The sequence below is a fragment of the Caulobacter sp. FG7 genome (assembly GCF_057808875.1).
In genome coordinates this window covers 1-54,880 of record NZ_JBMDIW010000013.1, presented here as the reverse complement: position 1 = coordinate 54,880, position 54,880 = coordinate 1, and the positions used below count along the sequence as shown (strand labels likewise).

53 protein-coding genes (1 of these 53 cut by a window edge) are annotated in these 54,880 nt (G+C 68.4%); 23 read left to right on the top strand and 30 right to left on the bottom strand.

Features of this window, described 5'->3' with window-relative positions; translation table 11 throughout:
- Positions 1 to 727 carry the 3' portion of a Gfo/Idh/MocA family protein gene (locus ACODR1_RS12450; RefSeq protein ID WP_488880731.1) on the top strand. It extends 161 nt beyond the left edge of the window, so 727 of the gene's 888 nt are visible here — the last part of the coding sequence; its start codon lies off the left edge, out of view; its stop codon occupies positions 725 to 727.
- On the opposite strand, the gene ACODR1_RS12445 is transcribed toward ACODR1_RS12450, so the two are convergent.
- The 12 genes from ACODR1_RS12445 to flbT all read right to left on the bottom strand — a co-directional run bounded on the left by ACODR1_RS12445 (position 724) and on the right by flbT (position 13,347).
- On the bottom strand, positions 724 to 3,042 hold the full coding sequence (locus ACODR1_RS12445) for a TonB-dependent receptor family protein (protein WP_488880805.1): 2,319 nt from the start codon (positions 3,040 to 3,042) through the stop codon (positions 724 to 726). The two genes, ACODR1_RS12450 and ACODR1_RS12445, sit on opposite strands and share 4 nt — an antisense overlap.
- 420 nt (positions 3,043 to 3,462) lie before the next feature.
- Positions 3,463 to 3,996, bottom strand: a complete 534-nt coding sequence (gene ssb, locus ACODR1_RS12440) for a single-stranded DNA-binding protein (RefSeq protein WP_058350301.1) — start codon at positions 3,994 to 3,996, stop codon at positions 3,463 to 3,465.
- Positions 3,997 to 4,151: 155 nt separating this feature from the next.
- Positions 4,152 to 4,541 carry a hypothetical protein gene (locus ACODR1_RS12435; RefSeq protein WP_488880730.1) on the bottom strand — a complete coding sequence of 130 codons (390 nt, stop codon included), beginning with the start codon at positions 4,539 to 4,541 and terminating at the stop codon, positions 4,152 to 4,154.
- Between the two features lie 17 nt (positions 4,542 to 4,558).
- Positions 4,559 to 5,239 (bottom strand): hypothetical protein, encoded by a 681-nt coding sequence (locus ACODR1_RS12430; protein ID WP_488880729.1) that lies wholly within the window; start codon positions 5,237 to 5,239, stop codon positions 4,559 to 4,561.
- A gap of 66 nt (positions 5,240 to 5,305) precedes the next feature.
- Entirely contained in the window at positions 5,306 to 8,143 is a 2,838-nt protein-coding gene (locus ACODR1_RS12425; protein ID WP_488880728.1) for a hypothetical protein, read from the bottom strand.
- A 90-nt stretch (positions 8,144 to 8,233) separates the two neighbouring features.
- On the bottom strand, positions 8,234 to 8,788 hold the full coding sequence (gene pseH / locus ACODR1_RS12420) for a UDP-4-amino-4,6-dideoxy-N-acetyl-beta-L-altrosamine N-acetyltransferase (RefSeq protein WP_488880727.1): 555 nt from the start codon (positions 8,786 to 8,788) through the stop codon (positions 8,234 to 8,236).
- A 109-nt stretch (positions 8,789 to 8,897) separates the two neighbouring features.
- Positions 8,898 to 9,734, bottom strand: a complete 837-nt coding sequence (locus tag ACODR1_RS12415; protein ID WP_058350297.1) for a flagellin — start codon at positions 9,732 to 9,734, stop codon at positions 8,898 to 8,900.
- Between the two features lie 182 nt (positions 9,735 to 9,916).
- Complete coding sequence (locus ACODR1_RS12410; protein WP_488880726.1) at positions 9,917 to 10,195, bottom strand: hypothetical protein; 279 nt, start codon at positions 10,193 to 10,195, stop codon at positions 9,917 to 9,919.
- 174 nt (positions 10,196 to 10,369) lie between these two features.
- Positions 10,370 to 11,191: a flagellin gene (locus ACODR1_RS12405; protein WP_488880725.1), complete on the bottom strand. Its 822-nt coding sequence runs from the start codon at positions 11,189 to 11,191 to the stop codon at positions 10,370 to 10,372.
- 351 nt (positions 11,192 to 11,542) lie between these two features.
- Positions 11,543 to 12,367, bottom strand: a complete 825-nt coding sequence (locus ACODR1_RS12400) for a flagellin (RefSeq protein WP_488880724.1) — start codon at positions 12,365 to 12,367, stop codon at positions 11,543 to 11,545.
- Between the two features lie 232 nt (positions 12,368 to 12,599).
- On the bottom strand, positions 12,600 to 12,962 hold the full coding sequence (flaF, locus tag ACODR1_RS12395) for a flagellar biosynthesis regulator FlaF (protein ID WP_488880723.1): 363 nt from the start codon (positions 12,960 to 12,962) through the stop codon (positions 12,600 to 12,602).
- Positions 12,922 to 13,347 (bottom strand): flagellar biosynthesis repressor FlbT, encoded by a 426-nt coding sequence (gene flbT, locus ACODR1_RS12390; protein WP_058350349.1) that lies wholly within the window; start codon positions 13,345 to 13,347, stop codon positions 12,922 to 12,924. The genes flaF and flbT overlap by 41 nt, the downstream gene beginning before the upstream one ends.
- 191 nt (positions 13,348 to 13,538) lie before the next feature.
- Here flbT and ACODR1_RS12385 point away from each other — a divergent pair, with 191 nt between their 5' ends.
- From ACODR1_RS12385 to ACODR1_RS12365, 5 genes are all read left to right on the top strand, one after another.
- Positions 13,539 to 15,332 (top strand): flagellar protein FlbA, encoded by a 1,794-nt coding sequence (locus ACODR1_RS12385; protein ID WP_488880722.1) that lies wholly within the window; start codon positions 13,539 to 13,541, stop codon positions 15,330 to 15,332.
- Between the two features lie 80 nt (positions 15,333 to 15,412).
- Complete coding sequence (locus ACODR1_RS12380) at positions 15,413 to 15,790, top strand: primosomal protein (RefSeq protein WP_488880721.1); 378 nt, start codon at positions 15,413 to 15,415, stop codon at positions 15,788 to 15,790.
- 116 nt (positions 15,791 to 15,906) lie between these two features.
- On the top strand, positions 15,907 to 16,065 hold the full coding sequence (locus ACODR1_RS12375) for a hypothetical protein (RefSeq protein ID WP_488880720.1): 159 nt from the start codon (positions 15,907 to 15,909) through the stop codon (positions 16,063 to 16,065).
- Positions 16,066 to 16,155: 90 nt separating this feature from the next.
- Positions 16,156 to 17,022: an AAA family ATPase gene (locus ACODR1_RS12370; RefSeq protein ID WP_101718931.1), complete on the top strand. Its 867-nt coding sequence runs from the start codon at positions 16,156 to 16,158 to the stop codon at positions 17,020 to 17,022.
- A gap of 76 nt (positions 17,023 to 17,098) precedes the next feature.
- The gene (locus ACODR1_RS12365) at positions 17,099 to 17,932 is read left to right on the top strand and encodes a hypothetical protein (protein ID WP_488880719.1); all 834 of its coding nucleotides are present in this window, start codon (positions 17,099 to 17,101) and stop codon (positions 17,930 to 17,932) included.
- A 158-nt stretch (positions 17,933 to 18,090) separates the two neighbouring features.
- Here ACODR1_RS12365 and ACODR1_RS12360 read toward each other — a convergent pair whose 3' ends face one another.
- Both ACODR1_RS12360 and ACODR1_RS12355 read right to left on the bottom strand, forming a co-directional pair.
- Positions 18,091 to 18,462 carry a hypothetical protein gene (locus ACODR1_RS12360; RefSeq protein ID WP_488880718.1) on the bottom strand — a complete coding sequence of 124 codons (372 nt, stop codon included), beginning with the start codon at positions 18,460 to 18,462 and terminating at the stop codon, positions 18,091 to 18,093.
- Positions 18,463 to 18,510: 48 nt separating this feature from the next.
- Entirely contained in the window at positions 18,511 to 19,323 is an 813-nt protein-coding gene (locus ACODR1_RS12355; RefSeq protein WP_488880717.1) for a universal stress protein, read from the bottom strand.
- A 195-nt stretch (positions 19,324 to 19,518) separates the two neighbouring features.
- Here ACODR1_RS12355 and ACODR1_RS12350 point away from each other — a divergent pair, with 195 nt between their 5' ends.
- The 3 genes from ACODR1_RS12350 to ACODR1_RS12340 all read left to right on the top strand — a co-directional run bounded on the left by ACODR1_RS12350 (position 19,519) and on the right by ACODR1_RS12340 (position 21,689).
- Entirely contained in the window at positions 19,519 to 20,160 is a 642-nt protein-coding gene (locus tag ACODR1_RS12350; protein ID WP_488880716.1) for a YfbR-like 5'-deoxynucleotidase, read from the top strand.
- On the top strand, positions 20,157 to 21,155 hold the full coding sequence (locus ACODR1_RS12345; RefSeq protein WP_488880715.1) for an NUDIX hydrolase: 999 nt from the start codon (positions 20,157 to 20,159) through the stop codon (positions 21,153 to 21,155). Before ACODR1_RS12350 ends, ACODR1_RS12345 begins: the two co-directional genes overlap by 4 nt.
- Before the next feature lie 153 nt (positions 21,156 to 21,308).
- The gene (locus ACODR1_RS12340) at positions 21,309 to 21,689 is read left to right on the top strand and encodes a hypothetical protein (RefSeq protein ID WP_488880714.1); all 381 of its coding nucleotides are present in this window, start codon (positions 21,309 to 21,311) and stop codon (positions 21,687 to 21,689) included.
- A gap of 202 nt (positions 21,690 to 21,891) precedes the next feature.
- On the opposite strand, the gene glyS is transcribed toward ACODR1_RS12340, so the two are convergent.
- The 4 genes from glyS to ACODR1_RS12320 form a co-directional block, all read right to left on the bottom strand.
- On the bottom strand, positions 21,892 to 23,886 hold the full coding sequence (glyS, locus tag ACODR1_RS12335) for a glycine--tRNA ligase subunit beta (RefSeq protein ID WP_488880713.1): 1,995 nt from the start codon (positions 23,884 to 23,886) through the stop codon (positions 21,892 to 21,894).
- 5 nt (positions 23,887 to 23,891) lie between these two features.
- Positions 23,892 to 24,788, bottom strand: a complete 897-nt coding sequence (locus ACODR1_RS12330; protein ID WP_165256038.1) for a glycine--tRNA ligase subunit alpha — start codon at positions 24,786 to 24,788, stop codon at positions 23,892 to 23,894.
- 98 nt (positions 24,789 to 24,886) lie between these two features.
- Positions 24,887 to 25,912: a fasciclin domain-containing protein gene (locus ACODR1_RS12325; protein WP_488880712.1), complete on the bottom strand. Its 1,026-nt coding sequence runs from the start codon at positions 25,910 to 25,912 to the stop codon at positions 24,887 to 24,889.
- Positions 25,913 to 26,007: 95 nt separating this feature from the next.
- Complete coding sequence (locus tag ACODR1_RS12320) at positions 26,008 to 26,358, bottom strand: DMT family protein (protein WP_488880711.1); 351 nt, start codon at positions 26,356 to 26,358, stop codon at positions 26,008 to 26,010.
- Positions 26,359 to 26,675: 317 nt separating this feature from the next.
- Between ACODR1_RS12320 and ACODR1_RS12315 the strand changes: the two genes are divergently transcribed.
- Together ACODR1_RS12315 and ACODR1_RS12310 are read left to right on the top strand one after the other, a co-directional pair.
- Positions 26,676 to 27,014 (top strand): P-II family nitrogen regulator, encoded by a 339-nt coding sequence (locus ACODR1_RS12315; protein WP_035046383.1) that lies wholly within the window; start codon positions 26,676 to 26,678, stop codon positions 27,012 to 27,014.
- 28 nt (positions 27,015 to 27,042) lie between these two features.
- Positions 27,043 to 28,572 (top strand): ammonium transporter, encoded by a 1,530-nt coding sequence (locus ACODR1_RS12310; RefSeq protein ID WP_488880710.1) that lies wholly within the window; start codon positions 27,043 to 27,045, stop codon positions 28,570 to 28,572.
- A gap of 199 nt (positions 28,573 to 28,771) precedes the next feature.
- On the opposite strand, the gene ACODR1_RS12305 is transcribed toward ACODR1_RS12310, so the two are convergent.
- From ACODR1_RS12305 to ACODR1_RS12290, 4 genes are all read right to left on the bottom strand, one after another.
- Positions 28,772 to 29,416: a peptidylprolyl isomerase gene (locus ACODR1_RS12305; RefSeq protein ID WP_488880709.1), complete on the bottom strand. Its 645-nt coding sequence runs from the start codon at positions 29,414 to 29,416 to the stop codon at positions 28,772 to 28,774.
- Positions 29,417 to 29,549: 133 nt separating this feature from the next.
- Complete coding sequence (locus tag ACODR1_RS12300; protein ID WP_488880708.1) at positions 29,550 to 30,431, bottom strand: 4-(cytidine 5'-diphospho)-2-C-methyl-D-erythritol kinase; 882 nt, start codon at positions 30,429 to 30,431, stop codon at positions 29,550 to 29,552.
- 34 nt (positions 30,432 to 30,465) lie between these two features.
- Entirely contained in the window at positions 30,466 to 32,205 is a 1,740-nt protein-coding gene (locus tag ACODR1_RS12295; RefSeq protein ID WP_488880707.1) for a tetratricopeptide repeat protein, read from the bottom strand.
- A 184-nt stretch (positions 32,206 to 32,389) separates the two neighbouring features.
- Complete coding sequence (locus tag ACODR1_RS12290; RefSeq protein WP_488880706.1) at positions 32,390 to 34,063, bottom strand: electron transfer flavoprotein-ubiquinone oxidoreductase; 1,674 nt, start codon at positions 34,061 to 34,063, stop codon at positions 32,390 to 32,392.
- A 166-nt stretch (positions 34,064 to 34,229) separates the two neighbouring features.
- Between ACODR1_RS12290 and ACODR1_RS12285 the strand changes: the two genes are divergently transcribed.
- Positions 34,230 to 35,051 (top strand): uracil-DNA glycosylase, encoded by an 822-nt coding sequence (locus tag ACODR1_RS12285; protein WP_488880705.1) that lies wholly within the window; start codon positions 34,230 to 34,232, stop codon positions 35,049 to 35,051.
- Positions 35,052 to 35,227: 176 nt separating this feature from the next.
- Positions 35,228 to 36,682, top strand: a complete 1,455-nt coding sequence (locus ACODR1_RS12280) for a lytic transglycosylase domain-containing protein (RefSeq protein WP_488880704.1) — start codon at positions 35,228 to 35,230, stop codon at positions 36,680 to 36,682.
- A gap of 147 nt (positions 36,683 to 36,829) precedes the next feature.
- Here the strand turns inward: ACODR1_RS12280 and ACODR1_RS12275 are convergent, their stop codons facing one another.
- Together ACODR1_RS12275 and ACODR1_RS12270 are read right to left on the bottom strand one after the other, a co-directional pair.
- Complete coding sequence (locus ACODR1_RS12275; RefSeq protein WP_488880703.1) at positions 36,830 to 38,596, bottom strand: chloride channel protein; 1,767 nt, start codon at positions 38,594 to 38,596, stop codon at positions 36,830 to 36,832.
- Between the two features lie 195 nt (positions 38,597 to 38,791).
- Positions 38,792 to 39,271: a cell wall biosynthesis glycosyltransferase gene (locus tag ACODR1_RS12270; RefSeq protein ID WP_488880702.1), complete on the bottom strand. Its 480-nt coding sequence runs from the start codon at positions 39,269 to 39,271 to the stop codon at positions 38,792 to 38,794.
- An 80-nt stretch (positions 39,272 to 39,351) separates the two neighbouring features.
- Here ACODR1_RS12270 and ACODR1_RS12265 point away from each other — a divergent pair, with 80 nt between their 5' ends.
- From ACODR1_RS12265 to ACODR1_RS12255, 3 genes are all read left to right on the top strand, one after another.
- Positions 39,352 to 40,458, top strand: coding sequence for a PA0069 family radical SAM protein (locus ACODR1_RS12265; protein WP_488880701.1), 1,107 nt, complete (start codon positions 39,352 to 39,354; stop codon positions 40,456 to 40,458).
- Positions 40,459 to 40,697: 239 nt separating this feature from the next.
- Entirely contained in the window at positions 40,698 to 41,114 is a 417-nt protein-coding gene (locus ACODR1_RS12260) for a GFA family protein (RefSeq protein WP_488880700.1), read from the top strand.
- A 94-nt stretch (positions 41,115 to 41,208) separates the two neighbouring features.
- The gene (locus tag ACODR1_RS12255) at positions 41,209 to 41,991 is read left to right on the top strand and encodes a VOC family protein (protein WP_488880699.1); all 783 of its coding nucleotides are present in this window, start codon (positions 41,209 to 41,211) and stop codon (positions 41,989 to 41,991) included.
- Positions 41,992 to 42,121: 130 nt separating this feature from the next.
- Here the strand turns inward: ACODR1_RS12255 and ACODR1_RS12250 are convergent, their stop codons facing one another.
- Complete coding sequence (locus ACODR1_RS12250; RefSeq protein ID WP_488880698.1) at positions 42,122 to 43,198, bottom strand: class I SAM-dependent methyltransferase; 1,077 nt, start codon at positions 43,196 to 43,198, stop codon at positions 42,122 to 42,124.
- A 7-nt stretch (positions 43,199 to 43,205) separates the two neighbouring features.
- The gene (locus tag ACODR1_RS12245) at positions 43,206 to 44,435 is read right to left on the bottom strand and encodes a class I SAM-dependent RNA methyltransferase (protein ID WP_488880697.1); all 1,230 of its coding nucleotides are present in this window, start codon (positions 44,433 to 44,435) and stop codon (positions 43,206 to 43,208) included.
- Positions 44,436 to 44,708: 273 nt separating this feature from the next.
- Here ACODR1_RS12245 and ACODR1_RS12240 point away from each other — a divergent pair, with 273 nt between their 5' ends.
- Positions 44,709 to 45,314: a YMGG-like glycine zipper-containing protein gene (locus ACODR1_RS12240; RefSeq protein ID WP_488880696.1), complete on the top strand. Its 606-nt coding sequence runs from the start codon at positions 44,709 to 44,711 to the stop codon at positions 45,312 to 45,314.
- A 167-nt stretch (positions 45,315 to 45,481) separates the two neighbouring features.
- Here the strand turns inward: ACODR1_RS12240 and ACODR1_RS12235 are convergent, their stop codons facing one another.
- Complete coding sequence (locus tag ACODR1_RS12235) at positions 45,482 to 46,528, bottom strand: sensor histidine kinase (RefSeq protein ID WP_488880695.1); 1,047 nt, start codon at positions 46,526 to 46,528, stop codon at positions 45,482 to 45,484.
- Positions 46,529 to 46,776: 248 nt separating this feature from the next.
- On the opposite strand from ACODR1_RS12235, the gene ACODR1_RS12230 reads away from it, so the two are divergent.
- Complete coding sequence (locus ACODR1_RS12230) at positions 46,777 to 47,073, top strand: hypothetical protein (protein WP_488880694.1); 297 nt, start codon at positions 46,777 to 46,779, stop codon at positions 47,071 to 47,073.
- Positions 47,074 to 47,094: 21 nt separating this feature from the next.
- On the opposite strand, the gene ACODR1_RS12225 is transcribed toward ACODR1_RS12230, so the two are convergent.
- Both ACODR1_RS12225 and ACODR1_RS12220 read right to left on the bottom strand, forming a co-directional pair.
- The gene (locus tag ACODR1_RS12225) at positions 47,095 to 47,781 is read right to left on the bottom strand and encodes an isochorismatase family protein (protein WP_488880693.1); all 687 of its coding nucleotides are present in this window, start codon (positions 47,779 to 47,781) and stop codon (positions 47,095 to 47,097) included.
- 11 nt (positions 47,782 to 47,792) lie between these two features.
- Positions 47,793 to 48,449, bottom strand: a complete 657-nt coding sequence (locus tag ACODR1_RS12220; protein ID WP_488880692.1) for a hypothetical protein — start codon at positions 48,447 to 48,449, stop codon at positions 47,793 to 47,795.
- Between the two features lie 182 nt (positions 48,450 to 48,631).
- Between ACODR1_RS12220 and ACODR1_RS12215 the strand changes: the two genes are divergently transcribed.
- On the top strand, positions 48,632 to 49,225 hold the full coding sequence (locus ACODR1_RS12215) for a CAP domain-containing protein (RefSeq protein WP_488880691.1): 594 nt from the start codon (positions 48,632 to 48,634) through the stop codon (positions 49,223 to 49,225).
- 178 nt (positions 49,226 to 49,403) lie between these two features.
- Here ACODR1_RS12215 and ACODR1_RS12210 read toward each other — a convergent pair whose 3' ends face one another.
- Complete coding sequence (locus ACODR1_RS12210) at positions 49,404 to 50,642, bottom strand: CaiB/BaiF CoA transferase family protein (protein WP_488880690.1); 1,239 nt, start codon at positions 50,640 to 50,642, stop codon at positions 49,404 to 49,406.
- Positions 50,643 to 50,732: 90 nt separating this feature from the next.
- Here ACODR1_RS12210 and ACODR1_RS12205 point away from each other — a divergent pair, with 90 nt between their 5' ends.
- The 4 genes from ACODR1_RS12205 (at position 50,733) to ACODR1_RS12190 (ending at position 54,614) form a co-directional block, all read left to right on the top strand.
- Complete coding sequence (locus ACODR1_RS12205; RefSeq protein ID WP_488880689.1) at positions 50,733 to 52,034, top strand: MFS transporter; 1,302 nt, start codon at positions 50,733 to 50,735, stop codon at positions 52,032 to 52,034.
- Positions 52,035 to 52,131: 97 nt separating this feature from the next.
- Positions 52,132 to 53,358, top strand: coding sequence for a class I SAM-dependent methyltransferase (locus ACODR1_RS12200; protein ID WP_488880688.1), 1,227 nt, complete (start codon positions 52,132 to 52,134; stop codon positions 53,356 to 53,358).
- On the top strand, positions 53,355 to 53,711 hold the full coding sequence (locus ACODR1_RS12195) for a hypothetical protein (protein WP_488880687.1): 357 nt from the start codon (positions 53,355 to 53,357) through the stop codon (positions 53,709 to 53,711). Before ACODR1_RS12200 ends, ACODR1_RS12195 begins: the two co-directional genes overlap by 4 nt.
- Before the next feature lie 27 nt (positions 53,712 to 53,738).
- On the top strand, positions 53,739 to 54,614 hold the full coding sequence (locus tag ACODR1_RS12190) for a VOC family protein (RefSeq protein WP_488880686.1): 876 nt from the start codon (positions 53,739 to 53,741) through the stop codon (positions 54,612 to 54,614).
- The last annotated feature ends 266 nt before the right edge of the window (positions 54,615 to 54,880 follow it).

Here is a 54,880-nt window from a genome sequence, read left to right as displayed (position 1 = left end):
GGACGCGGCCTTGGACCAGGGGCTCGACGCCGCCTTCGTTCACGCCGCCACCGAGGTCCATCCGGTCATCGTCCGCCGCCTGATCGAGGCCGGCGTGCCCACCCTGGTCGACAAGCCGATCGCTGACACGCTTGAGGCCAGCGAGCCGCTGGTCGACCTGGCGGAAACGCGCGGGATTTCATTGATGGTCGGCTTCAATCGCCGTCACGCCCCCGCCCAGGCCGAGGCGGCGGCGCTGAACGCCCCGTTTGTGCTGATGCAGAAGAACCGCACGGGCCATGCCGACGGCGTGCGGCGCACCGTCTTCGACGACTTCATCCACGTGGTCGATTCCTTGCGCTTCCTGGCGCCGGGCGCGACGCAGGCCCGGATCAGCGGCCGCCTCGACGGCGACCTGCTGGAGCACGTGATGCTGCACCTGACCGGCGCCGGCCGCGACGCCGTCGGGATCATGAACCGCGTCAGCGGCGCCAACGAAGAGGTGTTGGAGGTGATGGGCGGCGGGATAAAGCGCCGGATCGTCAACCTCGCCGATGTCACCGACTTCGCCGGCGGCGAGCGCCTGATCCGCCGCGGCGACTGGACGAGCGTCGGCCGACAGCGCGGCTTTGCGGCGATGATCGAGACCTTCCTCTGCGCCGTGCGCGAGGACCGACGGCTGTCGGCCCTCGACGCCCTGGAAACCCACCGCCTGTGCGAACAGGTCGTGGCCGAGCTTTCGACCTAGAAGTCGGCCGAAAGCGTCACCTGGAAGGTACGGTGCGAGCCCGGCCGGAAGGTGGCCAGAGTGTCCACGGTGGTGCTGATCGTGCCGAGATAGTCCTCGTCGAAGAGGTTATCGACGTTGATCCGCGCCTTGACCTGCTTCAGCGGCCCCACGCCGAAGCCGTCGCCCAGATCGACATAGGCGTTCCACACCGTGTAGCCGTCCGTCTTCTCGGTGTTGCGCATGTTGGTGTAGCGGTCGCTGAGGTGGCGCGCCGAGACATTGACCAGCGCCCAGTCGGTCGGCTCCCAGGTTACGCCGCCCTGGAACAGCCAGGTCGGAAAGTCCGGCAAGGTGTTGCCCGCGATCGGCTGGACACCGAAGTTGTTCTCGAACTCGGCGCGGTTGTACGACAGGTTGGCGTTGAAATAGACCTTGCCGCCCAGAAGCTGCGGCTTCCACTGGCCGCTGAACTCGGCGCCGTGGGCCTCCACCCCGCCGACGTTCTGGAAGAAGGTCTCGGTCGTTGTGCTGCCCGGCACCACCGAGGCGTAGGACTGCAAGCGGTTCTCGAAGGCGGTGTAGTAGGCCACGACCGAGGCGTTGAAGGTCGGTCGGTTGGCGCGATAGCCGATCTCGAGGTTCTGCGAGGTCTCGGCGTCGGGTCCGGGGGCCGCGGGGCTGGCGGCCGAGAAGATGTCGTCGGCGCCGCGCGGCAGGGCCAGGTTCTCGGAGTACGAGGCGAACACCTGGTCGCGGCTGTTGATCGAATAGACCAGGCCCACCTGCGGCAGGAAGCTGTCCTTCCAGTTGTCGGTGATCCTGGGCCGGCGCTGGGCGATGTAATCGGCCGGATTGCGATAGCCGGCGATCTCGTAGTCGATGTCGGTGGCCTTGAAGCCCAGCTCGACCTTCAACCTGTCGTCCAGCAGCCGCACCGTGTCCTTCAGGAAGAACTGGGTGGTCTCGCGGGTGGAGACGTAGTTGCGCTGCAGGTGCACGGGCTCGTTCAGCAGCGCCGCGCCGTCGGGGTGGCCGCCCGCGGTATTATAGCGGGCCTGGGTGCGGTGGTAGTCGTCCTTCTCCAGCCAGACGCCGGCCTGGACGGTATGGCGTCCCGCCCGCCAGGTTCCGCCGACGGTGATCCCCTTGCGCTTGCCGTCGACGCCCGAGAGACCGTACTGCACGCCCTTGGGCGCTGTCAGGCTGGCCACGATCAGGCGCTCGGCGTTGTAGCTGGCCAGTGAGGTCGAATAGGCCTCGGGCGAGACGCCGTAGCCGCCCTTGTCCTCGTAATAGGCCGTCGAACGGATCTCGAACGCCTCGCCGATCGGCTTGTTCAGCGACAAGCCATAGAGGTGGTCCCGCCGGGCGTTGACCGCGAACTTGTAGTATTGGTTGTAGGCGGTGTTGGAGTACGGCACGCCCGCCGCCGTCACCGGCAGGCTGGGCACGTAGCCGAGATAGGCGAAATCCCTGCCCTTGCGGCCAAAGAGGTCGCCCGCCGTCCCGTCGTACTGGGCCTTGGTGATCGACGGGGAGTCGTAGTCGTAATAGTCGTTGTGCACGGTCTGGAACGTCAGGTTCCCGCCGCTCTCGAAGGCGTAGTCGAGCTTGCCCTCGTAGTGTTCGCGCTTGATGAAGCCCGGGCCGCGCCACAGGTCGCCCTTGATCCATGATCCGGCCACGTAGCCCGACAGCCGACCGACCTTGCCGCTCTCCAGGCGCAGGAAGCTACGGCGCAGGTTGTCCTCGCCCAGGGTCTGGCTGATCGAACCGCCGGCCTCCACGTCCGGGGCCTTGGTGAAGTAGTCGACGATCGGCCCAAGCGAGGCGTAGCTGGGCAGCGAGACGTCGCCGGCCCCGGCCGAGGCCTGCACCCGCGCCAGGTTCTCGTTGTCGACATAGCGATAGATCGGGCTGCCGCCGAACTGGTCGCTGCGGCCCATCGGGATCCCGTCGAGCAGGAAGCCGATCTGCTGGAAGTTGAAGGCCCGCACCGAGACCGAATTGCCGAACTCGTACATGCCCAGGGCGTCGTTGGCCTGGACGTTGAAGCCCGGCAGGCTCTCCAGCATCTTCAGGCCGGTCACGCCGGCCGGGGCCGACAGCAGCGCCTCACGGGTGATCGAGACTGTAGCCGTGGCCTGGTCGGTGCCGATGGCGACGCTGGCCTCCGACACCCGCTTGCCGGTGACCACCACGGCGTCGACCGTGTCGGCGGACGCCTTGGGGTCTTCATCGGCCAGGGCCGGCGCCCCCGCCCCCATGACGCTGGCCGCCAGCAAGGCGGCCTTCAGACGACGAAACGCATGCTTGCTCGACTGGACTTGGATCACGGCTATCCCCTGCTTTTTGATCCCCCGACGAGACTGGCTCCCGACCGCAGGTCAAAAAACAGAAATCGCCGTTACAGGAGCCCACTTTTCTTCGTGGTCCCGCCAGCGACAAACGAGATCATTTAATATGCACCAGCACCGTTACTCGACAGGACACGAAAGACACGCCCTCGCCCGTCCCGCATACTGATGGCGAGACGGCTTATAATCGATCTGGCCTTGGCGCCCAGCGATCACCACCAGACGCCTTTCACGGCGACACTGCACGCCGTCCCGCCCCGCGCGTCAAATACCGCGAGGCTCATAGGCCCACTGCCGGGCTTCGGCGCCGCGCGCTCCGGCGCCGAACGCGCAAAGAAAAGGCGGCCGCCCCTTTCGGAACGGCCGCCTCTTCGAATTTCATCCGACGACGGACGCCTAGAACGGGATTTCGTCGTCCAGGTCGGCCGAGAAGCTCTCGCGCGGGCCGCTGGGCTGGCTGCGCGGAGCGCCGCCGCCGAAGTTGCCGCCGCCTTGGCCGCCGCCGTAGCCGCCACCGCCGCCGCCCTGGCCGTAGCCGTCGTCATAGCCGCCGCCCGACGAAGCGCCGGCGCCGTCGCCGCGGCCGCCCAGCATCGTCAGTTCGCCGCGGAACTTCTGCAGCACGATTTCGGTCGAATACTTTTCCTGGCCCTGCTGGTCGGTCCACTTGCGGGTCTGGATGGCGCCCTCGATGTAGACGGTCGAGCCCTTGCGCAGGTAGCTCTCGGCCACCTTCACCAGGTTGTCGTTGAAGATCACGACCCGGTGCCACTCGGTCTTTTCCTTGCGCTCGCCGCTGGAGCGGTCGCGCCAGGTCTCGGACGTGGCGATGCGCAGGTTGGCGACGCGGTCGCCCGAGTTGAGGGTGCGGATTTCGGGGTCGGCCCCGAGGTTGCCGACGAGGATGACCTTGTTGACGCTGCCAGCCATTGGCGATGCCCTGCTCTCGCCCGGCGACCCAACGCGCCGGAATCTCGAAGCCAGGACGTTAACGACTCAGCAAGATCAAAATCAAGCTTTGTTCCCCGAACGTTCCTGTGAACGGAGGGCGGTTATCCACCGCCCTCTCCTGCTCAATTCCAGCGTCAGCGCGCCGGCAGCGCGCCCGGAACGGCCAGGCGGCCATCGCCCGTGCGGACCAGCGACATGAACCGGGCGCCTTCATAGCTGTCGCCCAGATAGATGCCTTCCTTCTCCACGAAGATGAACTTGCCCTGGTAGGAGCCGGTCAGCTGCTCCCGGCGCAGGCCCATCCGCATGAACCGGATCCGCATGCCTTCCAGCGTGGCCGCGCAGGTCTCCATGTTCGGCACGTTGCGCTCGACCGGGTTGAACTGCAGCGTGCCGTCCTTCTTCTCGATGACATGGTGGCAGACGCCCTGGTCGAAGGGCGCCTTGGTCTGCTTGACGCAGCCCGACAGGCCGATGGCGGCGACGCCGAGGGCCAGGACGGCGGCGATGGAGGAAACGCGCATAAGGTGACTCCTTGCCCTCAGCCGACGCTGGGAATGGCGCAGTTGGCGGCCTGCTCGACCACCAGGTGGAACGAGCGGTTGTCGGACGAGGCTTCGACACGTCCCGGCAGCAGGCGCAGCGTCTCGTCGCCCCAGCGGCCGTAGGTGGCGCCGCCCGGGCGCTCGCACTTGCCGGCGAACAGCTGCTGGATGCATGCGTTCTGGGTGATCTCGCCCGGCAGCTTGTTCCACTGGCCGCCCGAATAGCGCTGGCAGACGCCCAGCGGCGCGCTGCTGGCTACGGCGGGTCCGGTCGGCGCGGGCGTCGGAGCGGTGGCGACCGGCGCGTTGACGGTCGGCGGCGGCAGCGGCGTCAGCACCGTGCCGGCCTGGTCGGCCGCGGCCAGGGCCCCGGTCTCGTCGACGCCGACGTCGAGGGCGCCGGTGGCCACGCCGTTCTTCTTGGCGCATTCGGCCAGGGTAGTCTCGCCCACGAACTGGCCCCCGACGAAGCAGCGCAGCGGGCGGGCAGGATCATTGAGCTTGGTGTCGTCGGACCGCCCCGTCTCGACGATCAGGCCGGCGCGCGAGGCCGGCGGTTCCTCGGCCGGCTTGCGGTCCTTGCCGCCCATCAGCGCGAAGGCCACGCCCAGGCCGGCAATCACAGCCAGGGCCGCTCCGCCGCCCAGCAGCACGCGTCGGTCTTTGAGAAGTTCCATGCCCCCTGGCTACGACGCGTTGGTGACGGTTTCAAGCGTCGCCGCGCCGTAGGGCGCTTACAATTGTCAACCGCCGGTCAGGCGGTCGAGCGCAGCCTGGTAGTTGGCGATCTGGTTGGTCAGGTAGGCGGGCGTCGTGCCGGTGGTGTTGCTCTTGGTCGAGGACGTGTCGACCTTCACCCCGTTGGCGATGTCGGCCATCTCGCGATAGGCGTTGCGGATCGCCGCCGTGGCCGACTTCAGGAGGTCGGCGGTCGTGGCCCGCGACTCGGCGTCGGCCAGGCTCATGTCGAGATTGAGCTTGAGGCCGTAGACCGGCCCCTTGCCGTCGGCCGAGACGGTGCGGCCGCTCTCGGTCTTGGTGTTGCGCACCACGCCCGCGGCAAGGCCCAGCGCATCCAGGACGTCGCTGTCGCCCTTGCCCGGCAGGATCTCGACGGTCGAGGTCTTGAAGGCCGGCGTGATGGACAGCTTGCGCATGTTGCCGTCGCTGCTGATCGACACCTTGGCCGCGCTGCCGGAGGCGCGGCGGATCTTGTCGGCCAGGGTTTCGAGCGTGTCGTTGGCGCTGATGGTGATGGTCGTCAGCGGACCGCGCTCGCGCGTACGGATCTGGAAGGTGTCGCCAGGGCGGGCCGAGGTCGCCGAGACGATCTTGTCCGACTGGGTGAAGTTCATCGCCCCGCGCGGCAGGCCAAAGACATCGAGCGCGCTGGAGCCGGAGGCGTCGACCGCGATCGAGGTCGGGGTGGCGTAGCCGTCCTTGCCGGTCAGCCGCTGCTCCCAGGTCGCTGCGCCGGTATCCATGTCGATCTGCGCGACATAGCCGTCCTTGGTGCCGACGGTGGGCAGGCCCGCCAGGTCCTTGCCGGCCGCGCCGACCAGCCAGACCTGGCCGTTCGAGACGGCCATGCCCGTGACCGTGTCGTCGCCGGTCCCGCCGTAGTAGGCCATGGTGTCGTCGGCGGTGTCGGTCAGGTCGAGCGAGATCCGGGCCACGAAGCCGTCCGAACCGCCCGAAGCGGCCGAGGTGACGTTGCCCACCGACAACTCGCCGTTGGTGGTGTAGCCGCCGATATAGAGCTGGCCGTTGTCGATGCTGATGCCGGCGATGTCGCCGCCCTTCAGCGTGCCCAGGTCACGCACCGCACCGACGTTCATGGTGGCGGCCTTGGTGTAGGTGACCGCCTTGGTCTCGTAGATGCCGGCCGAGTTCAGCGAGGTGCGGTTCTCGGTGACCACGGTGGTGGCGACGTCGAAGCTGCGCAGCTTGGCCTGGCTGCCTTCCTTGCTGGCGACGATCACCTTGCCGCCATCGACGACGATGCCCGACACCGTGTCGTTCTCGGCGCTGCCGAAATGGGTGGTGAACAGCGCCTTGGGCGTGCCGGCGATATCGGTGGCGAAGCCGGTCAGATAGTTGTCGTAGCCGCCCTGCGAGGCCGAGCCCGTGGCGCCGGGCAGGTCGGACTTGGTGCGGCCGGCCACGTAGACCACGCCGTCCTCGCCGAAGGCCACGGCCGTGGCCTCGTCCTCCAGCAAGCCGCCGCGGCGGACCGTCCAGGCCTCGTCGCCGTTGGCGTCGTACAGCGAAACGAAGCTGTCGGTGACCGTGCCGTTGCTGTCGGAATTGATCGGGCCGGTGGTCACGCCGTTCAGCGTGCCGGCCACCGAGCCGGCAATGGCCACCTTGCCGTCGTCGGAGACAGCGATCGAATAGCCGGTGGCGGTGTCGGCCGCGCCGAGACTGCGGGCGTAGAGCAGCTTGCCGGCGGAATCGTATTTCAGCAGAGCGACGTCCTGGTCGCCCTTGATCGTCTGGCTTTCGACGCTCTTTTCGACATCGGCCAGCACATAGATCGAGCCGTCGGGGCCGGTGACGGTCTTGTGGACCTTGGCGACCGTGCCTTCCAGCGTGTCGGAGAACACCTTGGCGCCGGCCGTGCCAGCGCTGGAGCCTGTGCCGTACTTGGTCAGGGTGTTCTCGATGACCGCGTCGTCGGTCTTGGTGTCCTTGTCGGGGTCGGGGTTGCCGGCCTCGGTGGTGATGTAGACGGCAGGCTTGGGCGCCGGCGCGGTGAAGTTCAGCTTCTCGATGGAGTCGCCGCGGATACGCAGGGCGAAGTCGTCGCCGGTGGCCGGCAGCTTCACCGTCTGGCCGTTGACCGTGGCGGTCCGCTCCACGCCCGGCGTGCGCTCGACGGCGAAGGTGGTGTTGTAGCCGGCCGCCTGGAGCTTGCTGTTGAAGAAGCTGACCACGTTGGACATCGTCCGCGGCGTCGAGCCCATCTCGGCCAGGTCCATCGTCAGGTTCTGGGTCTCACCGAACTTGGTGACCGACATCGTGAACTTCTGGTCGCCCTTGAAGGCGGGAACCTCGTCGTCCATCTGGCCGCTGTAGAGCGTGTTGGTGACGTAGCCGTAGACGTTCTTGGGCACGCCGACCTTGGACTTGTCCTGGGTCATGGCCGCGCCGGTGGTCAGGCGCATGCCTTCGGTGTTGGCGTTCTGGACGTAGTTGGTGAGCTCCGTCAGCCCCTTGGTCAGCGCCGTCTGCAGGCGCTTGATCTCGCTGTCGGAGACATTCTTCTCGCTGGCGCGATTGGCGATGGCGGTCAGGGTGTTCAGGGCCTGATAGGCCGAGAACAGCTTCTTGTAGTCGCCCTTGATGCCCGGCGCGGCGGCCTCGGCGGCGCCTTCGTCGACGAACTTGCGGCCGTTCAGCGCGGCCTTCACCAGGTCGCTGGGCTCGGTGGTCACCGTCGTCCACGGCGCGGCCGGAATGCCCTGCTTGGCGGTGGAGGTCGAACTCGTCGTGCCCGAAGACAGCGCGGACGCAGCCGTGCCCACACCAAGCTTGGCCTGGTAATAGCTCAGCAGCGAACTGGTGTCGAAAGTGATCACGACCGCTTCCACAGAAGGCGCAATGCGCCACTCATCGCAATCTTCGGTTACGAACGCTGACGTTTCGTTAAGACGTGTGAATAGTTTCGGTCAGGCCGCGATAAGATGGGCGTCGCTCAACGCCCGACGGGCCTCGTCGCGCAGTTCGGCCCACTCCTCGGCCAGGATGCCCAGCAGAACCACGTCGCGCGACTCGCCGTTCTTGAGCACGTGGCCGCGCAGATAGCCTTCGCGGCGGAAGCCCGCCGCCGACTGCGCCTTCAGCGCCGCGTCATTGTCGGCCATCACCTCGGCGAACACCTTGTGCAGGCCGAGTTCGCCGAACGCGCGGTCGAGGCCGAGAACCTGGGCCGCCCGCCCTACCCCGCGACGACGCGCGTCGGCCGCGCCGACGAACCAGTTCCAGCCCGCGCGGCGGTGATGCGATTGAAGGCCCGTCAGGGTCAGCAGACCGGCCGGCGCGCCGGCGCGCGTGATCATCCAGCCGCGCATATCGGGATCCTTGCGCAGGCCGTCGAACCAGGCGGCGTGCGCCTCGCGGCTGGGAAACGCCGCGTCCGACATCCAGCGGTCGACCTCGGGCTCGGCGCGCCACTGGAACAGCACCGCCTCGTCCTCGTCCTTCAAGTCCCGCAGTTCGATCATGCGAAGCGAATCCTCTTGCGCTGCGGGAGACAGAGTAACCACGCAAGAAACGCCGGCCTAGGAAAAGACCGGCGTTTGATGTGACAATTACGTAGCGGCAGGCCCCGCGTCAGCCGTTGCCGAACAACGACAGGATGATCTGCGGGGCGCCGTTGGCGATCGACAGCGCCTGGGCGCCCAGCTGCTGCTTCACCTGCAGGGCCTGCAGGCGGGCGCTTTCCTTGGCCATGTCCGCGTCGACGAGGTTGCCCACGCCCGTTTCCAGCACGTCCGACAGCTTGGAGACGAAGGTGTTGTGGGCGTCGATCTGCTTGGCCTGCGAGCCGATCGAGCCGACCGCCTGATTGACCGTGGCGATGGTGGCGTCCAGGCGGGCCAGTACGGCGGTGGCCTGGGTCAGGGTGGCGATGCTGTCGCCGGCCAGAAGGCTGTTCTTCGGGCTGCCCAGCGACAGGGTCTGCAGGTTCAGCGAGATGACCGTCTGGGCGTCGGCGTCGGCCAGGAAGGTGATGGCGTTGGTCTGGCTGCCGTCGAGGATGTTGGCGCCGTCGAAGGTGGCGCTGTCGACCACCTGGGTCAGGTTGCTGAGCAGACCCTGGAAGTCGGCGTTGAGGGCGGTGCGGGCCTGGGTCGACAGCGAGCTGTCCTTGGCGGCGACCACCTTCTCGCGCATCAGGTTGAGCAGGTCGGAGACCGACTCGCCGGCCGTCAGAGCGACGTCGGCGATCGAGGTGGCGCGGTCCAGGCTCATCTTGACCGAGGCCAGGGCCGAGCGGTCGGCCTGCTGGTCCTGGGCGATCGACCAGACGGCGGCGTTGTCCTTGGCGCTGGAGATCGCAAGGCCGGTGTTGATGCGGGTCTGCACGCCCTGCATCTCGTCATTGGTCTTGTTCAGGTTCTGCAGGGCGATCAGCGCAGGCTGATTGGTGTTCACGCTCAGCGTCATCACGATCTCCGAACGGCGTTCTCGCCGACTTACGAGGAGCTCGGTGCGCGATTCGACGCCCGAGCGGATCGGCCGTGAACTTGCCGCCCGGGGAGTAAGAATATGGTTAACGCTTATAAACCATGTTGCGCCTGCGACGTCGCGCCGCAAGCGTGCAGGCAAACCGTGACGCGCGAAGGCCCCTAGGTCAGGCCGTCGTAGATCGCGCCGGGGCCGTAGGAGGCCGCCTCCTTGAAGCGCAGCACGTCCTCGCGGGGATACTGCTTCAGGGTCTCGCCCGTCCGCCGATCCACCGTCTTGTAGACGTACACGCCGCTGTCGGTGTCCTGCTCGATCACGAGACGCAGGTCACCAGGCTGCGGGCCGTCGTCGACGACCTTCTGCTCGGCGGGCTTGCGGACCTCGGCCTTGCCGGTTCCGGAAACGACTTCGCCGTCCGAGGCCTTGCCCGGGACGGTCATTGGAACGATCTGGTTTTGCGCGGGCAGCTCTTGAACCGGAGCCGGCAGCGCGGCCTTGTTTTCCATCTCTCCTAATCACCGCCGTTTAGCGGCGGCGCCTTCTTGCTCCCCTCCCCGGCCTGAGGCCGCGAGAAAGGCGGGGGCGACCCGTGAGGATCGCCCCCTGCTCGTCCCTTATCGGAACAGGCTCAGGACCGTGCCGGTCGACTGGTTGGCGATCGAGAGCGCCTGGATGCCCAGCTGCTGCTTGGTTTGCAGGGCTTGGAGCTTGGCGCTTTCCTTGGCCAGGTCGGCGTCGACCAGGTTGCCCACACCGGCGTCGAGGCTGTCTTGCAGCTTGCCGACGAAGTTCAGGTGGGTGTCCAGGCCGGTCGAGCTGGTGCCCAGCGAAGCCAGCTTGTTGGTCGTCGTCTGCAGAGCCGTGTCGATGGTGGTGATCATCGTCTTGGCCGCGGCGGCGGTCGTGAAGGTGGTCGTGGTGCTCAGGCCGATGCCGGTCAGCGACAGGGTCTTGGCGTTCACGGTGATGGCCGTGCCGTCCGAGTTGGCCAGGAAGCTGAGCTTCGTGGTCTTGCCGTCGATGATGCTGGCGCCGTTGAACTTGGCGTTCGAGACAGCCTTGGTGATCTGGTCGCGCAGCGACGTGAAGTCAGCCTGCAGCGCCTTGAACGAAGCCGTGTTCAGCGAGGTGTCGGAAGCGGCCAGGGCCTTTTCCTTCATCTTGCCGAGCAGGTCGGTGACCGTATCGCCAGCCGCCAGCGCGACGTCGATGGTGGACTGACCGCGTTGCAGCGAGTCCTTCACGGCGTTGAGCGAGGAAGCGGTGGCCGACTGGTTCTTGGCGGTGGCCCAGATCGCGCCGTTGTCCTTGGACGAGCCGATCTTCTTGCCGGTGTTGATGCGTTGTTGCGTAACGCTGAGCTCGCTGTTGGTCGAGTTCAGGTTTTGCAGGGCGATCATCGCGCCCGAGTTCGTGTTGATGCTGTTCAGCGCCATAACGAATATGTTCCTATTTCAGGTTGTCCGACGTCATTTTGACTGCCGGGAGCGTTTTGCTCGCTGAACTAGGAAGCAACTACCGGGCCAATCCTGCCCACTCCCCGAAAAATTCTAAGCCATTGAAATTACAACGTTATAGGTTCGTTTAGGATACCGCGAACCGGCAATTTCTGCCGAGCATCACACCCATCCGGCAAATATTGCCGGGCAGGTTTCAGCAGATGCGACCGAATTGCCCACCCGCAAACCGACCATCGATCGGCGAAAATCAGACCCCGGAACAAAAGAAAACGCCGGGCGACCTTTCGATCGCCCGGCGCTTGATCGCCAGGTTCGGCGCTTCTTCGATCAGCCGCGGAAGAGCGACATGATCGATTGGGGCGCCTGGTTGGCGATGGACAGTGCCTGCACGCCCAGTTGCTGCTTGGTTTGCAGCGACTGCAGCTTGGCGCTTTCCTTGGCCATGTCCGCATCGACCAGGTTGCCGACACCGGCGTCGAGGCTGTCCTGCAGCTTGCCCATGAAGGTCAAGTGCATGTCCAGGCCCACCGAGTTGGTGCCGAGCGAGGCCAGCTTGTTGGTCGCAGTCTGCAGAGCCGTATCGATCGTGGCGATCATGGTCTTTGCAGCGGCGGCCGTCGTGAAGGTCGTCGTCGTCGACAGACCGATGCCCGTGAGGGACAGGGTCCGCGAGGTGACGGTGAACGCCGCGCCAGTTTCGTTCGCCAGGAACGCGAGCTTGGTGGTCGAACCGTCCACCACGCTGGCGCCGTTGAACTTGGCGTTGGTCACGGCCTTGGTGATCTGGTCGCGCAGCGACGTGAAGTCGGCCTGCAGCGCTTTGAACGAGGCGGTGTTGAGCGAGGTGTCGGAAGCGGCCAGGGCCTTTTCCTTCATCTTGCCGAGCAGGTCGGTGACCGTGTCGCCGGCCGCCAACGCAACGTCGATGGTCGACTGACCGCGCTGGAGCGAGTCCTTCACGGCATTCAACGAGCTCGAGGTCGCGCTCTGCATCTCCGCCATCGACCAGATCGCGCCGTTATCCTTGGCGTTCGCGATCTTCTTGCCGGTGTTGATGCGTTGCTGGGTGGTGGTCAGCTCCGAGTTGGTGGCGTTCAGGTTTTGCAGCGCGATCATCGCGCCGGCATTGGTGTTGATGGAGTTGGCGATCATAGGAACCTACCGTTTTGGTGGAGAGCCCCGGCATTTTGCCGGTCGGGCGTTTTGCCCGCGGGAACCATCGCAAACGGCGGGCCAGTTCAGACCAAATCGCAATCCACTGAAATAAAACGGAAATTTCGAAGCTTGGGCCGGAAACGAAACCGCCCGGCGAATGCAACATTCGCCGGGCGGCAGGTTTTTCCGAAGAGAGGCGGCAATCGGCGCCGAGCCAGGCCTTAGCGGATCAGGCCGCCTCGGCGCGGCCGGCCAGCCCCTGCATGATCATGCGGTTGATCTCGATCAGCGGCTCGAAGTCTTCTTCCTTGCGCATGACCAGGCTCGAGTGACGCCCCACCCAGATGCTCAGCGAGATGATGCTCGCGCGCAGCTCCTTGGACATGGTGTTCTCGGGCAACGCGCAATCGGTCGCCAGCGCCGACCAGACGCGGCGGTTCCAGTCCAGCGCGTGGATGCGCGTCTGGATGTCGTTCACGTCGGCCTGGGAAGCCTCCATGAGGGCGCGCGTCACCTGTCCGAACAGGCGATACTCGACCTCACGCGGATTCTCAGTCCTGGTCGCCGCCTGCTGGTAGGCCCGAAGAGACATTCCCCAACCTCTTGTCTTCGTAATCGATCAACTTACGGCTCAGCATGAGCGCCTTGTAGTATTCGCGGGCCATGACGTGCTTGGAGATCGCGATGCAATCGGCCAGCACTTCCGGGTTCCGCACCACGCCCATGAACTCGGTCAGGCGCATGGCGAACTCGTCGTAGTATTTCTCCGCCCCGCTCTCTTCCAGGTACATCATCATGACCGGGAAGTAGATGTGACGCGATGGCGTGGTCACCTGGTCGGGCTGCATGATGTCCTTTTCACGCAGCACCGAGGCCTTGTTCTGCAGGACCAGCACCCCACGACGATCGCCGTTCTGGACGACCGCCCCGTTGAGCACGAATTTCTCGCCGGGCTTCAGCGACAGCTTCAAAGGCACTTCTAGCCGTTCCTTTCCATCGCTGCGCCCGTCCGCCTCGATGGCGGTTCGCCGGTATGGCGTTCGACCGGAACCTAGAGGGCAGCGGGTTAACGCCCTATTGCCGGCCGCGCGACCGTAAGTCGCAGCTTAGGACACAATTAAGCATACTCGCCCAGAGGATGAAGCCACCCAATCGCCAAGGTGTACGCATGTCCCGCAATCTCGGCTCCGGAATCTCGGCCGCCGCCCTCGCAACCGCCCAGGAGGCGGCCGGTCAAGGGGTCCTTCCGGGCCTGCGCGCGTCCCAGCTGGGCGATTCCGCCTCCGCCGATTCGATCGCCCGCCTCAATCGCGAGGCCACGGCGATCCAGGATCCGGCCACCATCAAGCTGCTGAACAAGGCGATCATCGCCGTGCAGCGCGGCGAGTACGTCCTGGCCGAGAAGACCGCTCTCAAGGCGCTGAAGAAGAACGAGCGCGCCGGGCCGGCCTGGCACGTCCTGGCCGTGGCGCGCGAGAAGACGGGCGACTTCGCTTCCTCGATGCACTGCTACGAAGCGGCGCTGAAGCTGCTGCCCGACGAATCCGCCGTGGCCGGCGACCTTGGCCGCCTGGCCTTCCGCATGGAAATGCCGGAAATCGCCGCCAAGCTGTTCATGCACTGCCTGAACGCCAACCCCGCCAGCCTGGAAGCGACCAACAATCTGGCCTGCGCCCTGCGCGACCTGAACCAGGAATCGGCGGCGATCGACATCCTCAAGCCCGCCATCCAGGCCAACCCCACCCAGCCGGTGCTCTGGAACACCCTGGGCACGGTGATGTGCAGCCTGGGCGAAGGCCGCACCGCCGTGACCTTCTTCGACGAGGCGCTGCGCCTGGCGCCGCTGTTCGGCAAGGGCCTGCACAACCGCGCCTTCGCCCGCCTCGACCTGGGCGACGTCGAAGGCGCCCTGGCCGACTGCGACGCCGGCATCCAGGTCGCCGATTCCTCGGAAGACCTGGCGGCCATGAGCTTCGCGCGCTCGACCATCCTGCTGGCGCTGGGACGCGTGACCGAAGGCTGGGCCGCCTATAGCGCGCGCCTGTCGACCGAGCTGGCCGGCGTTCCCAACTACCAGTTCCCGGTCAAGCGCTGGACGCCCGACCAGGGCTTCGCCGGCAAGCGCATCCTGGTCGTGGCCGAACAGGGCCTGGGCGACGAAGTGATGTTCGCCAACACCCTGCCCGACGTCGCGGAGGCCGTGGGCCCGGACGGCGGCCTGTCGATCCTGGTCGAGCGCCGCCTCGTGCCACTGTTCGAGCGCAGCTATCCGCAGGCGAACGTCGCCGTTCACCGCACCGTCTCTTACCAGGGCCACATCTACCGCGACGCGCCGTTCATCGAGGACTGGTCGGGCATCGACTGCTGGGTCCCCATGGGCTCGCTGCTGGAGACCCTGCGCCCCTCGGTCGAGGCCTTCCCCGAGCGCGAGCGTTTCCTGACTCCCGATCCCGAACGCGTCGCCCACTGGAAGAAGGTGCTGGAGGACGCCCCGCCCGGACCCAAGGTCGGCCTGCTGTGGAAGAGCCTGAAGCTGAACGCCGAGCGCGCCCGCCTGTTCTCGCCGTTCGAGCTGTGGGAACCGGTGCTGAAGACGCCGGGCATGTCGTTCATCAATCTCCAGTACGGCGACTGCGACGAGGAGATCGCCTACGCCCGCGACCAGCTGGGCGTCGAGATCTGGACCCCGCCGGGCATCGACCTGAAGCAGGATCTGGACGACGTGGCCGCCCTCTCCTGCGCGCTGGACCTGGTCATCGGCTTCTCCAACGCCACCATCAACCTGGCCGGCGCCTGCGGCGCGCCGATCTGGATGCTGACCGGCGCAGCCTCGTGGACGCGCCTGGGTTCGGACCATTCGCCCTGGTATCCGCAGTGCCGCTGCTTCATCGCGCCGGACTACGACGACTGGCGGCCGATCATGGCCGACGTCGCCGGCGCCCTGGCCGATTTCGCGAAGTAGTCGGCCAGGAACATCGGGCGCGGAGGCGGGTTTGATTCCCTGAACGGGCGGCGATCGTCGCCCCATCAGGGAGACCCGCCATGCCGCCGGAAACCGACTACGACCCGCAGGATGTCGCCGAGGTCCTGGACGAGACCAACCTGACCGACGACGGCCAGGACATCGCCAATTTCGACGAGATCGACGACGTCTACGACGTCACCCAGGCGGACGACGACGCCGCCGAGGACGAAGACGACGACATCATCGACGAGTCCGAGCTCGACGACATCGATGACGAACTCGAAGCCGGCCGCGACGACGAGGGCCTCAACGTCGAGCGCGAACCTCTGGATCCCGTGGGCGGCGGCCTGTCGGACGAGGACCTGATCTCCTCCGACGACGAAGAGCCGTCCGACTACGAGTCGACGCGCCTGGCCGAAGACGACATCGAGGCCCTCGGCTACGAGCGTCGCTAGATCACGATCGTCAAAGCCGCGCCCGATCCGTTCTATCCGCCGCTCGCCCGCGCCAATAGTTGCGCCACAAGTCCCGTGGCGTCAGGCTGTCGAGCGGCCCGACAAGGAGATCACGCATGTCCGACCCGAAGCCCGAAAAGCATCCCGAAACCGACGCCGACCAGCCGGAATACCTGGAAGACCAGCTGGAGGAAGGCCTGGAGGACAGCTTCCCGGCCAGCGATCCGCCGTCGGTGGCCCGTCGCCATCGCCAGCCCCCGCAGAACCCGTCTTGATCGCGCGGCGCGGCTCTGTAGGTTAGCCCTGAAGATTTGAACACTTGTTCGAGGCGCGCTCCATCCGGGGCCGCCGTCCAGGGACACTGCATGAGCTCGCGCTTCGAAGGCACCGCCGACTACGTCGCCACCGAGGACCTCAAGGTCGCCGTCAACGCGGCCGTGGCCCTGGAACGCCCCCTGCTGATCAAGGGCGAGCCGGGCACCGGCAAGACGGTGCTGGCCTACGAGGTCGCCAAGGCGATGAACGCCCCGCTGCTGACCTGGCACATCAAGTCCACGACCAAGGCCCAGCAGGGTCTCTACGAGTACGACGCCGTCACCCGCCTGCGCGACAGCCAGCTGGGCGACGAGCGCGTCAAGGACGTCAAGAACTACATCAAGAAGGGCAAGCTCTGGGAGGCGTTCGAATCGCCCGTCCGTCCCGTGCTGCTGATCGACGAGATCGACAAGGCCGACATCGAGTTCCCGAACGACCTCCTGCAGGAGCTCGATCGCATGGAGTTCTTCGTCTACGAGACCGGCGAGACCATCAAGGCCCAGGTGCGGCCGGTGATGATCATCACTTCCAACAACGAAAAGGAACTGCCGGACGCCTTCCTGCGCCGCTGCTTCTTCCACTACATCCGCTTCCCCGAGGAGCAGACGATGCAGGCCATCGTCGACGTGCACTTCCCGGGCATCAAGCAGAAGCTGGTCGCCGAGGCGCTGCGCATCTTCTACGACATGCGCAAGGTGCCGGGCCTGAAGAAGAAGCCCTCGACCTCGGAGCTGCTGGACTGGCTCAAGCTGCTGCTGGTCGAGGATATCGACGAGACCGTGCTGCGCGAGAAGGATCCGACCAAGCTGATCCCGCCGCTGCACGGCGCCCTGCTCAAGAACGAGCAGGACGTCCACCTGTTCGAGCGTCTGGCCTTCCTGGCCCGTCGCGAAGGCAGCGCCCGCCCAGGCCAATAGTCCCGTTACCGCAATTTCATTGGACGCCGGTCGCCGAGCCGCACACCTTCGCGCCGAACGTGAAGGATATCCCCCGATGCGCCTCATCCTGGTCCTGGCCGCCGGCGCCGCCGCCCTCGCCGCCTGCTCGCCGCCCGCCTCGGTGAAGACCGAGCGGCACGAGCGCGTGATCCACAAGCGCGAGCCGCTGCGCGCCATCGAGCGGCTGGACTGCCCCGACCGTCAGGGCCGGCTGACCCGCGTCAGCATCGCGCCGGACGGCAAGTCGTGCGGCTACGCCGGCGACAACGCCGAGGTGACCCTGCGCCTGGTGGCCCTGCAGGGCGACGACGCCGAGGCGGCGCTGAACCCGATCGAGACCGACCTCAAGGCCCTGATGCCGCACCTGAAGGCCCCAGCCGCCCCAGGCGCGCCGAAAGGCAAGGAAACCGCGCAGATCAGGCTGCCCGGCGTCAGCATCGACGCCCGCGACGAAGGGGCCAACATCCGCATCGGCGGCATGACCATCAACGCCGACGACGGCGAAGCCCAGGTCCGCATCACCAAGAACGTCACCAGCAAGGACGGCGAGCGCACCACCTCGGTCGAGGAGCGCAAGGACGGCGGCCGCGAGAGCCGCACCGTCCGCGTCAGCAGCTCCGACGACAAGGACGGCGAGGTCGATATCCGCGCCGACGACCACGGCGCGGTCGTTCGCCACCGCCAGAAGGCGAACGACGGCGTGCGCGCCACCCTCGTCCTGGCCAGCGACAAGGCCCCCGGCGGCTATCACCTGGCCGGCTACGAGGCCCGCGGCCCCAAGGGCGGCCCCCTGGCCGTGGCCATCGTCAAGGCCAAGGACCGCAACTCCGAAGACGGCGACCTCTTCAAGGACATGAAGGCCCTGGTGCGCCACAACGTGGGTGGTTGAGGCCTTGAGATGCTCCCCCTGAAGGGGGAGCTGTCGGCGAAGCCGGCTGAGGGGGAAGAGATTGATGGTGCAGCAGATGCACCGACCTCGTCAGGGACTTCCCCCTCCGGCCCTCCGGGCCACCTCCCCCTTCAGGGGGAGGATCTCCGTCTCAATCCTCAGATCGGCGTGACTTCCATCACCTTGTACGTCAGCGGCCGGCCGTCCTCGTCGGTGACGGTGACGTACTCGCCGACGGCGAAGCGGTGCTGGCCCAGGCGGTGGACGGGCTCGTCGTCGATCTGGTCGTCCTCGTCATAGTCGAAGAACCAGCGCTCGCCGCGCCGGGCCAGACGGCCGTCGGCGGGGTCCTCGTCGGGAGCGAAGCGGCGCACCGCGCAGTCCTTCCTCGCCTTGGCGTACTGGGCCTCGTCCAGGTGACCGTCGGCCGTCAGCGGCGCGGTCAGGGCGTAGCCGCGATGATCGTCGCCGCCGGCGAATTCGGTGCCCGGGTTGCGGGCCAGACGCATGACGATGCGCGATAGGGACATGGACTGCCTCCTTCTTCTTGATTGAAACGGGCTTCTTGATTGAAACGGTCAGTGCGACAGGAAGAGCGACGGGCCGTCGGCGTTCAGCAGGCTGCGCGTCGTGCCGCCGAAGATGAACTCCTGCAGTCGCGGGTGGCCGAAGGCGCCGGCGACCAGGAAATCGGCGCCTTCCGCCCTCGCCGCCTCGAGCAGCAGCTTGGCCGCGTCGTGCGATCCTTCCAGCACGCGCACCTGGGCCGTAACCCCCCGGGCGGCCAGGAAGTCCACCATCCGGGCCAGTTCGAAGCTGCGCGACGACGCCGCCGGCGCGCCGGCCACCACCACCCGCGAAGCCTTCTGCAGCAGCGGCAGCGCAGTGCGCAGAGCGCGGCTGGCTTCCTTGCCGCCGTCCCAGGCCACCAGCGCCGTCCCGCCCACCTTCAGCCCCTCGCGGGCCACGACCACGGGCCGCTGCTCGTCGGCGATCATCTGCTGGAACGCCTCGGCCAGCGGGCCCTTGCCCCGCGCGGCGGCGCTGTCGAACACGATGACGTCCGACAGGCGGCACTCCATGGCCAGGCCCGCCCAGACGGGCGATTCCAGCGTCACCACCCGCGACTTCGCATAGCCGACGGCCCCAACCATGGTCTCGACGGCGTGGGCGCCCTCGACGGCGGCCTCCTTCAGGCTCTCCAGGGCCGTGACCTGCACGCCGCCCATGAAGCCCTCGCCCATCCACGGCATCAGGTCGGCCACGTCGGCCGGGGCGTGGACGGCGGCCAGTTCGGCGTCGAAGGCCCCCGCCAGCACGGCGGCGGCCCGCAGCACGCCCTCGTCAGGCTTGGCTCCCGCCAGCGGCGCCATGATCCTTGCCCAGCTCATGATCCATCCTCCTTGTCCTGACGCGTGACGGTCGTCGAAACCGGTATTCACCTTCGCCGGCCTCCACTTTCGATCGTCACGCTCCTCGGTACGCATTTCCAACAAACGCATTTCCACAGGCGTCGGGCCGGGCCATCATTGATCTTCATCAAGCGATGCGGCACTCAAACCACCTTCACCATAAGGAACGATCTCGTGGCCAAAGGGCTGCATAAGAGCCCTCCGAGGGCGTGGCAGCGGATGCTGTCGGGACGCCGGCTGGACCTGCTGGACCCCTCGCCCATGGATATCGAGATCGAGGACATCGCCCACGGCCTGGCGCGCGTGGCCCGCTGGAACGGCCAGACCATCGGCGAGCACGGCTTCTCGGTGGCCCAGCACAGCCTGGTGGTCGAGGAGATCGCCGCCCACATCAAGCCCGACCTGGAGCCGCGCTGGCGCCTGGCTGCTCTGCTGCACGACGCCTCCGAATACGTGATCGGCGACATGATCAGCCCGTTCAAGGCGGCGCTGGGCGTGTCGTACAAGGACTTCGAGGCCCGGCTGGAAGACGCCATTCACATCCGCTTCGGCCTGCCGGTGAAGACCCCGGCCCCGATCAAGAAGCTGATCAAGCAGGCCGACCGCGCCTGCGCCTTCTTCGAGGCCACCCAGCTGGCCGGCTTCGAGCACGGCGAATCCCTGTCGATCTTCGGCGCGCCGCCGGCCGGCTACGACCTGAAGATCACGCCCCTGCCCCCGTTCGAGGCCCAAGCCCGCTACGTCCAGCGCTTCCACGTGCTGTCCAAGGCGGCCGGCTACGAGTCGGCCCCGGGCGAAGCCTTCGAGACCGAATGACGGCTCCGTCCGCAGCCTCTTCCGGCATCGTCATCGGACTGTCGGCCGTGGTCGTGGCTGTGCGCGACGGCGAGGTCGTGGTGCTGACCGTGCGTCCGCACGACGCGATCACCGACATCGCCTCGCCCCTGCCGGGCCTGCCGTTCGGCCCCTTCGACCCCGAGGGCCACCGCACCTTCGAGCTGGCCCTGCGCGCCTTCGTCACCGAGCAGACGCGGTTCCAATTGGGCTATGTCGAACAGCTCTACACATTCGGCGACAAGGGCCGCGACGCCCCCCGAGCCGAGGTCGGCGCCGGCGCGGCGCGCGTGGTTTCGATCGGCTATCTGGGCCTGACGCCCAAGGCCACCGACACGCAAGCCCCCGACACCGCCTGGGCGCCCTGGACCCGGTTCTTCCCCTGGGAAGACTGGCGCGCCGGTCGCCCGGCCCTGCTGGACGAAGCCATCGCCCCGGCCCTGCGCCGCTGGGCCGGCGACGACGCCGACCGCCTGTCGCGCGCCCGCCTGGCCTTCGCTCTGGACGGCGCCCCCTGGAACGAGGAGCGGGTGCTCGAGCGCTACGAGCTGCTCTACGAGGCCGGCCTCGCGCCCGAAGCCGCCCGCGACCGCGCTCGCGCCGACGGCCACGACCCGGCCGAACCCGTCGCCCTGTCGGCCGCTCTGGGCGAGCCGATGATCTCCGACCACCGGCGGATCCTGGCCACGGGCCTTTCGCGCCTGCGCGGCAAGATCAAGTACCGCCCCGTGGCCTTCGAACTGATGCCGGCCGAGTTCACGCTGTCGGCCCTCCAGCGCACCGTGGAAGCCATCGCCGGCGTGCCGCTGCACAAGCAGAACTTCCGCCGCGTGGTCGAGCGCGAGGACCTGGTCGAGGGCCTGGGCCGCCTCGACAGCGAAACTGGGGGACGCCCGGCCGAGCTATTCCGCTTCCGGCGGGAGATTTTGGGCGCCCGCCAGGCCGGCGGGCTGTCGCTGCCGCTGCTGCGGGACTGAAAATCCTTGCGTGATCCTCGCCCTTCGACGGGCTCAGGGTGAGGATCAGGGCAAACGCCGGAGCCCGACTTGAAACCTCACCCTGAGCTTGTCGAAGGGCGAGGTTTCCTCCCGTTAGTTGACGCTCGCCGCAACCTGCGGCCGACTGCGGCCATGAAACTCGACAAGCCCGTCGTAACCGGCGCCATCGCCGCCGTGGTCCTACTCGCCGTCGGCGGCGGCCTGATGGCCTACGTGCTGCGCGACACCCAGGCCGAAGAAGCCCAGGACAGCGCCGACGACCAACTGGCGATCGCCGGCGCCAAGATCGCCGTGCAGAACCGCTTTCCCGAGGCGACCTTGGTCAATTTCGGCAAGGTCTTCACCCACCAGGACGGCGAGGTCGTCTCGGTCTGCGGCGATGTCGACGTCCAGCAGCCGCAGGACAGCTTCGACGGCCCCGAACGCTTCGTCTGGTCCGACGGCGCGCTGGTGGTCGAGGAGGCCGACGGCACGGACGCCGTCAACGCCAAGTGGGCGGATGTGTGCGAGTAGAAGATGCTCCCCCTGAAGGGGGAGCTGTCGCGAAGCGACTGAGGGGGAAGTTCCTGCGACCCCGGCAAATGCCGCGGCGGCTGAAAACGTCCCCCCTCCGGCCCTCTGGGCAACCTCCCCCAGAGGGGGAGGATCTTAAGCGCCAAGATGCTCCCCCTCTGGGGGAGCTGTCGCGGGGCGACTGAGGGGGGCGCGAAGCGCCCTACCCCGCCACCAGACCAAAGTCCGCCACCAGACCCATCGCCGCGCGGACGGCGGCCAGGGTCTTGAGGCGGTTGTCGCGGTGCTCGGGGTCGTTGACGAACACGCCGTCGAGATAGGCGTCCACCGGACCGCGCAGTTCGGCCAGCTGGGCCATGGCGCCGGTGAAGTCTTCCTTGGCCAGGGCGTCCTTCAGCGGGCGGTCCAGCAGGCGCAGGGCCTGGTACAGCCCAACCTCGGCGGCGCTGTCGGCGGCCGGCTCCTCGGCCTGGCCTTCCGGCAGCGGGCCCTTCTTCTCCTCGGCCTTGAGGATGTTGGAGGCGCGCTTGTAGCCGGCCAGCAGGTTCTTGCCGTCGTCGGTCTTCAGGAAACCGTCCAGGGCCTCGACCCGCGCGACGATGCGCGCCAGGTCGTCGTCGCCCAGGGCGAACACGGCGTCCACGAGGTCGTGGCGCTTGCCCTGGTCCTTCAGGGTCACCTTCAGGCGGTCGGCGAAGAAGGCCAGCAGGTCGTCCTTGCCGAACTTGGCCAGCGGCAGGCGCAGGCCATTGTCGAGGATGATCCGGATCACGCCCAGCGCCGCGCGACGCAGCGCATAGGGGTCCTTGCTGCCCGTCGGCTTCTCATCGATGGCGAAGAACCCGACCAGAGTGTCGAGCTTGTCGGCCAGGGCCACGGCCACGCTGACCGGCGCGGTCGGAACCGCATCGGACGGGCCTTGCGGCTTGTAGTGGCCTTCGATCGCAGCGGCGACCTCGGCGTCGAGGCCGAAGTGGCGGGCGTAGTAGCCGCCCATGATCCCCTGGAGCTCGGGGAACTCGCCGACCATCTGCGAGGTCAGGTCGGCCTTGGCCAGGCGCGCGGCCTCCTTGGCTTTCTCGACATCGGCGCCGACCAGCGGCGCGATCTCGCCGGCCAGGGCGACGATGCGATCGACGCGCTGCTTCATCGTGCCGAGCTTGGCGTGGAAGGTCACGCCGTCCAGCTTGGCCAGCCACGGCTCGAAGCCGGTCTTGACGTCTTCGTCCCAGAAGAAGCGGGCGTCGGCCAGGCGCGACGACAGCACCTTGGCGTTGCCGGCGGCGATCACCTTGCCGCCGTCCTTGGCCTCGATATTGGCCACGGTGATGAAGTGCGGCGCCAGACCCGCCTCGCCCGGCTTGCGCACGGCGAAATACTTCTGGTGGGTGCGCATCGAGGTGCGGATCACCTCGGGCGGCAGGTCGAGGAACGACGGGTCCATGTCGCCCAGCACCGGCGTCGGCCATTCGGCGAGGCCCGCGACTTCCTCGAGCAGGCCGATGTCCTCGACCAGTTCCAGGTGACGGGCGAAGCACAGGGTCTTGCAGCCCTCGAGGATACGCTCCTTGCGCTCCTCGACGTCGAGCACGACGAAGTGGGCCTCGAGACCCGCGACATACTCGTCGAAGTCCTTGGCGACGAAGGGCTTGGCGTCGCCCATGAAGCGGTGGCCTTCAGTGACGTCGCCGCTGGCGATGCCATCGATCGAGAACGGCACGACCTCACGGTCGAGCACGCACAGGATGCGCTTGAGCGGACGCACCCAGCGCAGCTTGCCCGTGCCCCAGGTCATCGATTTCGGCCAGGCGAAGCCGCGGACGATGGCTTCCACCATCTCGGCGACGATCTCGGCGGTCGGGCGGCCCTTCTTCTCGACGAAGGCCATCCAGACGCCGTTCTGCTCGACCAGTTGGTCCTGGGTCAGGCCGGCCTTGCGCAGGAAGCCGTCCATGGCCTGCTGCGGGGCGCCGACGCGCGGGCCCTTCAGTTCTTCCTTGCGGTCGGCCTGGGCCAGCGGCAGGCCTTCGGCCACCAGGGTCAGGCGGCGCGGGCCGGCGAAGGTCTTGAGGGCCTCGGGCAGGAAGCCGGCGGCGGCCAGGTGTTCACGCGCCATGCGTTCCAGGTCCTTGGCGGCCTGGCCCTGCATGCGGGCGGGGATCTCTTCGGAGAACAGTTCGAGAAGCAGTTGGGGCATAGGCGTTACGCGGCTTCCTGCAGCTCGACCCACTTCTGGGCGCACATCTTACAAAGGTCGCGGATGCGGCCGATGTAGGAGGCGCGCTCGGCGACGGCGATCGCGCCGCGGGCGTTCATCAGGTTGAAGAGGTGGCTGGCCTTGAGGACCATGTCGTAGGCGGGCAGGACGAGCGTCTCGTTCTTGTACGAGCGGGCCAGCATCAGCGGCACCTGCTCTTCCATCTGCTCGAACTGCTGCTTGAGCACCGCCACGTCATAGCCGTGGAAGTTGGCTTCCGACTGCTGGCGCTCATTGGCCAGGAAGACGTCGCCATAGGTCAGCGCGCCCAGCGGCGAGTCGGGATCGTTGAACGGAAGATCGTAGACGTTGTCGACGCCGAACACGTACATGGCCAGGCGTTCCAGGCCGTAGGTCAGCTCGCCCGCAACCGGGTTCACGTCCAGGCCGCCCACCTGCTGGAAGTAGGTGTATTGGCTGACTTCCATGCCGTCGCACCAGACTTCCCAGCCCAGGCCCCAGGCGCCGACGGTGGGGTTTTCCCAGTCGTCCTCGACGAAGCGGATGTCGTGGGTGCGCAGATCGAGGCCGATGGCCTCCAGCGAGCCCAGGTACAGGTCCTGCATGTCGGCCGGGTTCGGCTTCAGGATCACCTGGTACTGGTAATAGTGCTGCAGGCGGTTGGGGTTCTCGCCATAGCGACCGTCGCCCGGGCGGCGCGAGGGCTGGACATAGGCCGCGTTCCACGGCTTGGGGCCGAGCGCGCGCAGCACGGTGGCCGGGTGCAACGTCCCCGCCCCCACTTCCACGTCGTGCGGCTGCAGGATCACGCAGCCCTTTTCGCTCCAGTAGTTGTGGAGCGTCAGGATGAGGCTTTGAAACGATTTGGGGGCGGCGGGCATGACGTCCGAACAGGGGCCTGAAAAAGTCGGCGGACCATAGGGCCCGCCGACTGTCGCTTCAAGCGAAGTGGACGTCGTTTATTACTTCGCCTTCGTACTTAGTTGCCCTTGGCGCTCGAACGCTTGCCGGCGTTCGACATCGGCGCGCCGTAGGCCTTGCGGTTCTCGGGCGTGTCGGCGACCGGCGGGTTGGAGACGACGTTGGCGTCGCCGGCCTTGAGGGTCGCCTGCTGGTCCGGGCTCATCGACGAGGCCGGCAGCGTGGCCGAGGCCGGCGAGGCCGTGCCGGTGTCGGCGGCCGGCGCCGTCGTGGCGGCGGTCGGGTCAGCCGGCGCCGGCGAGGTCGTCGGATTCATCGCCTGGTCGGCCGGGGCGTCGGTCGCCGAGGGCGTGGTCGCCTGGTCCGGGGCCGGAGCCGCGGCGGGCGCGGCCTGGGCGGCGACGTCGGCGCCGGCGTCAGTGGCCGCCATCGCGTCGCTGTTGGTCGTGGCCGAGGCCATGCTGGTGGCGGCGTCATCGGTGGCGGCCGCCGCGGCCTGGATCGGAACGTCCTTGGGGATCAGCACCTTGTCGACCACGTGCAGCACGCCGTTGGTGGCCATGACGTCGGCCTGCACGATGTTGGCGCCGTCGACCATGGGACTGGCGCCGCTGCCGTCCAGCGTCACCGACGAGCCCTCGACCGTCTTCACCTCGCCCTTGGCGCCGGTGATCTTGGTCGAGTCCACCTTGGTGTTGATCACGTGGTAGGTCAGCACCTTCTGCAGCTGGGCGGCGTTGGCCGGCTGCATCAGGCGATCGAGCTCGCCGGCCGGCAGGGCCGCGAAGGCCGCGTCGGTGGGGGCGAACACCGTCAGGTTCGGATTGCTCTTCAGCACGCTGGTCAGGTTGGTGGCGTCCAGGGCCTTGAGGAAGGTCGTGAACTGGCCCGACGCCTGGGCCGTGGCGATCAGGTCGCCGTTCGGGGTGACCTTGGCGGCCGGGGTCGCCGGAGCCGAGGTCGCGGCGGGCGGCGCGGCCGCCGGCGGCTGGGCCGGCGCCGCAGGATCAGCGGTCTGGGCGATGGCGACGCCGGAGAGCAGCGCCATGGCCGCCGCGGCGGAGAGGAAGCGCGTCACATACATGGCCTGGTCCTTTCGCTTGAAACTCAGGCCGGCTTTACGCTCCAGATTGCGACTCCGTTGCAGACGATCACGGGCTCGTGATCCAGACTTCGCCGTTACTTGAAAAAGAACACCAGCGCAGCTCCGGCGAAAATCAGCACGAAGCCCAGCATCGTGGTCCAGCGAATGGCCTCTCCCAGATAGAAATACGAGAACAACGTGAAGACGATCAGCGTGATTGCTTCTTGGCCGGTCTTAAGCTGGGCCGTGGAATATACGCTGTGGCCGATGCGGTTGGCGGGCACCGCCAGCATGTATTCGGGAAGCGCGATCAGCCAACTGCTGAGGATGGCCACGGGCAGCGCCAGCGGCTTGCCCTTCAGGTGGCCGTACCAGGCGTAGGTCATGAACACGTTCGAGCAGATCAGCAGCCCCCAGGGGGCGATCTTGGCCCACAGGGGCGTCATCGGAGAATCCTTCGGAACGGCGGAAGAGCGGTCATTGTAGACGTTGCGCGACGCCCCGCGCCACGGCGGCGCTGGACGACGCATTTGCCGCAGAAGCGCGCAAACTGAGCGACCGATGATACTTTTTCAGGCGCCTCGCCCCTTTCCTTTCCAATTGCCTACCGCGCGACCCCGCTCAAGGAACCGTGGCCGATAGCGTGCGAGCGCCGGGGAAACGACGCGGCCGCATCCGGCGGCGTCGCGGTGATCGAGTGAGCAAATCCGCTCTAGCCATCAACAAAGGGGGGTCCGCTCCAAAGCGGACCGGAGCAAGCCGGATGAAACTGATCATAGCGGTCGTCAAACCCTTCAAGCTGGACGAGGTCCGCGAGGCGCTGGTCGCCGCCGGCGTCGAAGGCCTGACGGTGTCGGAAGTGAAGGGTTACGGCCGCCAGAAAGGCCAGACCGAGATCTATCGCGGCGCGGAGTACCAAGTGAACTTCGTGCCCAAAGTGAAGCTGGAAGCCGTGGTGGACGATGCGTCCGCGGCCAAGGCGGTCGAAGCGGTCAAGGCCGCCGCGGCCACGGGCAAGATCGGCGACGGCAAGATCTTCGTCCTCAATGTCGAAGAAGCCGTGCGCATCCGGACGGGCGAAACCGGCCCGGCCGCTCTGTAACGATCGTCGGGGAAAGGGGATACCAACGATGAAATTGACCTTTAAGCCGCTGGCCGGGCTGATGCTCGCCGCGACGCTCGCGGGGGCGCCGCTCGGCGCGACCGCCTTCGCCCAGGAGGCCGCTCCGGCCGCCGCCGCCGCGCCCGCCGAGGCTGCGCCGGCGCCTGCCGCCGCCGCTCCGGCCGCTGCTCCGGCCGCCGCCGCCGCTCCGACCATCGTCGACAAGCAGGACAAGGGCGACAACGCCTGGATGCTGACCTCGGCGCTGCTGGTCCTGCTGATGATCCTGCCGGGCTTGGCCCTGTTCTACGGCGGCCTGGTCCGCTCCAAGAACATGCTGTCGGTCATGATGCAGGTCTCGACCGTCGCCCTGATCGGCTTCGTCGCCTGGTTCCTGTGGGGCTACAGCTTCGCCTTCACCGACGGCGGCGCCTGGGACAGCTGGGTCGGGGGCCTTGGCCGCCTGTTCCTGAAGGACGTGACGCCGTCGACCACGGTCGCCACCTTCTCGACCGGCGTCGTGATCCCGGAACTGACCTTCATCGCCTTCCAGTCGACCTTCGCCGCCATCACCGCGGCCCTCGTGGTCGGCTCGCTGGTCGAGCGCATGAAGTTCTCGGCCATCGTCGCCTTCGCCGTGCTGTGGCCGCTGCTGTCGTACTATCCGATGGCGCACATGGTCTGGTGGTGGCCGGGCCCGAACGCCATCGCCCTCGATCCGGAAGCCACGGTCAAGGCCGGTAAGATCTGGAGCTTCGGCGCCCTCGACTTCGCCGGCGGCACCGTGGTCCACATCAACGCCGGTATCGCCGCCCTGGTCGGCGCCCTGATCCTCGGCAAGCGCCAAGGCTACGGCAAGGAGCCCATGCCCCCGCACTCGCTGACCCTGACCCTGGTGGGCGCTGGCCTGCTGTGGGTGGGCTGGTTCGGCTTCAACGCCGGTTCGAACCTGGAATCGAACGCCTACGCCTCGCTGGCCATGGTCAACACCTTCGCCGCCACCGCCGCCGCTGGTCTGTCGTGGATCATCGTCGAGTGGATCACGCGCAAGAAGCCGTCGGCCCTGGGCCTGGCTTCGGGCATCGTGGCCGGTCTCGTGGCCATCACCCCGGCCGCCGGCTTCTCGGGCCCGATGGGCGCGATCATCCTCGGCCTCGTGGTCTCGCCGATCTGCATCATCTTCTGCTCGGCCGTGAAGAACGCCCTGAAGTACGACGACAGCCTGGACGCCTTCGGCATCCACGGCGTCGGCGGCATCGTCGGCGCCATCGGCACCGGCCTGGTCGTCAACCCCGCCTGGGGCGGCGCCGGCGTCGTCGACTACATGTCCTGCGCCAAGGACGGCGACATCTCGACCTGCGACACGGCTGTCTACAACCTGGGCACCCAGGTCCTGGCCCAACTGCAGGGCGTCGGCCTGACCATCATCTGGTCGGGCATCGCCTCGGCCATCGTCTTCTTCGTCATCAAGCTGGTGATCGGTCTGCGCGCCTCGCCGGACGCCGAAGAAGAAGGCCTGGACATCTCCGAACACGGGGAACGCGCCTACCACAGCTGAGCCTTCGGGCTCCGCTGAAGGCGGTCCAAAAGAAGGGCGCGGAAGCTTCGGCCTCCGCGCCCTTTTTCTTTGCCCGGTCGTTGAGACCGGCTTGTGATCCTCGTCCTTCGACAAGCTCAGGATGAGGATCAGTTCAACGCCGAGTCCGACCTGAAAACCCCTTCCTGAGCTTGTCGAAGGATGAGGTTTTCACTCCCTGCTACGGAACCCGCCTGGCCGAGATGATCTTCAGCGGCGGATCGATGATCTGGCCGGTCATCACCGGATTGATCGCCTTGCCCGGCGTGGGCAGGGCCAGGATCTTCTGGGCGACCTCCATGCCCTCGACGACTGTGCCGAAGGCCGCGAAGCCCTGGTTGTCGCCCGAGGCGGCGGGATTGGCGTCCAGGCCCGGCGCGTCGCCGATCAGGATGAAGAAGTCCGAGGTCGCCGTGCCCGGCGCGTTGCGGGCGATCGAGACCGTCCCCGACACATGCTTGAGCCCCGTCCTGGTCGTCGGCTCGTGGGCGATCGGCGGCAGCACGCGCTTGGGGTCTCCCTGCACCCCGCCCTGGATAAGGCCGTACTCCGGAGCGCCCGGCGCCCGCGAGGCCCGGAAGAAGGTCGCGCCGTCATAGCGCTTCTGGTCCACGTAACGCAGGAAGTTGGCCGTGGTGATCGGCGCTTCCTTGGTGTGCAGCTCGATGACGATCCGGCCCAGCGGCGTCTCGACGGCCACGCGGGTCGGCGGCTTGGGGGCGGGCTGGGACGGCGCGGCGGGCTGAGGCGCGGGCGCTGCTTCCTGAGCGTGCGCCGAAGTGGCGGCGGCCGCGGCTGCGGCGGCGAGGAACAGGCGGCGGTCCATGCGGAAACTCCCTAAGCTTGAAGGATCTTGGCCCGAAAACCCCACTCTTCGACAAGCTCAGGGTGAGGTTTTCTACTGAATGGTCCTTGTTCCTCATCCTGAGCTTGTCGAAGGACGAGGAGCACGCACGGCCTCAGAACGCACCGCCCAACCGGCACCGCTTCACCCACCAGTCGGGCCGCATGGTCTCGATGCGCTCGGCCAAGCCCTCGGCCTCGATGTCGCTCGCACAGAGCGCGAAACAGGTCGCGCCCGAGCCCGACATCCGCGCCAGCAGCGCCTCGGGCTCGCCGGCCAGCAGGTCCAGCACCTCGCCGATGCGCGGCTCCAGGGCCACGGCGGGAGCCTGCAGGTCGTTGCGCGTCATGGCCGCCAGCCAGGCGCAGACTTCCTCGACGCTTTCGAAGGCCTCGGGCGCGGGCGGCGGGGCCTCGCCGCGCGGATCGACGGCGGCGTCATAGGCGCGATAGACCGCGCCGGTCGGCGACGGGACCAGCGGATTGACCAGCACCGCATGCAGTTCCGGCAGCACGGGCGCCGGCGACAGCCGCTCTCCCCTGCCCTGCGCCAGCACCGGCGCGCCCCACAGGCACGGCACGCCATCGGCGCCCAGCGCGCCGGCCACGGCCTCCAGTTCGGCGTCGGACAGGTCGTAGCCCAGCGCCTCGCGCAGCAGCCGCAGGGCCGCGCCGGCGTCGCTGGAGCCGCCGCCCAGGCCGGCCGCGATCGGCAGCGCCTTGTCGAGGATCAGCCGCACCGGCGGCGCGGGACCGCCGACGGCCGCATGCAGACCCTTGGCGGCGCGGACGACCAGGTTGCTCTCGTCGACGGGGATGTCCCGCCCGAAGCGGCCCGTGGCCTCGAACACCGGCGCATCTGCCGGCTGGATCGAGACGGTGTCGCCGACATCGGCGAAGACCATCAGGCTCGACAGCGGATGATAGCCCTCGGCGTCGGGACCGCCGACGTGCAGGAACAGATTGACCTTGGCCGGGGCGAAGGCTGAACGGCGCATCGAGAATTACCTGGAAAGCTTGAGCGAGCTAGACCTACAGCGCGTTGGCGCCGTTGGCCACGGCCGGCGCCTTGGCTGGCCCCTTGCTGCCCAGACCGTCCTTCAGCTTGGCCTCGGCGGCGGCCTTCTGCTCGTCGGTCGGCTCCAGGCTCAGCACCCGCCGCCATTGGAACTGGGCCTCGGTCTTGCGGCCCAGGCGCCAGTAGACGTCGCCCAGGTGATCGTTGATGTCAGGGTCGCCCGGTTCGATCTCGATGGCCTGCTCCAGAAGCTCGACGGCCGCCTTGTCGTCGCCCAGGCGGTGATAGGCCCAGCCCAGCGAGTCCAGCATGGCCCCCGACTGCGGGTTGGCCTTCACGGCCTTCTGCACCATCGACAGAGCTTCGGGCAGGCGCTCGTTGCGGTCGATCCACGAGTAGCCGAGATAGTTCAGCAGTTCCGGCTCGTTCGGATTGAGCTCCAGGGCCTTTTCCAGGTCGCGTTCGGCGTCGGGCCAGCGGCCGGCGCGCTCCAGCGACACGCCGCGCATGTAGAGCAGGCGCCAGTCGGGCTTATCCTTCTCGGCCTCGACCAGCGGGTCGATCACCGCCACGGCGTCGGCCCAGCGGTCGTTGGCCCGCAGCAGGTCGGCATAGACCAGCTGCGCCGAGCGTCCCGCCTCGGGGGCCTTGGCGGCCGCTTCGGCCACGGCCAGGGCCTTGTCCTTGTCGCCGGCGTTCTGCAGCGTCCAGGCGATCTTGCCCTGGGCGGCGGCATAGCGGGCCGAACCGGTGGGGATCTTGGCGTAGGCGGCCCGGGCGCCGTCGATGTCGCCGCCCTGGTCGAGCAGGTCGCCGACCATCAGCAGGGCGTCCTCGCGCTTGGGATCCAGGTGCAGGGCCAGGCGCAGATAGGCCAGGGCGAACTGGCTCTGACGCTCGCTGGTGAACACCGCCGCGCAGGCGACCAGCGTGTTGGCGGCGCCCTGGCGGCCGGTGACCAGGGCCGGCGGCGCCTTGCGCGCCACGGCGCGAGCCCGGGCGTCCAGCAGGGCGACGTCGTTGGGCGCCTCGGCCAGGATGGAGTCATAGAGGGCGACAGCCTCGTCGCGGCGCTTGCGGCGCTCAAGGAACGCCCCATAGTCGAGGGCGAACATCGGCCGGACGGTCGCGATCTCCATCAGCGCCTTGTAGTCGGCTTCGGCCTCGGCGGGCTTGCCGGCCTGCTCGAAGATCTCGGCGCGGCCGAGCTGGCCGAAATACTGCACCAGGCGATCGTTGCGCAGCTCCGGCAGCACCTGGGCTGCGGCCGCGTCGCCGGCGGCCTGCGCGGCCCAGGGCGTCAGCAGGGCCACGGCCGGACGGTGCGGGAAGCCTATGGCCGGATCGGCCAGCAGGCCTTGCGCCTCCTTGGCCTTGCCGCGCGCCAGGGCGTCGACGGCCACGGTCAGCATGCCCAGGCGGCGCACGCCCTCGGTCCCGCCCTCGGCCCGCGGCGCCAGTTCGGCGGCGCGCGTGACCTCGCCGGCCAGCAGCGAGGCGGTGAAGGCCCGCTCGCCCAGCAGGCCCGGGTCCTCGCCCAGATTGCGAGCGGCCTGGAAATAGGCCGCGGCCTGGTCGCTGCGGCCGTCCTCCAGCGCCGCCTGGCCGGCCAGGAACTGGCCATAGGCCGAGCGGCCGTTCCACGGCGCGGTGTTCCAGCCCTCCTGCGACCCGCGCAGCGCGGGCTCGGTGGTGGCGCAGGCGGCCAGCACGGCGGTGGAAGCCAGGGACAGGAGGACTCGAAGACGCATCATCCCGCCACCCTCTTAGGTTTCAGGGTTTCGGGCAAGTTCAGATCCTCCCCCTGAAGGGGGAGGTGTCGGCGAAGCCGACGGAGGGGGACGTGACTGCCCAGGAAGCAGCCGTCAAAAAGGCCGAAGGGACTTCCCCCTCCGGCCCTCCGGGCCACCTCCCCCTGAAGGGGGGAGGATCACCACATCACATGTTCGGATAGTTCGGGCCGCCGCCGCCTTCCGGCGTGGTCCAGACGATGTTCTGCGACGGATCCTTGATGTCGCAGGTTTTGCAGTGGACGCAGTTCTGGGCGTTGATCTGGAACTTCGGATTGGCGCCCTGCTCGTCGTACAGCACCTCGTAGACGCCGGCCGGGCAATAGAGGCGCGCCGGCTCGCCGTACTTGGGCAGGTTGACGTCGATCGGGATCGACGGGTCCTTCAGCTTCAGGTGCGCCGGCTGGTCTTCCTCGTGGTTGGTGGCCGACAGGAACACGCTCGACAGCTTGTCGAAGCTGATCACGCCGTCGGGCTTGGGATAGACGATCGGCTTGTAGTCCTTGGCCAGGCCCGTCGAGGCGGCGTCGGTCTTCTCGTGCTTCAGCGTGCCGAAGAACGAGAAACCGCCGAAGAGGTGCGTGCACCACATGTCGAACATGCCGGCCGCGCCGCCCAGCGCCGTGCCCAGCTTGCCCAGCAGCGGCTTGGCGTTGCGGACGACCTTGAGCTCCTTGGCGACCCACGACGTCTCGAAGGCGGCCTCGTACTCGACCAGGGCGTCGCCCTCGCGGCCGGCGGCGATGGCCTTGAACGCCTCTTCGGCGGCCAGCATGCCGGTCTTCATGGCGTTGTGGCTGCCCTTGATGCGCGGCACGTTCACGAAGCCGGCCGAGCAGCCGATGAGCACGCCGCCCGGGAACGACAGCTTCGGGATCGACTGGTAGCCGCCCTCGGTGATGGCCCGCGCGCCGTAGGCGATGCGCTTGCCGCCTTCGAGATAGGGGCGGATCGACGGGTGCTGCTTGAAGCGCTGGAACTCGTCGAACGGCGACAGCCAGGGGTTCTTGTAGTTCAGGTGCACCACATAGCCGACGGACACGTAGTTGTCCCCGAAGTGGTACAGGAAGCTGCCGCCGCCCGTCTGGTTGTCCAGCGGCCAGCCGGTGGTGTGCTGCACCAGGCCCGGCTGGTGCTTGTCGGCCGGGATCTGCCACAGCTCCTTGATGCCGATGCCGTACTTCTGCGGCGACTTGCCGGCGCTCAGGTCGAACTTGGCGATCAGCTGCTTGGCCAGCGAGCCGCGCACGCCCTCGGCGATGAACACGTACTTGCCGTGCAGCTCCATGCCCGGCTGGTAGTCGGGCTTTTCGTGACCGTCCTTGGCGATGCCGACGACGCCGACGACGACGCCCTTCAGCGAGCCATCCTCGCGCCAGACCATGTCCGAGGCGGCGAAGCCCGGATAGATCTCGACGCCCAGCTCCTCGGCCTGCGCGGCCAGCCAGCGGGTGACGTTGCCCAGCGAGGCGATGTAGCAGCCGTGGTTGTGCATGAACGGCGGCATGGCGAACATCGGCAGGCCAAGCTCGCCCTGCGGGCCCAGCAGCAGGAACTTGTCCTTGGTGACCGGGGTCTCGAGCGGCGCGCCCTTCTCCTTCCAGTCGGGGATCAGCTCGTTCAGCGCCTTGGGATCGATGACCGCGCCTGACAGGATGTGCGCGCCGACTTCCGAGCCCTTTTCGACCAGGGCCACGCTGACTTCGGTTCCGGCCTTCTGCGCCATCTGCTTGAGACGGATGGCCGCCGACAGACCCGCCGGACCGCCCCCGACGATGACGACGTCGTATTCCATCGACTCGCGTTCGAGGACTTCGCTCATGGCTTCTCCCGCCCCAGGCCCTGCGCGGAGCCTGCCTTCTTCCTGTTTGAGTCGGACTTTATCCGAACGTGACGCCACGGCGGTCAAGGAAAACTGGATAGTTTTTGTTGCACCGCAGCGCGGACATATCGGTGACGCAGCCCATTATACTCGCTAGAGAAACCTCATGAGCCTCGCCGTCGATCCGCGCGCCGTCGAAAGCCTGCTGGCCTTCTGGGCCGATGCGGGCGTCGAGGCCTGCTACGCCGACGAGCCGATCGACCGCCTGGCCGAGGGCGCGGCCCTGCTGCGGGCCCGCAGCCAGCCGCAGCCGGTGGTGGTCGCCGCGCCCCCGCCCCGCCCCGGCGCGTTCGGCGGGGTCGACATCGGCGCAGCCGCCGCCCAGGCCAAGCAGATGGCCGCCGCCTGCAACGACCTCGAAAGCCTGGCCGCCGCCATCGCCGCCTTCGACGGCTGCCCGCTAAAGACGCAAGGCGCCAAGCAGGCAGTGTTCTCGCGCGGTCCCGGCGACGCGCCGGTCATGGTCATCGGCGAAGGTCCCGGCGCCGATGAAGACGCCCGCGGCGAGCCCTTCGTCGGCCGGGCCGGCCAGCTTCTGGACCGCATGCTGAAGGCCGCCGGCCTGCAGGAGAGGGCCTTCATCACCAACACCGTCTTCTGGCGTCCGCCGGGCAACCGCACGCCCACGCCCCTGGAGCAGGCCGTCTGCGCCCCGTTCGTCGAGCGAGCGATCGCGCTCATCAAGCCCAAGTTGATCCTGCTGGTCGGCGGCGCCTCAGCAAAGAGCATGTTGAAGCGCGAGGAAGGCATTCTTTCGCTGCGCGGACGCTGGTTCGAATGGCGTTCGGAGGACGGCGCGATCGAGGTTCCAGCCTTGCCCAGCCTGCATCCGGCGTTCCTGCTGCGCCAGCCGGCGGCCAAGAAGAAGGCCTGGCAGGACCTCCTGATGCTGGCCGAAAGGCTTGATCGTCCCGAAAGGCCCCATTAAACAAACCGCTGACCAGTCGGAACGGGGACGCGCGCCGCCTTTTCAAAGGCTTGCGCGGATACGATTTGCAGCTTTTCGCTCGCCCTCTGGCCGTTGTCTCGGCCCTCGCGCTTTGCCTTAACCTCGCTGCGCCCGCAGCAAGGGCCGCGGGGCTGGAACCGCTGTCGGACAACGACATGCGCTACTATCAGGCCGCCTTCGGCGCCGCCGAGCGCGGCGACTTCGACGCCGCCGAGGCCGCCTTCGCCAACACCCGCAACCGCAGCCTGATCGGCAAGCTGTCGCTGGTGCGGCTGATGCATCCCACCGCCTACACCGCCAGCTACGACGACCTGACCGGCTGGCTGAAGCTCTATGGCGACGAAGCCGGCGCCGACCGCGTCTACGCCCTGGCCATGAAGCGCAAGCCGGCCCGCGTGTCCGCGCCCAAGGCTCCGGAGCTTTTCGTCGACGTCGCCCAGGGCGGCCGCGCCGCGGGTCCGGCCGACAAGGGCCGCGCCGCCCGCGAGGCCTATTATTCCGGCGACGTGAAGGGCGCGCTGAAGCTGGCCAAGGCCTCGGGCGAGCGCTGGATCGCGGGCCTGGCCTCGTTCCGCCTGGAATCCTACGCCGAGGCCCGCAGCTATTTCGAGCAGGTCGCCCACGACCAGGGCCAGGACGACTGGCTGCGCGCCGCCGGCGCCTTCTGGGCCGCCCGCTCGGCGAGCATGGCCGGCGACAATGACGGGGTCCGCGCCCTGCTGACCCAGGCCGCCCAGGCCCCGCAGACCTTCTACGGCATGATCGCCGGCCGCCAGCTGGCGATGGCGGGCCTGGCCGTCGCCAACGACCCCGAAGATCCGATCGCCGCCCTGATCACCCGCGTGTCCTACGCGGGTCCCGATCCGGCCTCGCTGAACAAGCTGCTGGCCGGCGACATCCGCGCCCGCCGCGCCGCCTCGCTGGCCCAGCTGGGCCGCTGGAACGAGGCCGGCGCCGAGCTGCGGGCCGGCCTGTCCCTGGCCGCCGACGAGAAGGCCCGCGCCGACTGGAGCGCCCTCACCCTCGCCCTGAACGCCCGCGCCCCGTTCAACGCCGGCCGCCCGGTCAAGAAGATCGGCGGCGAAGACTATCCCCTGCCCGAGCTGGCGCCCAAGGGCGGCTTCACGCTCAACAAGGCCCTGGTCTACGCCCTGGTTCGCCAGGAAAGCCGCTTCGACCCGATGGCCGTCTCCGGCGCCGGGGCCGTGGGCCTGATGCAGCTGATGCCCGTGGCCGCCGCCCGCGCCGCCGGCGACGACAAGCTCCTGGCCGACAACACCCCGCTGTTCGATCCGGCCTTCAACCTGCGCGTCGGCCAGGACTACTTCACCTGGCTGATGGACCGCGGCCTGCAGAGCCCCGACCTGCTGCGCGCCGTGGCCGCCTACAACGGCGGTCCGGGCACCCTGCTGAAGGTGCAGCAGCAGCTGGGCGCCGACTGCGACAGCCTGCTGCTGATCGAGAGCCTGCCGGCCGTCGAGACCCGCAACTACGTCGAGAAGGTCATGGCCTCGTACTGGACCTACCGCCGCCTGCTCGGCGCCGAGACCAAGACGCTGGACGCCGTGGCCAGCGGCGCCAAGGTAATCGACTTCCGGCTGGATATGTAACGATCAAAGGGAACCTCCCCCTGTGGGGGAGGTGATCGCGAAGCGATCGGTGGTGGGCGGGGCCGCGAAAGTCACCAAAGCCCGGAAAGCTGAAAACTTCCCCCACCGGCCTTCGGCCGCCTCCCCCACGGGGTGAGGCTCCCACACCTACCCAGCCTCCCCCGTCAGCTCCCGCCGCGCCTTCTCCAGCTCTTCCGCATAGCGCCGCGTGGCGTAGGCCTCCGACAGCACGCCCAGCACGTTGCGCTTGTCGTCGATCACCGCCAGTTCGTCGGTCTCGCTGCGGTCGAAGGCCCGCATCACGTCCTTGATCGATTGCTCGGGCTTCAGCGCCGTCTCGGCGTTGATCGCAAGGCCCGCCACCGGCCGCTCGCCGTCGCCGCCGTCGGCATAGGCCTTGGCGGTCGGGATCACCCCGGCATAGAGCCCGGCCCCGTCGACCATGATAACGCGCTTGGTCGAGCCCAGCGGGAACCGGCGTCGGAACTCGGCCAGCGTCGTCTCGGCCGGCACGGTCTGGACGTCCTTGCGCATCATCCGCCCCGCGCTCAGCGGGCGCATCCACGACACGTCGTGGGCGCTGCGGATGGTCTCGCCGCGCAGGTGCAGCCGCCAGGTCGAGAAGGAATAGCCGAAGGTCTCGCGCACCATGGCGCTGGCGATCATCGAGGCCACCAGGGCCGCGGCCGCCACCGTGAAGTCGCCGGTCGCCTCCAGCACCAGGAACGACATGGTGAAGGGCCCGCCCACGACGGCGACGCCCAGCGCCGCCATGCCGACCAGGGCCGCCACGGTGGGGTCCAGGCTCGGCGCCCAAGGGATCAGAAACGAGATCGCCGAGAACACCTGGCCCAGCAGCGCGCCCAGGAACAGCGAGGCGAAGAACAGCCCGCCCCGGAAGCCGAAGCTCAGCGAGATCACCGAGGCCAGGGCCTTCATCGCCAGCAGCATCAGAAGCAGCTTGAGCGGCGCCTCGGCCATCAGGTTCAGGTGCAGCGCGCCGTGGCCGGCCGACAGGGTCTGGGGCGTTATCACCGCCAGCACCGCCAGCCCCATGCCGCCGATCGCCGGCCGCAGCCAGCGCGGGATCGGCGAGCGGGTCACCAGCCGCTCGGCGTTGGCCACCAGCCGCATCAGGCCGATGCCGACGATCGCGCAGGCCAGGCCGACCAGCGCGTAGAGGCCGTAGTCGGTCCAGGACTGCACCGCCTGGGTGTCGGTCTTCAGCAGGTAGGGGATCGCGCCCATCTTGCTGGCCACCAGCACCGCGGCCAGGGCCGCGGCCACCACGGGCGCCAGGTTGGCGACCGTATAGGCCCCGATGACGATCTCGAAGGCGTAGAAGGCGCCGGTCAGCGGCGCGCCGAAGGCCGCGGCGATCGCCGCGCCGGCCCCGGCGCCGACGAGTGTGCGCATGTCGGCCCGGCGCAGGTTCAGCCGCTGGCCCGCGAACGAGGCGGCGGCCGCGCCGGCCTGGGCGTAGGCGGCCTCCAGCCCGACCGAGGCCCCTACCCCGTTCGACAGCATGGTCTGGCCGCAGATGAAGGCGCTGTCCTTCATCGACAGCCGCCCGCCGTGCAGGGCGTTAGCCTCCACGGGGTCGACGGCGGGGCGCGGGCGATACTTCATCCAGGCCCAGGTGATCCCGCCCAGCAGCAGCCCACCGAGCGGAATGGCCAGCAGCCGCCAGGGCGCCACATGGGCCTGAGCGCTCAGCCGCTCGTTGATGTCGATCTCGAACAGCAGCATCTGCAGGCCGTGGGCGACCTGGGCCTGCACGACCGCGAAGGTTCCGGCCGCCACGCCGATCAACGTCGCCACGGCGATCAACCACAACTCGCTGGAGCGGATTCGTCGCCGCAGCCAGCCGACCCATTTCACGGACGCGGCGGCGGAGGCGTGGGCGAGCGACATGGATCCTCGATAACGCGGGGCGGGTGGAAACCGCAATGTTCCTTCTCCCCCAGCGGCGCGAAGTCGACGCTTGCGATCCTCCCCCTGAAGGGGGAGGTGGCCGCGAAGCGGTCGGAGGGGGAAATCCATACGGTGGTGGGAAGTCCCTCCCCCTCCGTCGACTTCGTCGACACCTCCCCCTTCAGGGGGAGGATCTTAAAGCCTCACCCGCCGCGCCTTCAGCCGCCCCGCCAGCGCCTTCTCCGGTGCATGTCCCGCAAACCCGCCCGTCGCCCCATAATCCAGCCGCCGCACTAGCAACCCCAGCGGCGTCTCCGTCAGCCGCGCCAGCAAGCTTCCTGCCGGAAACAGCAGCGCCGCAGCCCCCGCCCCGCCGGCCAGGTGCGCCTCGACCGGCCCGCGCCAGGCTTCCGGCAGCCCCCGCGCCGGATCCAGCGCCAGGATCCAGTCGCCGCGCCCCACGGCCGCCCCGGCAGCCAGCAGCGCGCCCCGATCGCCGGACGCCGTAACGAACCGCGCGCCGCTGTCCTCGATCAGCGCCTCCAGCCCAGGCTCTGAAACACCGGCGATCACCACCTCCTTCACGAGACCGTCGACGGCGGCCGGCACCAGCTGGGCCAGGAGCTGAGCGAGCGCATGCACGGGCGCGACAGCGGGAAGGATCACCGAAATCATGCTTCGCCTTAGGCGACACGCCGCAACCGCCGTCAAGCATCGTTCTTGTTATGTTCTTCACATGCACCTAGGATGCCCGCATGCAGACGCGCCGCTCCTTCACCGACACCGCCTATAAGCAGGGAACCGCCGCCCTGCGCGGCCGCGGCGCGCGCAGCAACGAGACCGGCCGCTATGAGAGCCTCACCTCCCAGCCGTTCGACGACGGCTGGACCGAAGACGACAACGCCGCCCGGGTGCTAACCACCAGCGTGCTGGCCATGAAGTCCAAGACGGTCATCGCTCGCAACAAGAGCCCCGACGTCGGCTTCGACCGCTCGATCAATCCCTATCGCGGCTGCGAGCACGGCTGCATCTACTGCTACGCCCGCCCCGCCCATGCCTATCTGGGCCTGTCGCCCGGCCTCGACTTCGAGAGCAAGCTGTTCTTCAAGCCCGAGGCCGGCAAGCTGCTCGACCGCGAGCTTTCCAAGCCGACCTACAAGGTCGGCAGCGTCCACATCGGCGGCGACACCGATCCCTACCAGCCGCAGGAACGCTCCCTGCGCGTCACGCGCGGCGTGCTGGAAACGCTCAGCCGCTTTCGCCATCCGTTCTCGATCATCACCAAGTCGGCCCTGATCACCCGCGACCTCGACATCCTGGGCGAGATGGGCCGGGCGGGCCTGGCCCGCGCCGCCGTGTCGATCACCACGCTGGACCGCAAGCTGGCCCGCAGCATGGAGCCGCGCGCGGCCACGCCCGAGCGCCGCCTCGACGCCGTCCGCCAGCTTTCGGAAGCCGGCGTGCCGACCATCGTCATGTTCGCCCCGGCCATCCCGTCGCTGAATGACCATGAAATGGAAGCGGTGCTGGAGCGCGCCAAGGAAGCCGGCGCGGTGGCGGCCGGCTATGTGGCCATTCGCCTGCCGATGGAGATCCACGGCCTGTTCGAGCAATGGCTGGCCTCCGACCATCCCGACCGCGCCAAGCGGGTGATGTCGCTGGTGCGCCAGATGCGCGGCGGGGCTGCCTATGACAGCGAGTTCGGCAAGCGCATGACCGGCGAAGGCCCGGTGGCCGAGGTGCTGAACCAGCGCTTCCACGCCGCCCTCAGGCGCTTCGAACTCGACAAGCCCCTGCCCCGTCTCGACACCTCGCAGTTCTGCGTCCCGCCCAAAGCGGGCGATCAGTTGAGTTTGTTCTAGTTCTGAAGCCACTCTGCCTCGTCATCCCGGCCGAAGCGCGCAGCGCGTAGAGCCGGGACCCACGGGACCGGGCTCGGCGCCCAGGCCAACCGCCTTGGCGAATGCCGACACAGTGCGGCGGCCCCTAGGTCCCGGATAAGCGCTGCGCGCTTTCCGGGATGACGAACTTTGGAGAGGCGGAAGGAAGTTCGAAAGCGTCCCCCTTGCACCTGTCACAGGAAGGCCCATCAATGCGGCCCATGACGACAGAACGCCGTTACGCCGGAGGATGCCTATGCGGCGCCGTGCGCTGGAGCGCGACGGGCCAGCCGCTGTACCAGGGCTATTGCTGCTGCGCCGACTGCCGCAAGGCCTCGGGCTCGGGCTTCGTGCCGTTCATGGGCTTTCCAGCCTCGGCCGTCACGATCAGCGGCGAGACGCTGAAGGTGCGCTCGCCGGCCTTCCGTGGCGGGGTGGCCCTGCGCAACGCCTGCCCCATCTGCGGCGGCCTCGTCTTCGGCGGCGAGGTCGGGGTCGACGACAGCCACACGATCTATGCCGGCTCGCTGGACGACGCGGCGCTGTTCGCGCCGACCATGGCCCTGTTCCTGCGCGACAAGCCCGACGGGGTCGTGCTGCCGCAGGGTCTGGCGGCCTTCGAGACCATGCCGGACTAGAAAATCGCACGCTGCGTGTCGGGACGGACGCCCGCCGTTCGTCCTCGCGAAGAACACGGCCCGAGCCGGGGCCGGAGAAAAGGGAGACAGAGCGATGTCGGAAACCAACGGAAGGTTCGGCTGGTACGAACTGATGACCACCGACGTGGACGCCGCGTCCGCCTTCTACGCCAAGGTCGTGGGTTGGACCCCGACGGACTCCGGCATGCCGGGTCCGACCAGATACATGATCCTCAATGTCGGCGAGGCCGGGGTCGGCGGCGTGTTCACGCCGGAAGGCGGCTGCCCCGAAGGCGCCCGTCCCGGCTGGATCGGCTACATCTTCGTCGACGACGTCGACGCCTATGTCGGCAAGGTGATCCAGGCCGGAGGCTCGGTGTTCATGCCCGCCGACGACATCCCCGGCGTCGGGAGGTTCTCGGTCGTCGCCGACCCGTACGGCGCGGTCTTCCCCCTGTTCAAACCGTTTCCCCAGGACGAGATCCCGCCGCAGCCGGCCGACGGCGCGCCCGGCACGTTCGGCTGGCGCGAACTGATGGCCGGCGACCTGGAAGGAGCGTTTTCCTTCTATTCCAAGCTGTTCGGCTGGGTGAAGACGCAAGGCGTCGACATGGGTCCGATGGGCACCTACCAGCTGTTCGCCTACGAGGCCGGCGGCCCGGACGTCGGCGGCATGATGACCCGCCTGCCCGACATGCGGGTCTCGTTCTGGAACTACTACGCCCAGGTCGACAGCGCTTCAGCAGCCCGCGACCGCGCCGTGGCCGCCGGCGCCGCCACCATGATGGACGTCCACCAGGTGCCCGGCGGCAGCTGGATCTACATGGCCACCGATCCGCAAGGGGCGGGGTTCGCGGTTGTCAGTCAGGCGCAGTAGATCCTCCCCCTGAAGGGGGAGGTGGCCCGAAGGGCCGGAGGGGGAAGCTTCTGCCGAGTTCAGGGCGCGCCAACGCCGCGATCCCTTCCCCCTCAGTCGCTTCGCGACAGCTCCCCCTTCAGGGGGAGCATCACTTCTCAAGCAGCAGCGCCTTGGTCAGGAACGCCTTGTCGCGCCCCACCACCCGCAGGCCGGCCGCCGCGAACAGCGCCTCAAGGTCAGTCTCTGCGTAGCTGCCGTAGAACGGCTCGTGGAAATAGGCCGGGAACGCCTCGAGCATCCGCGCCAGATCCGGCTCGTCGCCCGGCTGCACGGAGTCGGCGAAGGCCAGCACGCCGCCGGGCTTCAGCACCCGGGCCAGTTCGGCGGCGACGATCGGGCGCACGCGCGGCGGCAGTTCGTGGAACAGGTAGACGCAGGTCACCGCGTCCAGGCTGTCGTTCGCCAGCGGCAGGCGCTCGGCGTTGGCCTGCACCGTGCCCCGCCCCGACCGCGTCCGCGCCTCGGCCAGATAGGCCGGCGACAGGTCGACGCCCGCCAGGGCCGCGCGCGGAAAGGTCTCCGCGAGGTCTCGCAGGAAGGTCCCCGAGCCGCAGGCCACATCCACCAGCCGCAGGTCGCGCTGGTCGCGTCCCCGCCAGTGCCTGGCCAGCAGGCTGAGCGCCCTCCGGCGCATCGCCCCGGCCGCGCCCGAGAACAGCGCCTCGACCTGGGCGTCATAGCGGCGGGCGCTGTCGGCGGTGAACCAGCCGCCCGACTGGTAATGGAAATTCTGCCGGTAATAGGCCGGATAGCCCTGGCTCTTGGGATCGTCGCGCACCTCGACGCCGTCGCCCCGGCGGCGGCGCTGGTCGACCTCGCGGGCGTCGGCCAGAAAGTCCCAGGCTTTCAGGATCGAGGCGGCCGGATGGGACGGCGCGTCCTCCATCGGCGGATAGAGGCCGGCGGCCACATCGGCGGCGTCCTTCTCGAAGGCCGACAGATAGGCCCGGCGCAGGCGCCCCTGCGACACCGGCGGGGCGTCGGAGGCAAAGCGCGGCGCGGCCTTGCCCTCGGTGGGGCGGGTCATGAACTTGGCGAGGCCTCCGGCCGCCGTCCACCAGGCCGCCTTGGCGACGGCCTTGCCGCGCTGGGCGGCGGCGTCGAGGGCGAACGCCCCGCGCCGATCCGCCCTTAGCTTCTCTTCCCGGCCCTTGGCTTGGCCCATCCTCGCCTCATCGCGAAAAGACCCCGACCAGCTCAATATGCGGCGACCAGAGGAACTGGTCCACCGGCAGCACCTTTTCCAGCTTGAAACCGGCGTCGATCAGGATGCCGGCGTCGCGAGCGAAGGTGGCCGGATTGCACGACACCCCGACCACGCGCGAGACCTTGGAGATGGCGATCTCCCGCGTCTGCTCCAGCGCCCCGGCGCGCGGCGGGTCGAAGACCACGGCGTCCATCTTGTTGAGCTCGCTCGACAGCATCGGCCGACGGGTCAGGTCGCGGGCCTCGGCGACGATCGCCTTCAGGCCCGGGGCCGAGCCGACGGCCGCCTTCAGCGCCGCGATGGCGGGCTCGGCGAAGTCGGCGGCGTAGACCGAGGCCTCCTGCGCCAGGCGGAAGGTGAAGGTGCCCACGCCGCTGAACAGGTCGGCCACGCGCGCCGCCCCCGCAACATGCGCCAGGGCGAAATCGGCCATGGCCTTTTCGGCCTCCGGCACCGCCTGCAGGAACGAGCCGGCCGGCAGCGGCACGATGGCCGGGCCCAGCTTCACCAGCGGCTGGCGGGCCATGTAGAGGGTTTCACCGGCCAGGGTGACGCGGGCGAAGTCGAACTCGCCGGCCACCATCGCCGCCTGCACGCGGGCGTCGGCCGACAACCCGCCGCTCTTGCGCTCGACGCCGGTGACGTCGATGTCCAGGCCCGTGCCGGTCAGGGTGACGTGCAGGGTCGGCGCCGACTTGGGATGTTCCAGGAACGGCTGGGCCAGCCGCGCCAGGCCCGGCAGGGCGGCGACGATCTTCGGATGCGTGACCGGGCATTCCTCGATCTTCACCAGGTTCCACGAGCGGCGCTCCTTGAAGCCCAGGCGCACTCCGCCCTTGCCGCCGCGCGCGTGCAGCGCCACCCGGCGGCGCGAGGCCGGCGGCGAGGCGATGGTCGGCAGGATCTCGGTCTCGATCCGCTCGCGCTTGAGCTCGAACCGCACCTGCTCGCGCTTCCAGTCGAGATAGGGCGCGATATCCCAGTGCTGCAGGGCGCAGCCGCCGCAGTGGCCGAAATGCTTGCAGGCCGGATCGACGCGCTCGGGGCTGGCCTCGAGGATCTCGGCCAACTCGCCGCGCTGGCCCTCCATGCGCGCGGTGATCCGCTCGCCCGGCAGGGTCAGGGGCACGAAGGCCGGGCCGGCGGCGACGCCGTCGCCCTGGCCGCCGACGGCGTCGATTTTCAGTTCACGCATTCCAGAGTCGCCTTCGGGAACCTTGACCGGTTCCGATCCGTTCAAGCCTCGCCGCAGGCGTGGCCCCATTTTCGCCTCGTCCGCGCCAAGTTCGACGCCGAAGAAGCCTGTTCGAGCGCGTCCATACCTCATTCGGCGTCTTCATGCGTGAACGAACTGGTGCGTGAACAAAGATGAACGGTCCGGTCAACGGCCGTTCAGGAACGGCTTGGCATGGTGCGGACAACGGACGGTCCCCCGATCGTCACGCCCGCTTTCAGGGAGAGTTTTTCGATGATGATCCGGACCGCCATCAGCGCCCTCGTCGCCGGCGCGGCCCTCGTCGGCGCCGCGGCTCCGACCGTCGCTTCCGCCCAGGCCTACGGCTCGGGCGCCTATCAGGGCGGGGCCTACGACCGTAACGGCTACTACTACGACCCCTGCCGCCGCAGCACGACCAACCGCACCACCGGCGGCGGCCTGGCCGGCGCCGGCATCGGCGCGGCCATCGGCGGCAGCGTCGCGGGCCGCGGCGCCAAGACCGAAGGCGCGGTGCTGGGCGGCCTGCTCGGCGCGGTCGTCGGCGGCAACATCGGCCGCAGCTCGGCCGCCTGCGCCCCGGGCGCGGTTCCCCCGCCGCCGCCTCCCCCGCCCCGCGCCTACAACGACTATGATCGCGGCTACGACAACGGCGGCTATGACGACGCCTACTACGATCGTCGCGGCGGTAACGGCTACACCTACGAGTCGGAACGCTCCTACCGGGTGACCGAAGGCCGCGCCGACGCCAACGGCTGCACCCTGGCCGAAAGCCCGATCTACCTGCCCGACGGCCGCACCCAGAAGCGCTTCGTCCGCGTCTGCCCCGACGCCTCGGGCCGCTACCAGGTCGTCGACTAGGTTTCCCTAGGCGGATTTCCTCCCCGTAATTCCACGTGACTGAAGGCCGCCGGCTCCCGCTGGCGGCCTTTTCATTTGGCCGGGGTCAAGCCTTTTCGAGGCCCCGGACATATCGAATGGCGGTGTGCGAAACTAGCGGAACAGAAGCCTCGCCCGCAAAGCCGGCGTCATGACCTCGACGCGCCTCGAGGTTGAAGCAGGTGGACAATGGCGACGCGAGCGCCAGGCCCCGAACCGCCCAGGACGACCTCGGCCCTCAACTGCTTGGCCAGGGCCTGGATGATGCTCGAACCGAGGCCGACCCTGACGGATACGCTTGCGGGCGGCATGCCCACGCCGTCGTCGGCGACCGACAGCGTCCAGCCGCCTTCCGAGGCGCTGTATTCCACATAGATATGCCCGCCGTCGCGGCCTGGAAACGCGTGCTTGAGGGCGTTGATGACCAGCTCGGTGACGATCAGCCCCATGCTTACCGAAACCTCCGCCGCCACCCAGTGCTCGTCGCTGACGACGGAGAGCGTGAGCTTTTCCGGGTTGGAGACCATCGAGGCGGCGATCCCGTCGCACAGCGCCCTGAAGTAGGCCTTCAATTCCACCTCACCCGCCCCCGACTCCACCAGTTGGCGCTGGAGGGCGGCGACCGACATCACTCGACTGTGGGCGTCGGCGACATGGGCGCGGATCTCGGCGGACGGCGCCTTGCGGGCCGACTGCATCAGGATGCTGGCGATGATCTGCAGGCTGTTGGCGATCCTGTGCTGCAGCTCGTCGAACAGCACGGCCTTCTCGCGCACCAGGTCGTCCTTGACGCGGTCGGCGAGGCGCGCGTCCGTCACGTCGAAGATGGTCAGAAGCAGAAGCGGGTTTGCAGGGTCGCCGTAGTCGAGCCGTCGCGCCCTGATCACCAATCGCCTGGCGTCCTCGCCAGTTCGGACCAGATCCATCTCACCGGCCTCGACAGCGCCGCCCCCCTCCAGCGCGGTGGCGAGCAAGTCTCGCAACGACGGCGCGCTCCATTCGCCTTCGCCAAGAACGAACGCCGACAGGCCGACCGCCTCCTCCACGTCGATGCGAAAGGCTTCGGCGAAGGACTCGCTCGCCGCGACGATCCTGAAGTCGCCGTCGAGCAGAAGTATGGGCGCGTCCGACGAGACCACCAGGGCCTGGGCCAGGGCGTCGATAGGCGACGGAACGGAGCGAGCCTCATCCAGCATATGGGAATCCGAGACCCGAAGGCTCTCGAAACGAAAGCCGTTCCCGGGCGAGAGATCGGCGCGTGCGCCGGACTCTCAACGCGGCGTCGAAGCTGTAGTTCTAACACAAATCGGGATCGGCTCCGACGCCCAGACCCGAGCGACGAAACGGCGCAGCCGGGATCCCGAACCATAGCGGCGCCGGAACGTTTTATCGGAGCGGCTTTCGCTGGCGCTTTCCCCGGCTCGGGGTTTCGAAAGGGCCCGCCATGTCACCGACCTTCGAAGACGCGCTGGAAGTGGTTCTCAGCCACCTCGACAATCCGCCGGCCGAGGGAACGCCGGAGGACGAGGCCTTTCTGGCCGCCCTCGGCGAGGTTCTCGTCGCCTCCCAAGGCGGCCTGGACAACGACGACGGCGTCGAGCAGGCCATCGCCATCGATGATGATCTACGAGCCCGGCTTGAGGCCATCGCCCATCGCCGTCGTCTCAACCCGTTCGGCGAACACCCCGACGGCATCGGCCCGACGCTCGGCATGGACTTGAGGGTGAAGCCGCCGCGGTGAACCTCGGCGACGCCTACCGCCTCACCCCTTGAGCCAGGCCGCCGCCTCTTCGACGTCGACCACGTCGGCGTACTTCAGCTGCAGGTCGGTCAGGTTGGCGTAGTGGTAGCTCTCATGCTTGTCGGCCACGCACTGCTCGGGAACGATGGTGCGGTAGCCGCGTGAGAGGCTCTCGACCGCGCTGGCGCGCACGCAGCCGCTGGTCGAGCCGCCGGTGAGGATCACCGTGTCGACCTTGTGCCAGACGAGATAGCTCTGCAGCGGGCTCTCGAAGAAGGCGCTGGGCATGCGCTTGTCGAACACGAGGTCGATGGCCTGGTCGATCTCGACGCGGGGGTCGAAGGCGTGGCGCTCGCTGTTCTGCTTGATGTTCTGCAGGCTGTCGGGCGTGTCGGTGCGCGTGCCCCAGACGCCGGCGTCGCCGCCGTCGGGCTTATACATCACCCGTGTCCAGATCACCGGCATGCCCCGCGCCCGCGCCAGGGCCGAAAGGCGGTTCACATGGGCGATCTGGTCGGGATCGGTGACGTAGGCGCTCTTGGGGAACAGGTCGGGCCGCGTATAGGCCTGCTGGAAGTCGATATTGACCACCGCCGCCTTGGAGCCGAAGCCGAAGCGGGCCCGGGCCGGATTGGCCTTCACCGCCTCATAGAGCTGCCGGGCGGTCTTGTCCTCGCGCACCATGGTGGGTTCGAAACGCAGGGTCATGGCGGGGTCCTTTAGGCGGGGGTCCAGAGGCCGAGCAGCGCGGCGAGGATCAGCAGGATCCAAAGGCTGACGACCACGGGACGGCTCTTGGCCAGCACGTCGGCGATGATCGCGTCGCCCTCGGGCGTGGGGCCGGTGGTCATCATGGCCACGACCGGCGGGCCCAGCGGCGCCAGCAGCTTGCGGATGAACAGGCCGCAGCCGATGGCAATCGCCAGGATCAGCATCTTCAGCGCCAGGAACAGCGGGGCGGTCGCAAGGCCCACGAGGCTGGCGCCGCCGAAACCGGCCAGCGCGACCAGCACGCCCCAGCGGATGGCGATGTCGATGCGGCGCACCCCGGCCTTGGGCGGGCTGTGGTGAATGTGGATGGCCCAGGCCATGGTCAGCCAGAACAGGCACAGCGCCCACACGGCCGCCACGCCCTCGGGCGGCACATCCCACCAGCCCTTCAGCTTGGCCAGGGTCAGGCCCGTCGGCAGGGCCAGGATCAGGCAGGTGCGCGGGGCCATGTCGATGTCGGCCAGCACCTTCAGCGCCAGGCCGCGCTCCTTGACCGTACGGGCCGGATCGGCGGCGTAGCGCGAGGTGTAGAAGGCGCCCAGGTCCCCGCCCAGCCAATAGACGAAGACCAGCACGTGCAGCAGCGTGATCAGGGCGAGAAGCATCGCGGAATCCGGCGGTTGTCAGACCGTCTTGATGCCGCCTGGAAAGGCGCCTTGGCGGATCCTCGCCGGTTTTCTCGCCTCGCGGATAGCAAGCCCCGGGGTGCGACGCTGCGGACACAGGCGAATCCGAACAAGCGTGCTAGAGCACGCATCGAGGGGCTTTTTCCGTATCGTAGGTTCGTATGCGTTCTTACCGTCGCCCAGGCTTGGCGCTTGCCGGACTGCTGCTGCTCGCCTTTCCCCAGATCGCCGCCGCCCAGAGCCAGGCGCAGGCGGTTCTCGACGAGATCAACTACGTCCGCGCCAACCCCAGGGCCTATGCCGACGAACTGCGCCGTTCCGACCCCCACTATGGCGAGGATCCCGACGCCCTGCATGAGGCGGTCGCCGAGTTGCAGCGCCAGCGCCCCCTGCCCCCGCTGACCGCCGACGGCCGCATCGACGACGCCGCCCGCGACCACGCCAGCGCCCAGGGCGCGCGCGGCACGGTCGGCCACGGCGCGACCGGCAGCCTGGGCCAGCGCCTGCGCAAGTACGGCGTCCATGCCGGCATGTCGGCCGAGAACATCTCCTACGGCTACGAAGATCCCCGCGACGTCGTCCGCCAGCTGGTGGTCGACAGCCGCGTGCCGGGCCGCGGCCACCGCCGCAACATCCTGTCGGCCGGCTACAGCAGCGCCGGCGTCGCCTGCGGCGGCCACCGCTCGTACGGCGCCATGTGCGTCATCGATTTCGCCGGGGCCATGCCCGAAGGCGTGGCGCGGGCGGCGCGGTAGGGGATTTCTTTCACAACCCACACCAGCAATTTTCACCGAGTATCCCCGCGAAGGCGGGGATCCAAGCCGAGTCCCGTGCGGATCCAAGGCGGCGCCATCTCCTGAAGGCCAGCTTGGATCCCCGCCTTCGCGGGGAAGGTCGGGTTTGGAGTTGGCTCGGTGAATTAGAGGCTCGCGGCTATATAACCCCCGCCGCCTTCAGCGCCTCGATCTCCGCCCCGCTCTTGCCCAGCCCCTTCAGCACCGCCGCCGTATCCGCCCCCAGCACCGGCGGCGGGCGCGCCACGACCACCGGCGTCCGCGAGGCCCGGATCGGCGAGGCGACGGTGCGGATCGGCGCTGCGAGGTCTTTCCGCGCCTGCTCGACCACCAGGCCGCGATGCACCGCCTGCGGCTCCTCGAACACCTGGTCGATCGTGTTGATCGGCCCGCAAGGCACGCCGACGGCCTCCAGCACGGCGATCCAGGTCTTGGTCTCGCGCGTCGCCAGGATCGGCGCCATGGCCTGGGCCAGTTGCGCCCGCGCCGCCACCCGCTGGGCGTTGGTCGTGAAGCGCGGATCCTCCGCCAGCCCCGGCGCGTCGGCCGCCTTGGCGAAGGCCCGGAACTGGCCGTCATTGCCCACCGCCAGCACCATCGCCCCATCGGCCGTGGCGAACACCTGGTAGGGCGCCAGGTTCGGGTGGGCGTTGCCCAGGCGCTCGGGCGCCTTGCCGGTGGCGAAGTAGTTGCTGGCCTGGTTGGCCAGCACGGCGGCCTGCACGTCGAACAGGGCGATGTCCATGTGCTGCCCCTCCCCGGTCGCCCGCGCGTGCAGCAAGCCGCAGAGAATGGCGTTGGCCGCATAGAGGCCGGTGAACAGGTCCACGACCGCCACGCCCACCTTCATCGGTTCGGCGCCGTCGACGCCGTCCGGCTGGCCGGTGATCGACATCAGCCCGCCCATGCCCTGGATCATGTAGTCGTAGCCGGCCCGCGCCGCGTAGGGGCCGGTCTGGCCGAACCCCGTGATCGAGCAATAGACGAGGCGCGGATTGATCGCCGCCAGGCTCGCATAGTCGAGGCCGTACTTCGACAAGCCGCCGACCTTGAAGTTCTCGACCACCACGTCGGCCTGCGCCGCCATCTGGCGGATCAGGTCCGCGCCGCGCGGATCGGCCATGTCGATGGTCACCGAGCGCTTGTTGCGGTTGGCGCAGGTGAAATAGGCCGCGTCCCCGCGCCCGCCGTCCGTCGTCTCGAAGAACGGAGGGCCCCAGGCCCGGGTGTCGTCGCCGACGCCCGGGCGCTCGACCTTCACGACCTCGGCGCCCATGTCGGCCAGGGCCTGGGTCGCCCAGGGACCGGCCAGCACGCGGGAAAGATCGAGCACCTTGACCCCCGAGAGGGCGGCGCCGGGCCTGACGTCTGATCGCAAGGCGACTGCTCCGGATATTCCTGTTGCGGGCGACGTTCAGCGCCCCAGGCTGCCTCGCCTACCGATGTGATCGCGGCGGGGCAAACGGCGATGGCGAAACTATCCGAAAACCAGGCTGGCCAACTCCGGCAAGGCGAGTTCCGCCGCGGCTGGCCGCTGCTGCTCAGCGTCGTGCTGGGCGTGGGCCTGGGCCTGTCGCCCCTGCCCTTCTACAGCATCGGCATGCTGGCCCCGCAGTTGGCCAAGGAATTCGGCTGGAGCTTCGCCTCGATCATGCTGGGCCTGCCGGTCGCCACGGTGGCCGTCATGGTCGTCGGACCGGTCATCGGCTGGCTGGGCGACAGGATCGGCGTGCGGCCGGTGGCGATCACGTCGCTGGTGCTGTTCGCCTTCGCCTTCATGGGCTTTGCGCTGACAAACGGGGCCCTGCCGCTGTTCTACCTGAACTGGGCGATCATGGGCGCGGTCGGCGCCGGCACCCTGCCCACCACCTGGACCCGGGCGATCAACAACGGCTTCGAGAAGAACAAGGGCCTGGCCCTGGGCGTCGCGCTGATGGGCACCGGCGTCTTCGGGTTCCTGATCAAGCCGTTCCTGATGTGGATGATCGAGGCCCACGGCTGGCGCGCCGCCTATCTCGTCACCGGCGCCCTGCCCCTGGTCATCGCCCTGCCCGTGGCGCTGCTGGCCTTCAAGGACCCCGGCGCCGGCCGCGTCCATACCCAGTCCGCGCCCCTGCCGGGCCTGACCCTGCCGCAGGCCCTGCGCGACGCCAGGTTCTGGCTGATCGCCGGCGGCTTCCTGCTGTTCTCCTTCGCCATCGCCGGCCCGCTGCCCAACCTCGAGAACATGCTGAAGCTCAAGGGCTTCACCAAGGCCGAGATCGTCAGCCTGGCCCCAGTGGTCGGCCTGTCGGTGATCGCCGGACGGGTGGCCGGAGGCTGGCTCGTCGACCGCTTCTGGGCCCCGGCCGTGGCGCTGGTGCTGCTGTGCCTGCCGGCCGTGGGCTGCCTGATCCTGCACGGCCAGGACCCCAGCTTCGCCGGCGCGCTCATCGCCATCGCCCTCGTCGGCATGGCGGCGGGCATGGAGTTCGACCTGCTGGCCTTCCTGATCGCCCGCTATTTCGGGGCGCGGTCCTACTCGACGCTCTACGGCTGCCTCTACCTGTCCTATGCGGCGGGGTCTGGCCTGGGACCGGTGGCCTTCGGAGCCGATTTCGACGCCACCGGCGGCTATCAGCTGTCACTGCTGATCGCCACGGGCCTGCTGGTGGCCGGCGGCCTCGTCCTACTGCCGCTGGGCCGCTATCGCTTCGCGTCCGAGCACGCCGTCGAGGGACAGCGCATCGAGGCGGTCGCCGGCGAGCGCGCGGCCGTGCCCGGCGCCTGACTCCCTGGATTCCTGACAGGCGGATTTTCGCGTCGTCGCCCGTCCGCCGTCCGCCGGACGGGCGCAAGCTCGCGCCAACTGGAGTAGGAGTGCGCCCATGACCGGTCGCGTCAACGAGGGGCCGATCCAGGCCTATGACGGCCCGCCCGACTATCGCAAGGTCGGCCGCCACGGGGTGTTCCCCGACATGTCGCACGACGAGGTCGAGCGCCTGAACGTCCTGGCCCAGCTCAATCGCCACCTCTCCACCCGCCTCATCCCCGGCGTGAAACAGGCCTGGGAGACCCGCGCCCTGCCGGCCTTCCAGAAAGCCAACGGCCGCGCGCCCGAAGATCGCCACGAGGTCCGCAAGGCGCTGCTGAAGGATCCCGCCTTCCAGACCTGGTCGGCCCTGCGTCGCCTGACCATGGAGCAGCGCCAGCAGGCCGGCCGCTGGACCACCCTGCGCCAGGCCGAGGAACTGGCCGCCAAGGCCGCCGCCCTGAACGCCGGCCACGACCGGCTGGAGCTGGATCCGTCCCTGCCGATCCCGCGCTACGTGTCGGCCGTCGACCACCACTGCATGCCCGGCAGCTATCACGTCGAGCGCTTCGAGGGCGACGTCTCCGGCGGCGCCAACTACGACCACGGCGGCTTCGCCACCACCGGCGGCCTGCTGGGACGCTTCTCCGACGGCGGCGGCCAGGCCGTGGTGCGCTGGGTGCAGCGCAAGCTGCCCGACTTCAAGCCGCGCCGCATCCTCGACATCGGCGCCACCGTCGGCCACAGCGCCCTGCCGATCGCCCAGGCCTTCCCGGATGCGGAGGTCACAGCCATCGACGTCGGCGGGCCGATGCTCCGCTACGCCGCCGCCCGCGCCGCCTACCTCGGGGTTGAGAACATCCGCTTCGTCCAGGCCGACGGCGCCGACCTGTCGCGCTTCGAAAACGAGAGCTTCGACTGGGTGCAGACGACCATGTTTCTGCACGAACTCTCTTTGGCCTCGATGAAGGCCATCTTCGCCGAGAGCCGCCGCGTACTGGCGCCCGGCGGCGTCGTGCTGCATGTCGAGCAGCCGCAATACGCGCCGACCATGCCGCTGTTCGAGCAGGCCATGCGCGACTGGGACGCCTTCTACAACAACGAGCCCTTCTGGAGCACGCTGCACGAGATCGATCTCGACGCCCGCATGGTCGAGGCCGGCTTTGCGCAGAGCGAGCTGATCCACGACGGCGTCACCGCCGTGGTCGACCGCGAGGTCTTCCCCGACGCCGCCGACGACGACAGCGAAGACTATGGACGCAAGGCCGCCTGGCGCGTGATCGGAGCCCGGAAAACGAAATGAGCATCGCAGACGCCCTGGCCGACGCCGGCGCCAAGCCCGCCGGCAAGCGCCCCTATTTCTTCGCCGACCGCGAGGTCGAGCGCGTGCTGGCCATCACCATGGCCGTGGTGCAGGAACTGGCCGTCACCCGCGCCCGGCTCGACACGCTGGAGCGGGTGATCGAGGCCCGCGGCGGCCTCGACCGCGCCGAGATCGAACACTTCGAGCCCAGCGCGGAAGCCGCCGCCGAGCGCGGCCTGTGGCTGCAGGAATATCTCTCCCGCGTGCTGCGCATCGTCCAGCAGGAGGCGGAAGCCGCCACCGCCACCGGCGACGTCGCCTCCGAGGACGTCGCGGTCGAACTGCGCGACTGAAGACCGCACGATTTCAAGGACATACCGATGAACCTTCTGAGGGCCGCCACCCTGGTGACGCCGAACGTCGCTGCGACCGCGCAGCGCTACGCCCAGTGGCTGGACTACGCCGTCGTTGAGCAAGGCCAGGTCCCCGCCGACCTGGCCGCCAGCTGGGGCGCTCCGGCCAGCGCCGGCCGGCCCTATGCGGTCCTGCAGCCGGCCAGCGGCGCCGACGTCTTCCTGCGCTTCGTCGAGGGCGACCCGGTCCCCGAGTACCGACCCTTGCGCACCTACGGCTGGGCGGCGATCGAGATCTGCTGCCAGGACGTCATGGCCGTGAACGCCCGCATGCAGGATGCGCCGTTCGAGATCATCGGCCCGCCCAAGCGGATCGACGGCCTGCCCACCATCCACCCGATGCAGGTGAAGGGCCCGGACGGCGAGATCGTCTACCTCACCGAGATCGTCTCGCCCGGCAACGGCCTGCCCCATCCGGGCAGCCTGATCGACAAGCTGTTCATCCTGGTGCTGGCCAGCGACGACATGGCGGCCAGCGGCGCCTGGTTCAGCCAGACCCTGGGCCTGGACGTCGGCGCGCCGATGACCATCGTCTACAGCATGATCAACGACGCCTTCGAGCTGCCGAAAGACAGCCACCACGCCCTGGCGACGGCCACGTATCAGAAGGACGTCTTCCTGGAGTTCGACCAGTATCCGGCTGAAGCCACCGTGCGCCCCGGCCACCCCGGCGCCCTGCCGCCGGGCGTCGCCATCTGCACCCTCAAGCACCCGGATTTCGACAGCGTTCAGGGCGACTGGATCGTCACCCCCACGGTGCGCGACGGCGCCGTCTACGCCGGCAAGCGCGCCGGCGTGCTGCGCGCGCCGGGTGGAGCCCTGGTCGAGGTCGTGGAAGCGTAACTCCAGACCCTCTCTCTTCGAGAGAGGGAGGGGCCCGCCGCGCAGCGGCGGGAGGGTGAGAGGTTTCACCGCCAGCAGGCAAATCCCTCACCTCTCCGCCGACAGCGACAGCCGGAACAACTGAGTTCGAAAATGAAAAGGCGCGGCCGAACCGACCGCGCCTTTTCCTATGAGAGTGTAACCTCTCACCCTCCCATGGCTTCGCCATGGGCCCTCCCTTGTATCTAGATCGCGGCGCCGGAGCGTGATGGCTTGGTGCTGTGAAG

Excerpts from the sequence above, each read along its gene's own strand:
- ACODR1_RS12235 (WP_488880695.1), bottom strand. The coding sequence starts at position 46,528 with ATGCTGGATGAGGCTCGCTCCGTTCCGTCGCCTATCGACGCCCTGGCC.
- ACODR1_RS12220 (WP_488880692.1), bottom strand. The coding sequence starts at position 48,449 with ATGCTTCTCGCCCTGATCACGCTGCTGCACGTGCTGGTCTTCGTCTAT.
- flaF (WP_488880723.1), bottom strand. The coding sequence starts at position 12,962 with ATGTCTCTTCGGGCCTACCAGCAGGCGGCGACCAGGACTGAGAATCCG.
- ACODR1_RS12275 (WP_488880703.1), bottom strand. The coding sequence starts at position 38,596 with ATGTCGCTCGCCCACGCCTCCGCCGCCGCGTCCGTGAAATGGGTCGGC.
- ACODR1_RS12200 (WP_488880688.1), top strand. The coding sequence starts at position 52,132 with ATGACCGGTCGCGTCAACGAGGGGCCGATCCAGGCCTATGACGGCCCG.
- ACODR1_RS12310 (WP_488880710.1), top strand. The coding sequence starts at position 27,043 with ATGAAATTGACCTTTAAGCCGCTGGCCGGGCTGATGCTCGCCGCGACG.
- ACODR1_RS12250 (WP_488880698.1), bottom strand. The coding sequence starts at position 43,198 with ATGGGCCAAGCCAAGGGCCGGGAAGAGAAGCTAAGGGCGGATCGGCGC.
- ssb (WP_058350301.1), bottom strand. The coding sequence starts at position 3,996 with ATGGCTGGCAGCGTCAACAAGGTCATCCTCGTCGGCAACCTCGGGGCC.
- ACODR1_RS12400 (WP_488880724.1), bottom strand. The coding sequence starts at position 12,367 with ATGATCGCCAACTCCATCAACACCAATGCCGGCGCGATGATCGCGCTG.
- ACODR1_RS12205 (WP_488880689.1), top strand. The coding sequence starts at position 50,733 with ATGGCGAAACTATCCGAAAACCAGGCTGGCCAACTCCGGCAAGGCGAG.
- ACODR1_RS12410 (WP_488880726.1), bottom strand. The coding sequence starts at position 10,195 with ATGACCGTCCCGGGCAAGGCCTCGGACGGCGAAGTCGTTTCCGGAACC.
- ACODR1_RS12360 (WP_488880718.1), bottom strand. The coding sequence starts at position 18,462 with ATGTCCCTATCGCGCATCGTCATGCGTCTGGCCCGCAACCCGGGCACC.
- ACODR1_RS12430 (WP_488880729.1), bottom strand. The coding sequence starts at position 5,239 with ATGGAACTTCTCAAAGACCGACGCGTGCTGCTGGGCGGCGGAGCGGCC.
- ACODR1_RS12230 (WP_488880694.1), top strand. The coding sequence starts at position 46,777 with ATGTCACCGACCTTCGAAGACGCGCTGGAAGTGGTTCTCAGCCACCTC.
- ACODR1_RS12260 (WP_488880700.1), top strand. The coding sequence starts at position 40,698 with ATGACGACAGAACGCCGTTACGCCGGAGGATGCCTATGCGGCGCCGTG.
- ACODR1_RS12325 (WP_488880712.1), bottom strand. The coding sequence starts at position 25,912 with ATGTATGTGACGCGCTTCCTCTCCGCCGCGGCGGCCATGGCGCTGCTC.
- ACODR1_RS12240 (WP_488880696.1), top strand. The coding sequence starts at position 44,709 with ATGATGATCCGGACCGCCATCAGCGCCCTCGTCGCCGGCGCGGCCCTC.
- pseH (WP_488880727.1), bottom strand. The coding sequence starts at position 8,788 with ATGATCGAACTGCGGGACTTGAAGGACGAGGACGAGGCGGTGCTGTTC.
- ACODR1_RS12385 (WP_488880722.1), top strand. The coding sequence starts at position 13,539 with ATGTCCCGCAATCTCGGCTCCGGAATCTCGGCCGCCGCCCTCGCAACC.
- ACODR1_RS12190 (WP_488880686.1), top strand. The coding sequence starts at position 53,739 with ATGAACCTTCTGAGGGCCGCCACCCTGGTGACGCCGAACGTCGCTGCG.
- ACODR1_RS12195 (WP_488880687.1), top strand. The coding sequence starts at position 53,355 with ATGAGCATCGCAGACGCCCTGGCCGACGCCGGCGCCAAGCCCGCCGGC.
- ACODR1_RS12245 (WP_488880697.1), bottom strand. The coding sequence starts at position 44,435 with ATGCGTGAACTGAAAATCGACGCCGTCGGCGGCCAGGGCGACGGCGTC.
- ACODR1_RS12255 (WP_488880699.1), top strand. The coding sequence starts at position 41,209 with ATGTCGGAAACCAACGGAAGGTTCGGCTGGTACGAACTGATGACCACC.
- ACODR1_RS12365 (WP_488880719.1), top strand. The coding sequence starts at position 17,099 with ATGCGCCTCATCCTGGTCCTGGCCGCCGGCGCCGCCGCCCTCGCCGCC.
- ACODR1_RS12415 (WP_058350297.1), bottom strand. The coding sequence starts at position 9,734 with ATGACGCTGAGCGTGAACACCAATCAGCCTGCGCTGATCGCCCTGCAG.
- ACODR1_RS12370 (WP_101718931.1), top strand. The coding sequence starts at position 16,156 with ATGAGCTCGCGCTTCGAAGGCACCGCCGACTACGTCGCCACCGAGGAC.
- ACODR1_RS12375 (WP_488880720.1), top strand. The coding sequence starts at position 15,907 with ATGTCCGACCCGAAGCCCGAAAAGCATCCCGAAACCGACGCCGACCAG.
- ACODR1_RS12320 (WP_488880711.1), bottom strand. The coding sequence starts at position 26,358 with ATGACGCCCCTGTGGGCCAAGATCGCCCCCTGGGGGCTGCTGATCTGC.
- ACODR1_RS12315 (WP_035046383.1), top strand. The coding sequence starts at position 26,676 with ATGAAACTGATCATAGCGGTCGTCAAACCCTTCAAGCTGGACGAGGTC.
- ACODR1_RS12435 (WP_488880730.1), bottom strand. The coding sequence starts at position 4,541 with ATGCGCGTTTCCTCCATCGCCGCCGTCCTGGCCCTCGGCGTCGCCGCC.
- ACODR1_RS12295 (WP_488880707.1), bottom strand. The coding sequence starts at position 32,205 with ATGATGCGTCTTCGAGTCCTCCTGTCCCTGGCTTCCACCGCCGTGCTG.
- ACODR1_RS12355 (WP_488880717.1), bottom strand. The coding sequence starts at position 19,323 with ATGAGCTGGGCAAGGATCATGGCGCCGCTGGCGGGAGCCAAGCCTGAC.
- ACODR1_RS12300 (WP_488880708.1), bottom strand. The coding sequence starts at position 30,431 with ATGCGCCGTTCAGCCTTCGCCCCGGCCAAGGTCAATCTGTTCCTGCAC.
- ACODR1_RS12225 (WP_488880693.1), bottom strand. The coding sequence starts at position 47,781 with ATGACCCTGCGTTTCGAACCCACCATGGTGCGCGAGGACAAGACCGCC.
- ACODR1_RS12215 (WP_488880691.1), top strand. The coding sequence starts at position 48,632 with ATGCGTTCTTACCGTCGCCCAGGCTTGGCGCTTGCCGGACTGCTGCTG.
- ACODR1_RS12290 (WP_488880706.1), bottom strand. The coding sequence starts at position 34,063 with ATGAGCGAAGTCCTCGAACGCGAGTCGATGGAATACGACGTCGTCATC.
- ACODR1_RS12345 (WP_488880715.1), top strand. The coding sequence starts at position 20,157 with ATGACGGCTCCGTCCGCAGCCTCTTCCGGCATCGTCATCGGACTGTCG.
- ACODR1_RS12340 (WP_488880714.1), top strand. The coding sequence starts at position 21,309 with ATGAAACTCGACAAGCCCGTCGTAACCGGCGCCATCGCCGCCGTGGTC.
- ACODR1_RS12330 (WP_165256038.1), bottom strand. The coding sequence starts at position 24,788 with ATGCCCGCCGCCCCCAAATCGTTTCAAAGCCTCATCCTGACGCTCCAC.
- ACODR1_RS12380 (WP_488880721.1), top strand. The coding sequence starts at position 15,413 with ATGCCGCCGGAAACCGACTACGACCCGCAGGATGTCGCCGAGGTCCTG.
- ACODR1_RS12285 (WP_488880705.1), top strand. The coding sequence starts at position 34,230 with ATGAGCCTCGCCGTCGATCCGCGCGCCGTCGAAAGCCTGCTGGCCTTC.
- ACODR1_RS12265 (WP_488880701.1), top strand. The coding sequence starts at position 39,352 with ATGCAGACGCGCCGCTCCTTCACCGACACCGCCTATAAGCAGGGAACC.
- ACODR1_RS12305 (WP_488880709.1), bottom strand. The coding sequence starts at position 29,416 with ATGGACCGCCGCCTGTTCCTCGCCGCCGCAGCCGCGGCCGCCGCCACT.
- ACODR1_RS12270 (WP_488880702.1), bottom strand. The coding sequence starts at position 39,271 with ATGATTTCGGTGATCCTTCCCGCTGTCGCGCCCGTGCATGCGCTCGCT.
- ACODR1_RS12280 (WP_488880704.1), top strand. The coding sequence starts at position 35,228 with ATGCGCTACTATCAGGCCGCCTTCGGCGCCGCCGAGCGCGGCGACTTC.
- glyS (WP_488880713.1), bottom strand. The coding sequence starts at position 23,886 with ATGCCCCAACTGCTTCTCGAACTGTTCTCCGAAGAGATCCCCGCCCGC.
- ACODR1_RS12405 (WP_488880725.1), bottom strand. The coding sequence starts at position 11,191 with ATGGCGCTGAACAGCATCAACACGAACTCGGGCGCGATGATCGCCCTG.